Origin of the sequence: Gallibacterium genomosp. 1, assembly GCF_001678575.1 — a bacterium.
Taxonomy (GTDB): domain Bacteria; phylum Pseudomonadota; class Gammaproteobacteria; order Enterobacterales; family Pasteurellaceae; genus Gallibacterium.
The window spans coordinates 1-57671 of record NZ_JTJP01000004.1 but is presented as its reverse complement, the minus strand read 5'-3'; the positions used below and the strand labels follow the sequence as shown (position 1 = coordinate 57671).

Below are 57671 nucleotides of genomic sequence, written 5' to 3'. Positions count from 1 at the left end.
AACGCCTTCAGGAACTTGATTGACTTCACGACAAGCATCCATACAGGCGGTACAACCGATACAGCTGCGTTCATCGTGCAGCATTCCGTAGCGTTTATTTTTTTCTTCGGAGAGTGCAACCGCCAGGGTTTTATTGCTGGTACCGGCAACCAACATCAATGCACTCATACCCGAAACAAAGTTACGGCGTGAACAATTCATCATTTTTCCTTATTCGCTTGATTCTGTTTTTCTTCACGAAGCGCCTGTTGTTTACCGTGGCAATCGACACATAATTTAACGCGTTGTTTCGGTTCGATACCTTTCATTGCGTCGTGTTCCGGGTGTAATGTATGGCAGCTTGCACAAGGCAATTTCATTGCGTGAACATCGTGAACCCAGAATTTTTCCCGTAATTTTTCCGGTTGATGACAAGCGAAACAGACTTGGTTCTGCTCCTGAACGGTGTACATCGGTGTTTTTCCGTCAAAAATATCGCCGTGGAAACGCATCACATCTTTCACGCCACGACGGTGATCTTCGGAAATTTTACCGTGACAGCTGACACAATTAATCGGCTTGCCGTTATTCGGGTTTAACTTGCTCAAGTGGGTGCCGTGAAATTGTTGATCATTAAATTTATGGCATTTCGCACAGTATTGATTCGGATCACGTTGATTTTCCAACTGCGGTTGGTAACTTAACGTATTTGCACCGTTTGTGTTGCTTGTTTCCTGTGCCGAAACATTAACGGCAAGCAGCAGAGAAGCCGTAACAAACAGCACTTTTTTAAAAGACATATAAAAACTCATTTTCTTATCCTCAAGGAAATCCTGATTTAAGCGGTTGCTCATAATGAGCAACCGGACCAAAATTTATTTTGCATCAGCAGGTAATAAACCTTTCTCTTTAGCTTCTTTATCCCATTGAGGTACAACCGTTTTTAAGAACTCTTCTTTTTCACGTTTCTGTTTTTCAATATCAATGCCCATTGCAGCCTGTGCTTTTTCTTTAGTAGAAATATCAGGAATAGCAACCGGTTGTTTTACGTTATGTTTGGTCAGAATAACTGCCAATTTACGACGAGCATCTGCTGCTTTATCCAAACCGGAACTTAATACTTCCAAAGCCACTTCAGGAGCGTGCATATAGAATCCGTGGCTGGCTGAGGTGTAATCCCAGCGCCATTGTGCGTGACGGATATCTTGTAAAGCATCTTTCATTTCTGCTTCAGTTGCACCAGCATCCCAAGCAGCTTTTGCTTCAAAGTGAGCGTGAACAAGTTGATCTTCAAGTTTGATCATTGCAGATTGTACACGTTCTTTGCGTGAATTAACGATACTTTGTAGTTTTTCTTTGCTTTGATCGTGGCAATTAGCACAGGTATTTTGGAAGTTATCGAACGGATTGCCAATGTTGTGGTTAGTAAATACGCGACCATCTGCGGTTTGTTGTTTTGCCATATGGCAATCAACACAAGTCACACCATTTTTACCGTGCATTCCCATCGTCCAAGTTTCGAAATCAGGGTGTTGTGCTTTTAACATTGGTGCTTTGGATAGTGAATGAGTCCAATCTTTAAACTGGAGATCATCATAATATTTTTCCATCTGTTCAACGCTTACGCCGTTCTGCCAAGGGAAAGTAACGATTTTTTTATCTCCGGCGAAGAAATATTCAACGTGGCAGTTAGCACAAATAGCAGCACGTTTATCGGTTTTATCGGAACGTTCAAAATTCCAATTAATCTTATCTAAAGCGCGTAAAACGTGTGGACGAGCAATGCGTAAAGCTGGTTTACCTTCAGCGAACTCTTTTGAATTAGTATCGTGGCAGTCGGCACAACCAATAGGATTAACAATTTCGTTACCCCATTTTGCCCATTTTGCACCGAAATAGCCATCTTCGCCTTTTTCAGTAATTAAACGAGCAACATCCGGGCTTTTACAAGTCCAACAAGCAGCTGGTTGAGGTCCACTGTTTTCATCTTTTGGGGCACCTGTACGCAAGATATTACGTACATCGGTTACCGCATAATAGTGACCGCGGGGATGATTATATTCTGATGAAAACAGATAACCTCCCCAAAGCACTACTAATCGAGGATCTTCAGCTAATGCATCACCAATTTCTTCAGATTGGCTGGTACCTAACCAAGATTGATATTGAAGTGGATATTTTTCTGCAAAAAGGTCATTGCGAACGGCAACTTTATCAATGTCAAATTTCATATCTTTGAATTTGTCATTATTCAGTTGATTCTGATCCGGTACCGGATTAGCCGTTTTATCTTCAGCAGAAGCGGACATAGCACTTATAGTTGCTATTCCAGCTAGCATTACAAACAATGCTTGTTTTAAAGTTCTCACGATAATTACCCCAACATAAAGTTATTCACATAACAAAAAGCTAACAATTGTCTATACTTTATACAGAAAAGAGAAAGACAAAATAAGCCGTAAATAAAAGTTACTTTATCAAATAATGCTATAATTTCTAAGGTTTTATGCTGTTTTTTTGAGATTAATCAAAAAGTTTTACACGATTGTGGCAAAAATAGGAGGTAAGTTATTATTAATACCCATTTATGGGTAATTAAATTATATTAATCAATAAGTTATACAATTTATTTTTGTACTCATTTAGAGGTATTTAGCGTGATTTTTGCAATCTATATTCATTTGGCGTTTGGTTGAACTCTTTTTTGAAAACGAAATAAAAATATTGTACGGAAGGGTAACCACATATTTCAGCAATTTCTTGGATAGCAATATCCGTATCTGTCAGTAGCTGCTTGGCTTTGTTCATTTTTTCATTATGCAATATTTGATGAATTGTTTTGCCAGTTTCAATACGAAAACGGTTTTCTAGGTTAGAACGAGAAGCCTTAACATAATCCAAAACTTGCTCGACTTTAATGCCGGAACAAGCATTAACTCGGATATAATGCAAAGCCTGAATGACTAAAGGATCCTGAATTGAACGATAGTCAGTTGAAGTACGAGATTCAATGCGTAATGGTGGAATTAAATATTGGTATTGTTTAATCGGGCGATTTTCTAATTGGGCGTGTAACAACTTTGCCGCTTGGTAACCCATATTTTTAGTGCCTTGTACGACTGATGAAAGTGAAACACGAGAAAATGCTTGAATTAATTCTTCGTTGTCAATTCCGATAATACAGAGTTGATCAGGTACGGGAATATCCAGCAGCTCACAAGTTTGTAACAGATGTCTGGCACGTGCATCGGTTACGGCAATGATTCCGGTATGTTTTGGTAATGCAGTAATCCATTCACTAAGTTGTTGTTGAGCTTGTTGCCAATTATCAGCGTGCGTTTCTTGTCCAAGATAGATTTCCGGTTGATAATTGTTGTTTTTCATTATGCGTTCAAATGCCATTCGGCGTTCATTTGACCAGTGTTGAAAACCAGGATTGGGTAAGCCGTAAAAAGCAAAATGATTGATGCCTTTTCGTTGCAAATGTTCAAATGCTACTTGTAAAATAGCGTCGTTATCAGTGGCGATATAGGGAACATTTTGCGGATAATGTTGAGGATTTTGATAGGAACTGCCAACCGCTACAACCGGTATAGGACAATGTTGTAATTTTTGTACTAACTCCGGATTATCAAAATCTGCAATAATACCGTCCAAATGGCGTTGATCTAGACTTAATTCTCGATGAATAAAATCATCCTCCAGAAAGACATTCCACGCTGTTTTAGAGGTTTGAATATATTCACCGATACCTGCCATCACTTCACGATCATAAACTTTGTTGGCATTAAACAGCAGGGCAATTTGGTAATAGGCTTTTGTCATAATGCTTCCTATTATGGCAGAAATAATACTTGTCTTTAGATTTTTCTGTCCGGTAATGGTTCAATTCGAGTAATTTGACTGATCAATTTGCCGTCAACAGTTCGAGTGATGATTTCTTGCCCGATTGTTACCTGTTTAATACTGTCGATTAACTCTGTATTCATTGATGTGGTAACAGTATAACCGCGTTGTAATACCTTTAATGGACTGATGTTATCTAAACGACCACCGAGATAGGCTAATTTATGTTTTTTCTGCTGTATAAATGTATTTATTGCTGTATGTAAGCGAACTTCCCATTGGTTAACCGTTTGCTGTTGCGTTTCAATTTTTAATGTTAACGGTAACTGTGAAATCCGTTTAGATAATGATGTTTGTGATTGTTGACGGCGTTGTAAATAGTTAGAAACCGCTTGTTTTAAACGCTGTTGCAAATAGAGATATTGTTGCTGTTGCAGTTGTAATCTAGCTTGTGGATGTTGATTTTTTAATCGTAATTGTAAACGTTCTAATCGTTGGATAGAGTGACTGAGTTTATAAGTAAAACCAATTTCTAAACGTTGTTGTAGATAATCAATTTTTTGCCAAAGTTCTTTTTGATCTCGGCTTAATAACTCGGCTGCAGCAGATGGTGTTGATGCACGTAAATCGGCAACAAAATCTGCTATTGTTACATCGGTTTCGTGACCGACAGCACTGATAATTGGAATTTGTGAGCTAAAAATAGCTCGGGCAACAATTTCTTCGTTAAAGCACCAGAGATCTTCAAGTGAACCGCCACCACGACCTACGATTAATACATCACACTCTTGGCGTATATTGGCGATTTTGATACTAGCGACAATATCTTGAGCAGCTTCTTTTCCTTGAACTAAAGTTGGATAAATAATCACTTCAAGCACGGGATTTCGGCGACGTAGGATCTGTAGAATATCGTGTAATGCTGCACCAGTAGCGGAGGTAATAACGCCTATTTTTCGACAATGTGCTGGAATCTCTTTTTTATATTGCTGAGCAAATAAACCTTCAGCAGCCAACTTCATTTTTAATTGTTCAAACTGTTGTTGTAACAGCCCTTCGCCGGCAGTTTGCATACTTTCCACAATAATCTGATAATCACCACGCGGTTCATACAAACTAATATTGGCACGCACTACAACTTGCATTCCATTTTGTGGTTTAAAATTAACGCGTAAATTACGCATACGAAACATTGCTGCGCGAACCTGAGCGTTTTTATCTTTCAGCGTAAAATACCAATGCCCTGATACCGGTTGAGTAAAGTTGGAAATCTCTCCACTTAACCATAAGCTGCCCAATTCTTGTTCCAAGATCTCTTTTGCAAGGCGATTTAATTGGCTAATGGAATAAATTGTTGGTTGGCTTTCACGGTTAAACATCATCAACACTCTCTAATAGAAGCCAACCGCTGTCGAGCCAATCGCATAGACTGTCTAATAATAAATCGAGAGAAATGTCAGCGGAAAGTTTTTGTAAACGTTGCCAATCAAGTGATTTACCATTGGCAAAATCTGCCAAAAGTGTTTGTTCTATTTCATTTAACTCATCAATCCATTCACCATTAATGAAAATATTGCCGTTATCGGTATAGATAATTTTGCAGTTCGCATCTTGACTGAGTCTGTCGCCAGCTTGCAACATTTCGAGCAGCTCATCTGGATAATATTCTGCGTCCGTTGGTAATAAATCATAACGGCGAGCACTGACGGTTTGTGCCACCGCTTGTTGCAATAAGGCATCAAATTGGGATGAATTAGCTAATAAATCTAACAAATGCTGTTTAAAGTTGGCAACAGACTCACTATTTAATTGACCATTCGGCTGTGGTTTCGGTGATAAACGGAAGGGAATAGCAAAGTCACTGCTATTGATTTGTTCGCTGTGATGTTCAATCGTTTTGCACAAATTTTCCAGCAAATCAGCAGCATTCGGATAACGCAAACCGAAAGAAAAAGTCAAACAATCACTTTCGGCAACACCGTAATGAGAAAGGCGAGACGGCACATAAAGCACATCACCGGGTTGCAGCACTTCATCAAAAATTAACTCCCCCATATCATCAAAAATGCGAATTGGTTGATTGGCTTTAAATTCAGTTGAAGGATCACACCATTTGCCCAGTTGCCAACGGCGTTCACCATAGCCTTGCACCAGAAAAACATCATATTCATCATAATGTTTGCCGACTGAACCGCCTTTTGGCGCGAATGAAACCATAATATCATCCCGTTGCCATTGAGGAATAAAAGCGAAAGCCTGCCATAATTTACCTAATTCCGGAGACCACTGTTCCAAATTTTGCACTAATACCGACCATTTCTCCGGCAGATTGCTAAAATCTTGTGCTGATAGCGGACTGGTTTTTAGTTGCCATAGCTCTTGATTCTGTACAATATCAGTGCGGATAAGACGCGCGGTTGCATCCGGATCTTGTGCCAATTCGATAATATCTTGCGGTTCAAACATTCCGATGATTTGCGGCAAACCTTGACGGATTAAAAGCGGTTTTTTCTGCCAATAATCACGAAGAAAAGTTTCGGCATTAATGGTTGTGGGTAAACAAAAAGCGTGTGTCATAACGGCATTCCTAATTATTTTGTTTGTGCTTTTTTGGCTTGTTGTTGCGCGGCTTGTTCGGCGGCACGTTTGCGGCGAATCTCTTTCGGATCAGCCAATAAAGGACGATAGATCTCAATCCGATCTCCCTCCTGTACGATATCGGTTAACTTGGCTAAACGCCCGAAGATACCGACTTTATTGTTACGAAGATCAATATCGTGATAGATCTGTAAAACACCTGATTGCAAAATCGCAGCTTGCAAATTGCTGCCTGCGGTGACTTGAATTTTTTTTAAAAAATGGTGATCAGGTAAAGCATACGCAATTTCTACATTAATGTTAGACACGATAGATCTCCTTTGCACGTTGTTTGAAGGCTTGCACCATTTGTGAAGTGAGTTGTTGAAAAATTTTACCGAACATTTTTTCCACTAACGCATTAGAAAAAGCAAATTGTAATTGTAGGCTGATTTGTGAGCTGTATTCATCCAACTCAAGGAAACGCCATTCTCCATTTAAATGTTTAAATGGACCTTCCACTAATTTCATTTGTATCGACTGATTCAGTTGCATTGTGTTATGCGTGGTAAAGGCTAAACGAATGCCGGCTTTGCTGACAATCAGTTCCGCATCCAATTCATTGCCTTGTTGATGTAAGGTTTTGCCTGAAATACAGCCGGGTAAAAATTCAGGATAACGTTGATAATTATTCACAAGCTGATACATCTGTTCGGTACTGTGCGGCACTAACATTGTTTGAGATACACGATTCATTCGTTTTCCTTAGTAAAGGTTATCGCAGCATAGCGGTTTATCTAATGGCATAAGCGATAGAGATAAAGACAAATGCGGTGTATTATACGGGTTTTGTCGCCATTTTGCATTGGAAGGAAAAGGAATGATTGCGTTATTGTCCGCATTATCAGATGGTAAAAAACATTTTTATACTGATCTTTGCCAAGAATTATCCATAACAAAACAACAACTTGCGGAAGATTTTCAGCAATTGGATCAACAAGGAATAGAAATTTGTTGTGAAGCGGACGGTTGTTATTGGCTAGCTTCGGCAGAGGTGCTGGACAGTGAGTTTTTAACAAAAAATTTGCCACAACAACAGTTGCTTATCCAGCCTGTGATCGATTCTACCAATCAATATTTATTAAACAATTTGCCTAAATTATCAAATAACAGTGTTTGCTTGGCGGAATATCAATTTGCTGGACGTGGTCGGCGTGGTCGTCAGTGGTTATCGCCGTTTGCCGGACAGGTGATAATGAGTTACTACCGTATTTTCTCAACAAATTGTGATATTTCTGGCTTGAGTTTGGCGGCTGGAATGGCGGTAGCCCAAGCATTGACCGAGCTTAACTTACATTCAGTTCAGTTAAAATGGCCGAATGATATTTGGTTAAACGGCAAAAAGTTGGGCGGAATTTTGATTGAGATGAAGCATAATCCGCATTTAGCACAAAATCAGGTGGTTATCGGTTTAGGCTTAAATGTCAATTTGCCGAAAAAATTTGTAGTAGATCAACCAATTGCAATGATTAGTAAGCAGAGAAATATAAATCGTAACCTATTGATTGTTAAATTAATTCAGCATTTAGCGCAGGCATTAACTTTGTTTGAACAGCAAGGGTTATCGGCTTTTATTTCTCAATGGCGACAATATGATGCGTTTTATCAAAAGAAAGTAAAATTATTACTGGAAAATCAATCAATTATCGGAATTGAGCAAGGCATAAATGCCAAAGGAGAATTATTGTTGAATACGGAAGATAATCAACAACTTAGTTTTTCTATTGGAGAAATTTCACTGCGTCCGATAAATGATCAATCGTGATTGTGATTGTAGAAAAAAGGGTTTTTGCATAAAATAGCAGCCCATTTTAGCGACAGGATAAGAATTGTGGCAAAAATAAAATTAATTGTAGGGTTGGGAAATCCAGGCAGTAAATATCAAGATACACGGCATAATGCAGGTGAATGGATGATTACTCGCTTGGCACGCCGTTTTAATGTCAGCTTAAAAGAGGAGAATAAATTTTTCGGTAAAACTGCAATGACAACTGTTTCAGGCAAGGATATTCGATTGTTGGTACCGAATACTTTTATGAATTTAAGCGGAAAATCAGTTGGCGCATTGGTGAATTTTTATCGTATTTTGCCGGAAGAAATTTTGGTTATTCACGATGAATTGGATTTACCGCCCGGCAGCGTGAAGTTAAAACTGGGTGGCGGACACGGCGGTCATAACGGTTTGAAAGATATTATCTCTCAGTTAGCAAATAACAAAAACTTTTATCGTCTTCGCGTTGGCATTGGTCATCCCGGCGATAAAAGTTTAGTGGCGAATTATGTGTTAAGCAAACCTGCCCCACAAGATCAACGCTTAATTGATAAAGCACTGGATGAAGCAGAAAGTTGTATTGATATTTTAATGAAAGAGGGAGTCGAAAAAGCGATGAATCGCTTGAATGGCTTCCGAGCTGAATAAGGATAAATTATGGGATTTAAGTGTGGAATTGTTGGGTTACCAAATGTAGGTAAATCAACATTATTTAATGCATTGACTAAAGCAGGAATTGAAGCGGCAAACTATCCGTTTTGTACAATTGAACCGAATACCGGTGTGGTACCAATGCCAGATCCTCGTTTGGATGAATTGGCAAAAATTGTGAATCCACAGCGCATATTGCCGACAACTATGGAATTTGTCGATATTGCTGGTTTGGTGAAAGGTGCTTCTAACGGGGAAGGTTTAGGTAATAAATTTTTAGCCAATATTCGAGAAACCGATGCAATTGGACACGTTGTACGTTGTTTTGAAAACAATGATATTGTACACGTTTCAGGAAAAATTGATCCGGCAGATGATATTGAAGTCATTAATACTGAATTGGCATTGGCAGATTTAGAAAGTTGTGAAAAGGCGATTTTGCGTTTGCAAAAACGTGCCAAAGGCGGTGATAAAGAGGCAAAATTTGAGTTATCAGTGATGGAAAAATGTTTACCGGTGCTGGAAAATGCAGGGATGTTGCGTTCTATTGGCTTGGATACGGAAGAGTTGCAAGCAATTAAAAGCTATAATTTTTTAACTTTAAAGCCGACAATGTATATTGCTAATGTCAATGAAGATGGCTTTGAAAATAATCCTTATCTTGATCGTGTGCGTGAAATTGCTGAAAAAGAAGGGGCAGTAGTCGTACCAGTTTGTGCAGCGATTGAAGCAGAAATTGCTGAATTGGAGGATGATGAAAAAATTGAATTCCTACAAGAACTTGGCTTGGAAGAGCCGGGATTAAACCGAGTGATTCGCGCAGGCTATAAGTTATTGAATTTACAAACTTATTTTACTGCCGGCGTTAAAGAAGTGCGTGCTTGGACAGTATCGGTCGGCGCCACCGCACCAAAAGCAGCGGCAGTGATTCACACCGATTTTGAACGCGGCTTTATTCGTGCAGAAGTGATCAGTTATGACGATTTTGTGCAGTATAAAGGTGAAAATGGGGCGAAAGAAGCCGGAAAATGGCGTTTGGAAGGAAAAGATTATATCGTTCAAGACGGCGATGTAATGCACTTCAGATTTAATGTGTAATACATTGAATTTGTTTTAAATAGGATCAGAATGCGTGAGTCAAAGCTCACGCATTTTTTGTGGTTAAAATAGTTCATTTGAAGTAAAGAAATAGGCAATTTCTCTTTCGGCTGATTGGATGGAGTCTGAACCGTGAACGCTGTTTCGGCTGCCGTCTAAAGCAAAATCTCGGCGTAGAGTACCCATATGAGCATCAACAGGGTTTGTTTTGCCCATTAATTCCCTATAATCAGCAATAGCATTCTCTTTTTCCAACACTAGAACAACCACTGGTGTAGAGGTCATAAAGGCAATTAAATTTTCAAAAAATGGCTTACCTTCGTGTTCAGCATAGAAACCGGCAGCTTGCTGTTGATTTAAGTGAACCATTTTCATAGCCACAATGGAAAATTGAGCCTGCTCCAAACGCGAAATAATTGCTCCGATTAAGTGGCGTTCGATAATATCCGGTTTAATAATTGCAAGTGTACGTTCTAGAGCCATAAAGATTTCCTATTTTTCAAAAGAAATTAATAAGTTAGCTAAAGTTTTCATTCCGATTCCCGTTGCACCGACCGACCATAATGGGCTTGCTGCTTTACGGAAAGTGGCGGAACAGTCGATATGTAACCAATTTTGCTGATAATTTTCAACAAAGTGAGATAAAAATGCAGTTGCGGTGCTTGCACCTGCTGGTGTATTTACACTCGCTGTATTAGAAATATCAGCAAAGGATGAGCTAATTTGATCACGATGGAACGGCTCAAATGGCAAACGCCAAAAAGGTTCGTTTTCTTCTTTAGCTGAATTGAAAAGTGCAGAAACTAACTGTTCATCCATTGAGAGTACGGAGTGATAGTCATTGCCGACAGCTACTTTGGCCGCACCAGTCAAGGTTGCGCAATCAATAATAATATCCGGTTTTTGTGCAGAAGCTTCAATCAAACCATCAGCTAACACTAAGCGTCCCTCAGCATCGGTATTTAAGACTTCAACAGTAACTCCATTGCGATATTTGATGATATCACCTAATTTGAAAGCTTTACTGCTTACTAAATTTTCAGCACAGCATAAGTAAAGTTTTACTCGTTTTGTTAATCCTCGAGCAATGGCAAAACCGAGTGCGCCGGTTAATAGTGCCGCACCACCCATATCTGAACGCATAGAGTCCATACTGTTACTTGGTTTAATGCTATAACCGCCGGAATCAAAAGTAATACCCTTACCGACTAAACAAGCGAAAACGGGTTCATTAGGATTGCCGCTAGGATTGAAATCTAATTGCAGCATCGCCGGTTTATTATGAGAACCTTTACCAACTTCCCAAATACCATTGTAACCACGTTCTTTCAGTTCTTCACGACTAATAATGTGATAACTGACGCAACCTTTTATGGCATAATTATCTGCTTGTTCACTAATAAATTTTGCTGCTCTGCTTGCCAATTCAGTTGGAGTGATGATTTCTGCAGGTAAATTGATGATTTCACGAATAAAATCGCTACAACGAATACGTTCATAAAGCTCCGCTTCATCATCTTCAGCTAAACAAGGAAATTCAATAGAGAAGTTTTGTTTTGCAGTATAAAATCCTTGATAGAATGCCCAGCAATGTTCTAATTGCCAGTTATCGCCAATTAATTCTACCTCTTTGAAATTTTGGTTACGTAATTTACGAGCTGCTTTTTGTATATCATTAATGTTCTGTTTTTCAGTAAAGTGAATAATGGTTTGATCGTTTTGAAATGAGATTAATGCATTTTCTCCCCAAACTTCAGCTGCCGGCTGTGAGGATAATTGAATTTTCATAGTCATAATTATTTGCCTTAAATAGAAAACAGCGAATTACCGAGGTAATTCGCTGAAAAAGGGATTAAAGTACGGAAACGTTTAAAGACGCACCGCTACCGACAAGTTGCACTCTGGCACCCGGCACAAAACTAGGATCTGCTTTTTGTACCACAGCAATACGTTGACCGTCTTCTTTTTGGATTACAAGTTCAACACCGTTAGTTTGATCCAATTTTTGTTCAATTTTATTACCAACAACCGCACCGGCGATAGCACCGACAGCGGTAGCGATAGCTTGTCCCTTACCACCACCGATGGTTGAACCAACAATACCGCCTAATGCACCACCACCGACAGTACCGATAACACCTTGAGAATTGCTTTCTCCTTGAATGGTTACTGGACGTACAGAAATGATGCGTCCATAGCTGACAGCTCTAGCTTCTTTTGCTTGCCCGCCACTGTATACATTGCCACTATAGAGATCAGAATTAGAACAACCTGCCAACGTAACTGCTGTTAATAGACTTGCAATTAAAGTGATCTTTTTCATATTTTTCTCCTATTATATCTGTTCCGACATCACAATTTCTTTAATAGAAAAAGGATGCAATTTAATTGTTGTAAAATTATTTTTATCCGTTAATTTTATGGCAAGTGCTGGATTTGGTAAACCTTCGCCATCTGCTTTATGACAGCTTTTTTTCAAAATAATTCTGTGAGATTCGATATTAAGCATATTTTCTGCACGATGAAACCACTGTTCAATTGATTCATTCTTTAAAAAAGGCAAAACTAATTCAATATGTTCCCAACCTTGTTGTGGATATCTTTTTTCGTTTGGAAACGGTAATTCAATGATATTCACTGCTTGATTCAGGATGAATAATGGTTGTGGCAGTTGATAAAGATAAATCGGGCGACCGTTGATCTTGTTATTGCTTAACAGTTCTGAATCAGCAGCAAGTGCTTGTTGCCAATAGGTAGCGGTATTAAGATCATTTACGCGTAATGCAATATGATCGATACAGAGCTTTAATCGATCTAATTGTGTCAGTGTGAGAATTTGCGCAAATAGTTTTTCTGCTTCAACTAATTGGGCTGATAATTCAGGAAATTGTTGTAATAATTTTGCTTCAGTCATAATGCGAGGGTATTTTGTTTTTTATACTTTTCTGATAGTGGAAAGCCTAGTATCATTACAAGTTTAAATTTATCGTTTAAATTCAATAAGGCATATATTTGTGAATATTCAAACCATTCTATCTGAAAAAATTAAACAAGCAATGATTGCCGCCGGCGCGGATCAGCAAAGTGAGGCTTTGGTTCGTCCGTCAAGCAAAGCGCAGTTTGGTGATTATCAAGCAAACGGCGTGATGGCGGCAGCAAAGAAATTGGCAATACCGCCACGTGATTTGGCACAAAAAGTAGTGGAAAATCTTGATCTTGGTGAAATGATTGAAAAAGTGGAAATTGCCGGACCGGGATTTATCAATATTTTTCTTAATCCTGCTTGGTTGGCGACACAAACCAATAAAATGTTGGCGGATCACCATTTTTTAATTTCGCCGGTAAAAGCGCAAACTATTGTGGCGGATTATTCAGCGCCGAACGTGGCAAAAGAGATGCACGTCGGGCATTTACGTTCAACCATTATCGGTGATGCGGTAGTGCGTACGTTGGAATTTGTCGGACATAATGTTATTCGAGCTAATCACGTAGGTGATTGGGGAACACAGTTTGGAATGTTGATTGCTTATTTAGAAAAAATGCAGAATGAAAATGCATCCGATATGGAATTAAGTGATTTGGAAGCATTTTATCGTGAGGCGAAAAAACATTATGATGAAGATGAAGTTTTTGCCGAAAAAGCACGTGGTTACGTGGTGAAATTGCAGAGCGGTGATGAGTATTGTCGTAAGATGTGGCGCAAGTTGGTTGACATTACAATGAAACAGAATCAGCGCAATTATGATCGCTTAAATGTAACACTTACTGATAAGGATGTAATGGGAGAAAGTCTTTATAACCCAATGTTGCCGGGCATTGTTGCCGATTTGGAGAAAAAAGGGTTAGCAGTGAAAGATGATGGTGCGGTAGTTGTGTTTTTAAATGAGTTTAAAAATAAAGAGGGTGAGCCACTAGGTGTTATTATTCAGAAGAAAGATGGTGGTTATCTTTATGCAACAACTGATATTGCTTGTGCGAAATATCGTTATGAAACGCTGCACGCTAACCGTATTCTCTATTTTACCGATAGTCGTCAAAGCCAACATTTACAACAGGTTTGGTTAATTGTGCGTAAAGCAGGATATGTACCGGAAAGCGTAACTTGGGAGCATTTCAATTTCGGAATGATGCTGGGTAAAGATAATAAACCGTTTAAAACACGTACCGGTGGCACAGTTAAATTATCTGATCTGTTGGATGAAGCGGTAGAGCGTGCAGAAAAATTGATTAGCGAGAAATCAACCAATTTAAGCGCTGAAGAACAGCGTCAAGTGGCGGAAGTCGTTGGTATTGGGGCTGTGAAATATGCTGACTTATCAAAAAACCGCACGACCGATTATGTGTTTGATTGGGATAATATGTTGACGTTTGAAGGCAATACCGCACCTTATATTCAGTATGCTTACACGCGTATCCGTTCTATTTTTGCCAATAGTGGCATTGATCCTCAGCAGTTGGCAGGTGAAATTCAAATTAAGGATGATAAAGAGCGTCAGTTAGCGTTAACTTTATTGAAATTTGAAGAAGCGATTAACACTGTAGTGAAAGAGGGTACGCCTCACGTTTTATGCGCTTATCTTTATGATTTAGCAGGGGCATTTTCTTCCTTCTATGAACATTGCCCAATCTTAAATCAAGCGGAAGAGGTCAAACAAAGTCGTTTGAAATTGGCAGCATTAACGGCGAAAGTGTTAAAACAGGGATTGGATCTGTTAGGCATTAAAACTGTCGAAAAAATGTAATTTCCGTTATCGGTGTGGTGACAATGCCGCACCGGATCTTGTGCTTATCCTATTATGACAAATCAGCAACAACTCATCTCTCAATTACAGCAACAATTACAGCTTTTCTGCCGTTATGACGGTGAGCAGATTATTAAGCAGCAGTTTGAGCGCACCGTTTTTGCGGAATCGGGACAGCCGTTACGCTACTACATTGCGCAAATTGAACAAAATATCGCTCGCTTGGCGACCTTAGATAAGGTTGAGGTGGTTGCTTATTTGGCGGAGCAAATCAGCATTCAGTTCCGAGTGTTGCTGGAGGCTTTGCAACGCACTGAAAGATCAGCGAAAAAAGCGGAAACGGTAGCAGGTCAGCCACAAAAAACAGAGAAAAAACAGTATGATGTTTTTGAACTACCGGCAGAGGAGAGAATTCATAAATATTATGAATTTTTAACGCGTTTTAATGATCGCATCGCTGATTTGGAACAGCAGCAACAACTGGCATCGAGAGAGCAGAAACCTCTCTTTCAACAACAGCTTGCACTATTGCAACAACGGCGACAACGTTGTCTTGCCGCCATTGAACAATTGGAAGAATACCTAGAATTTAAGGCTTCTCAAGCCAAAAGCGAATTAAATTAAGTTACTGATAAAGATTACAATAATGACAAGTGGCACGATATATTTAACATAGCTGAACCACCATTGTGCCAATTTAGAATTTTCGCCTAATCTCAATTCTCGTTTAGCTTCATCTTTCATTACAAAACCGACAAAAACAGCACAGAATAGTGCGGTGAGCATAAAGAGAATATTGCCGCTGACAAAATCAAAGGCATCAAAAATATTTTTGCCGAAGAAATGAACGTCGTGCCAAGGACCGTAACTTAGAATTGATGGTACGTTGCCGAGGAGAAAGATGGTTCCAAGAACGAATAAAATAGCTAAACGGCGATTAATTTTGGTTTTTTCCTGCAAGGCGGTAATTAAGACTTCATAAATTGTTAGTGAAGTAGTTAATGCAGCAATCAGTAATAAACTAAAGAAGATCACGGCAAAAAATTTACCAGCCCACATATGAGAAAATACGATTGGTAAACTTTGGAATACCAATGTTGGCCCTGAATTTGGTGCAATACCAAACGTGAAAAGTGATGGGAAGATCATAAAACCTGCCAATACAGCAATAATGGTATTGACGCAGCCGGTTATGACCGCAGTTTGCACCAAATTTTCTCCTTTTTTCAGATAACTGGAGAGCGTAACGATAACGCCGAAACCTAAACTTAAAGCGAAAAAGACTTGCCCCAAGACAAAAACGAAAAGCTGCGGTGTGATCTTAGAGAAATCAGGTTTGAGATAGAACACAATGCCTTGCCACGCACCCGGCAAAGTTACATTACGAATCACCATACAGATTAAAAAGATAAATAACAGCGGCATCAAATATTTTACTGATTTTTCAATGCCGTCAATAACCCCTTTAACTAAAATCACATAGTTAACCAATACGAACAGAAAAGTGTAAAGGCTAATCATTGCAGGATTAGCCATAATGGTATTGTGAAAGAAATTTTTAGTGGTTTCGGCAGTAATCGGTGCGCTGATGTCCAAAACACCACTTAGCAAACTGACGATATAATTAATAACCCAACCGCCAAGCACCATATAATACGCCATAATGCAGAATGCACCGAGTACGCTGAGATAGCCGACAACTTTCCAATAACGAGGAATAGGTTTATGGTGAATGTTTCCGCTGAACGAATCGATAGCATTAACACGAATACGCCGACCAATAACATTTTCAACTAGAATCATTGGAATGCCGATCACAATCATTGCAATACAGAATAGTAATACATAAGCGCCACCACCGTTTTCACCGACCAGATAGGGAAAACGCCAAGTAGCACCAAAACCGACAGTTGCACCGGCTACGGTTAAAACATAAGTCAGTCGGTTTGACCAGGTCTGTCTTTCTGTGTGAGTCGTCATATTATCCTCCTGTAGTTTTTAGTATTCGGTTTTATCTTTAAATTCACACAGATCTTCAATTAAACAGGCACCGCAACGGGGTTTACGAGCGATACAGGTGTAGCGTCCGTGTAAAATGAGCCAGTGATGAACATCGACTTTGAATTCATCAGGAACAACTTTTAATAATTTTTTTTCAACGGCAAGAACATCTTTACCGGGAGCGAAACCGGTGCGATTGGCGACGCGAAAAATATGTGTGTCAACGGCAATCGTTGGCCAACCGAAAGCAGTATTCAATACTACATTTGCGGTTTTGCGCCCAACTCCCGGCAAAGATTCCAATGCTTCACGTGATTCTGGAACTTCGCCATTATACTTTTCAATTAACACTCGACAAGTTTTTATAATATTTTCTGCTTTACTATTATATAAACCGATAGTTTTTATATAATTTTTTAAACTATCTACACCTAAATCAAGTATTGCCTGTGGTGTATTTGCTACCGGAAATAATTTTGCAGTTGCTTTATTTACGCCAACATCTGTCGCTTGTGCCGATAAAATTACAGCAATGAGCAATTCAAAAACTGAATTATATTTTAACTCTGTTGTAGGGTGCGGATTGGCATCACGCAAACGAGTGAGAATTTCTATTCTTTTTTGTTGGTTCATTATTTCTTCCGTTCAATAATGTTCTTTAATGCTAAAAGTATTCCTAAGCCAAGGAAAGCTCCAGGTGGTAAAATCGCAAGTAGAAAATGGCTGTCAGCGTGAAATAGTGTGATTTTCAAGGCTTTTGCTGATTCGCCGAACAGCTGTTCCATACCATTGAACAGTGTGCCATTACCGATAGTTTCGCGTAGTGCCCCTAACACAACCAAACTTAGCGTCATTCCTAATCCCATTGAGAATCCATCGAACATTGCGTGCCATAAACTGTTTTTTGAGGCATAGGCTTCGGCACGACCAATTACTATGCAGTTGGTTACAATTAATGGAATAAAAATCCCTAATGATTGATAAAGAGAATAAGTATATGCATTCATTGCTAGCTGCACGATAGTTACAGTTGAGGCAATAATCATCACATAAATCGGGATACGGATGGCTTTTGGAATAAGATGCCGGCATAGAGAAACCATACTGTTAGTACAAATCAACACTAGCATTGTTGCTAAACCAAGCCCTAACGCATTAGCAACAGAATTGGACACTGCCAATAACGGACACAATCCTAATAATTGTACTAATGCGGCGTTATTCTTCCATACACCTTGAATAAACAAAGTTTTCCAAACGGAATTGGCGCTATCAGTGTGAGTAGTTACTTCTGAAGTACTATGATTCATTCAACACCTCTTTACTTAATTGCAACGATTGTAATCTTCAGGGTTAAATGCAAATGGTTGAGAGAGTAATTGCAGTAACCCTTTTTTCACTGCATTAACAACCGCTCGTGGAGTAATAGTTGCGCCGGCAAATTGATCAAATTCACCACCATCTTTTTTTACTGCCCATTTGTCTAACTCATTAAGATTAAATTGTTTATTGCTGAAGGCTAAGATCCAGTCGGAAAGCCGTGTTTCGATCTTATCACCCAATCCGGGTGTTTCGTGATGTTCCAAGACACGGACTCCTAACACTTCACGTTCAGGTGTTACTGCCACCAAAATACGAATATTACCTGAGTAACCATCCGGTGCGGTGGTTTCAAACAGATAAGCAACGGTTTTATTCTGTTTTTTTGCCAAATAAAGTTTAGAAATATCGGCTAACTGCTTGTTATTATTTGGAATGTAGCACGATTTTAACAGATCATTATCAGCAAAATTTGGTGGTAGCACTTCAGATAAAAGTTGTTTCTGTTGATTTTCCATTACTCGTTGAATTTTATCTTGTGTTAATGAGTACATTGCCAATGTGATTAAAGTGCAAACCAAAGCAACAAAGGCTAAGATTAAAGCATAGTTAATGGTTGTACGTTTTAGCGTTGCCATTTTTTCTCCTTAGCGGCCATAAAGACGGGGACGAGTGTAATGATCGATTAACGGAACACAAATATTGCTCAATAAAACAGCAAATGCTACGCCGTCAGGATAACCACCATAGAAGCGGATAACATAAAGTAAGAGACCGATTAAACTACCAAATAATAATTTCCCTTTCGGTGTGATAGAGGCCGTTACCGGATCGGTGGCAATAAAAAAAGCACCGAACATCGTTGCACCGGAAAAAAGTTGCCATAACGGTGATGGATAAGTTTGTGGTGCGATCAACCAAGTTGCTGTAGCCAAAATGGCTAAGGTGAGCAACATTGCAAAAGGAATTTGCCAGTGAATCACTTTTTTCCATATAAGGAAAAGCCCACCGACTAGAAATGCAAGATTAACTTGCCACCAACCGATCCCCATCGTGATAGTAAGGATATCATGCAAATTGTCGTGTTGAAAAATTGGTGAAGCCGCGATATGACTCAATGTTAGATGATTTTTTATTCCTGTTTTAACGCTATCTAATGGAGTTGCTTGAGTGATGCCGTCAATGGTAGAGGTCAGTTGATGTAAGCTGTAACCGTCACTGGTAACACCTTGAAATATCAGTAAATAAGCATCTTTAAAGCCGGTCGGTTCAAGTAATAAATGATTCGGCAATGCCCAAGCGGTCATCTGTGCCGGAAACGACACCAACAAAATAGCATATCCTACCATTGCCGGATTGAAAGGGTTTTGCCCAAGTCCACCATAAACCTGTTTGCCTAAAATAACAGCACAAAAAACACCGAGCAGAATGATCCAATAAGGTGCATAAGGCGGAATGGCAACTGCCAAAATAATGGCAGTCAAGATCACGCTCATATCCGATAAATCGGCAAAATTTTTCTTAGCGCGCAATCTGGTTACGATCCACTCCAGTAAAACCGCAAAAATCACCGCTAATAACAGCTGAATTAAAGTGCCGAAACCAAAGTAGTAGATTTGCACCATAATTGCCGGAATCATTGCTGCAATTACCCACAACATCACTTTGGCGGTCAAACTATGGGAATGTACGTGAGGGGAACTTGCCATTCTAAACATTATCTTGATTTCCTTCTCTTGCTACTTTTTTTGCCTTTGCTCTGGCTATTGCTGCTGCAATTGCCGCTTTTCTAGGATCTGTATGCTGATGATTATCAATGGAATGATGATCGGCACTAGGACTTTGTTGCTGATCTAATGTTTCGTCTGTTGTTATTAAAATGACTTTTTCTGCTTCCGCAAGCGTTTGCGCTTTTTTCGCTTTAGCTCTAGCAATGGCAGCGGCGATAGCGGCTTTACGCGGATCGGTATCTGCACTGCTTTCAGTTGCTACTGAAGAAGATTCAGCAGCATTATTACTATTTTCCGCTTGCTGAGCTTTTTTCGCTTTAGCTCTGGCAATGGCGGCGGCGATAGCGGCTTTACGCGGATCGGTATCTGCACTGCTTTCAGCTGTTACTGAAGATTCGGCAGCGCTATTGCTGTTTTCCGCTTGCTGCGCTTTTTTTGCTTTAGCTCTGGCAATGGCAGCAGCGATAGCGGCTTTACCCGGATCGGTATCCGCGCTGCTTTCAGCTGCCACTGAAGAAGATTTAACAGCATTATTGCTGTTTTCCGTTTGCTGCGCTTTTTTCGCTTTAGCTCTGGCAATGGCAGCAGCGATAGCGGCTTTACGTGGATCGGTATCCGCGCTGCTTTCAGTTGCCACTGAAGAAGATTCGGTAGCACTATTGCTGTTTTCCGCTTGCTGCGCTTTTTTCGCTTTAGCTCTGGCAATGGCAGCGGCGATAGCGGCTTTACGAGGATCGGTATCTGCGCTGCTTTCAGTTGCCACAGAAGAAGATTTGGTAGCACTATTACTGTTTTCCGCTTGCTGCGCTTTTTTCGCTTTAGCTCTGGCAATGGCGGCGGAAATAGCGGCTTTACGCGGATCGGTATCCTCGCTGCTTTCAGTTGCCACTGAAGAGGATTCGGCAGCACTATTGCTGTTTTCCGATTGCTGCGCTTTTTTCGCTTTAGCTCTGGCAATGGCAGCGGCAATAGCGGCTTGTTTATTCTCTTTATCCGTTGTTGCCAATGATGTCGGTTGACCGGTTTGTGTTTGTGCCTGTTTGGCTAAACGGCGCGCTTTACGAGCTGCCATAATATCGCTGTTATCAGGCAATATTTCACCTTTATCGTTGGTGATAGTTTTGATTTGTGGTGTTGCATTAGTTGCCTGTTTTTGACGAACACGTTCCAATGCAGCTTGTACAGGATCAACGCCTTGTTGTTTTGCCATCTCTGCTCGACGAGCTTCCGCCGCTAATTGAGTTCGGCGATCTCGCTCCTGTTTTTCCCGTTCCATTCGAGCCTGTTTAGCTTCAAAACGGACTTTCGCCTCTTCCGCCAGTTTTGCTTTTAATTTTAATTCTGCGATTTTGGCTTTTTCTTGGCGAAAATATTGGATCAGCGGAATATTGCTCGGGCAGACATAGGCACAAACGCCACATTCAATGCAATCTTTTAGGTTGTACTGTTCTGATTTTTCGTGATCTTCACTGCGCGCAAACCAATAGAGTTGCTGTGGCATCAATTTAATTGGACAGTGATCGGAACAGGCAGAACAGCGAATACAATTACGCTCTTGCGGCGGCGGCTGATATTCAAAATGATCCGGCGCAATTAAGCAGTTAGTCACTTTGGTTACCGGCGAGTTGAGATTCGGTAAAATAAATCCCATCATCGGTCCGCCCATAAAGACAGGAAAACGATCATCATATTGATAACCGGCTTGTTGTAACAGGTGATAAATTGGTGTCCCTATTCTTGCCCAAACATTACGAGGTTGCGGAATTTTATCACCGGTCAGTGTTACCACGCGTTCAATGAGCGGTTCGTCATCAATAATCGCTTTTTTTACCGCAAAGGCAGTGGCAACATTGTTCATTAACACGCCAATTTGCGAAGAGCGACCATTATTCGGCACTTCCAGACCGGTTAAAACTTGAATTAATTGTTTCGCCGCACCGGAAGGATATTTGGTTGGAATCACGCGAATTTCAATATCGTTAGCACCGGATAGGGCTTGTTGCATAGCCTCAATAGCTTCTGCTTTATTATCTTCGATTGCCAACACCACTTTTTGCGGCCGTAAAATATAACGCAGAATCCGAATGCCTTCGAGAATATCAAGACTGCGATCACGCATTAAGCGATCATCACAGGTAATATAAGGTTCGCACTCTGCGCCGTTAATAATTAATAATTTAACTTTGTTTTCCGCACTGGCGATTTTAGATGCAGTCGGGAATACTGCTCCGCCTAAGCCGGCAATGCCGGCTTGATAGATTTTTTGTAGCAATTGTTCAGGTGGTACAGTAAGAAAATCTTCGATAGGTTGGCGTTCACGCCACTGATCTTTACCGTCAGCTTGTAAGGTGATGGTGGTTTCAGGTAATCCAGACGGATGCGAAGAGGCATAACCGCCGATAGCGGTTATGGTGCCGGAAGTGGGGGCGTGTACGGGTAACGTGCGATAATCATCGCCTTGAGTTAAGGCTTGCCCTTTTAGTACATAATCACCAACTTGAACTAAGAGCTGACCAGCTTTACCGGCGTGCTGTTTCAATGCAATGTAGTAAGTGTTAGGTAGTTTTAATCGGGAAAGTCTAGTGCCATTCGATTGCTGTTTCATTTCCGGTGGATGAATCCCACCGGGAAAATCCCATAATCGATTTTTATTTATTCTGGTTAATACATCATCTAACATCTTAACTTTCCTATGATTTTACTTATTCCGACTCATTTTTATTTTGTACTTGTACGACAGGAATAATTAATTTTTGATCATATTTCCAGTTCCAAGAATCGAGGGAAGGTTTGACTTTTTCCATCGTAATACAATCAGTCGGACAAGGAGCAACGCATAATTCACAACCGGTACATAGCTCAGGAATAACAGTGTGTAATGCTTTATTAGCACCGATAATGGCATCAACTGGGCAAGCTTGAATACATTTTGTGCATCCAATACACATTTCTTCGTGGATAAAAGCAACTTTAGGCACAGGTTCTTCTTCAAATACGCCTTGCGGTGCATCCACACCGAGTAAATCTGCCAATTTTTCGACTAAAGGTTGTCCGCCGGGAACGCATTTAGTGATGATATCGCCATTGGCAATCGCTTCTGCATAAGGTCGACAACCCGGATAACCACATTGTCCACACTGGCTTTGTGGTAATAAAGCATCAATTTTGTCCACAATTGGGTCAGCTTCTACTTTCAGTTTAATCGAGGAAAAACCTAAAATGGCTCCGAAAATTAAAGCAAGTAATGCAATACTGATTAAAATCCACATATAAGGGGATAGAGATAATAACCAAGACATCAGACTCTCACTAATCCACTAAAACCCATAAAGGCGACAGACATTAATCCGGCGGTGATTAAAGCAATCGATGCACCACGAAACGGAAAAGGTACATCGGCAGCTTCAATCCGTTCACGAATAGCAGCAAACAGCACCAGTACTAAAGAAAAACCAAGTGCAGCACCAAAACCGTAAATAACAGATTGGATAAAATTATGTGCTAAATTAACGTTTAATAAAGCAACACCAAGCACAGCACAGTTGGTGGTGATTAACGGTAAAAAGATACCGAGTAAGCGATAAAGTGTAGGGCTAGTTTTATTAATAACCATTTCTGTAAATTGCACGACAACGGCAATCACTAAAATAAAGACTAATGTGCGTAAATAGATAGCGTTTAATGGCAACAAAATATAGTGATCAACCAAATAGGCAACTAATGAAGCAACAGTTAAAACAAAAGTTGTTGCTAGCCCCATTCCAACAGCAGTATCCACTTTTTTGGAAACTCCCATAAATGGGCATAAACCTAAGAATTTGACTAACACAAAATTGTTGATTAATGCAGTACTGATAATTAAAAGAATATAACTCATCATTGATCTATCGCTAAAAATAAGAGGGCTATTATCGTGTTTTCTTGAGGCAAGAACAATAGCCAAAAGCGAGTATTTGTTCGATTTTTATCGTAAGAATTACTTTTCAGGGGGCGGCAAAATTGGTGGCGGTAGCGGTTCTGGTTTGCCTAAAAAATAGGGCTGTTTACCGAGCATAATATCTAAAACTGCTTGCACACGGGCAAAAAATTCACGAAAACGCACCCAAGTATAGCCTTCTGGATTATCCGCCTCATAGCAAATAGCATCAATATCATAATGTTTGGCAATAAATAAGGCTCGTTCACAATGGAAGCGCTGGGTGATAATGGTTAAAGATTGTGCTTTGAAAACTTTATCAGCACGAACAACCGAATCAAGCGTGCGAAAGCCGGCATAGTCAAAAAACATAGTTTGTGACGGTACCCCCATTTTTAATAAATCTTTAAACATTCTTTGTGGTTCATTGTATTGGAGCGTTCTATTATCACCGCTGAGTAACAGATAATTGACTTTATGGTGTTTAATTAATGATTCAGCAGCAGATAGGCGATTATAATAAAATAGATTTAACGTATTGTTTTTAAAATATTTTGAAGTTCCCAGCACCAATCCATAAGGTCGATAAGGCAGAAGATCAATATTGCGATAGATACGATCTTTTACCCACCAGCTGATGCCAACATCAACGGTAACCAACAATACGATAGTAAGTGAAAGCAGTGAGAGTATAAACATAAGGCATTTTTTGTAGTGTGTAGCGGCGACACGTTTGCAGTAAGCAAACACATTATGTATCAATGTCTGTAATGCGTGTGATTTGCTCATTTGCTTAAACTCTTTTTGCTTCAATTATCAGTGATAGATTTTATACTATCATAAAAGCAGAATGAGATCCGTGATAATACGTGATTTTGTATATGGAGCCGAATCGGAAACTTGAGAAAAAAACAATAGTATGAAACAATCAACGTTATCTTTTTTATCTGAATGTAAGTTTAAGGTTGTCGATAGTGATCGATTTCGACGGTTATCGTCCTAACGTCGGTATTGTTATTTGTAACCAAAAGGGACAGGTCTTTTGGGCGAAGCGATATAATCAAAATTCGTGGCAATTCCCTCAAGGCGGCATTAATCCAAAAGAAACGCCGGAACAAGCGATGTATCGTGAGCTTTATGAAGAGGTGGGTTTAACCGCCAATGATGTCAAAATTATTTATAGTTCAAAACACTGGTTGCGTTATAAATTACCTAAACGTCTTATTCGCCACGATTCTCGTCCGGTTTGTATCGGACAAAAACAGCGTTGGTTTCTGTTGCAACTTGTTAGTTCGGAAAAAAATATTAATATGAATGTTGGCTCATCGCCGGAATTTGATGGTTGGCGCTGGGTTAGTTTTTGGTATCCGGTAAGACAGGTTGTGTCATTTAAACGAGATGTTTATCGCAAAATTATGAAAGAGTTCTCAGCGGTTTTATTCAGCCAAAAAGAAAATGAAACTGTTGCATCTACTGTAAATTATCAGAACGTTCAAAATAAGCGTAATTACGCCAATAATAAACGCTCTTTTTCCGCAAAATATTCAAAACGTTTGTTTAATAAAACAAGGAGTTAGTAATGCTCACATTTTTTCTTATCTGTTTAGTGGTTGGTGCGCTTGTTGGTTTTCTCGCTGGATTGTTCGGTATTGGTGGTGGAGTAATTATTGTGCCGGTGTTAGTCTATTTATTACCGATGGCAGGAATTCCGGATAATTTATTGATGTCATCAGCGTTGGGTACTTCGTTCGCTACCATTGTCGTTACTGGTTTTTCTTCGGCACAACGTCACCATAAGTTGGGCAATATTGTTTGGGATGCAGTGAAGATTTTAGCACCGGTCATTATGGTAACCACGTTTATTTCAGGGCTATTTATCGGTAAATTGGACAAGTCAATCACGAGCAAAGTTTTTGCTTGTTTAGTCGTTTATCTGGCTCTTAAAATGGTGTTGTCAATCAAACCTAAACAAGCGGTGAAAACATTGACTAAAACTGCTTCGGTAATTGGTGGAATTTTGATTGGTATGGCTTCCAGTGCCGCCGGAATCGGCGGTGGTGGTTTTATTGTGCCATTTTTAAATTCTCGCGGTATTGATATGAAAAAAGCAATTGGTTCATCTGGTTTCTGCGGAATGTTGCTCGGTTTGTCTGGTATGTTAAGTTTTATTATTGGAGGTTGGAATGCTGATATGCCGAGTTATTCTTTGGGGTACGTCTATTTGCCGGCGGTGGTTGGAATTACAGTAACCTCATTCTTTACTTCAAAATTAGGTGCTACAACAACAACCAAATTGCCGATTCCTATACTAAAACGTTATTTTGCGTTGATGTTGATTGCCATTGCGATTGATATGTTTATTAAATAGAGTTGTTATGAATAGCGAATTTTTTACTTATCCTCAATTTGATCCTGTTATTTTTGCTATCGGACCAGTTGCTTTGCGTTGGTATGGCTTTATGTATTTACTTGGCTTTTTATTTGCGCGTTGGTTAGGAATGCGTCGGGTAAAACGCCCTAACAGCGGCTGGAGTGCCGAGCAGTTTGATAATTTGCTTTTCAATGGATTTTTAGGTGTATTTTTGGGTGGGCGTATTGGGTACGTGCTATTTTATCAATTTGATCTTTTTTTACAGGATCCGCTTTATCTGATTCGTGTATGGGAAGGTGGAATGTCATTTCACGGCGGTTTAATTGGTGTGATCGTTGCGATGTGGTTGACAGCTAGAGCACAAAAACGGCAATTCTTTGCGGTAGCTGATTTTATTGCTCCACTCATTCCATTTGGTTTAGGAATGGGAAGAATTGGTAATTTTATTAACGATGAATTATGGGGTAGAGTAACGGATGTTTCTTGGGCGGTGTTGTTTCCGAGCGGTGGCTATTTACCACGACATCCGTCACAACTATATGAAGCCTTTTTGGAAGGCGTGGTGTTGTTTATTATTTTAAATCTGTTTATCCGTAGAACAAGACCGACAGGAGCGGTTTCAGGTTTGTTCTTGTTCTGCTATGGTGTATTCCGTTTTATTGTTGAATTTTTTAGAGAGCCGGATCCTCAGTTAGGGCTTTATTTTGGACACGAAATTTCAATGGGGCAGATTCTTTCGACACCAATGATTATTATTGGGCTTTTAATTATTTGGTTTGCATATCAGCGTAAGGGGAAAAACAATGAAACAGTATCTTGATCTTTGCCAACGTATAATTAATGAAGGCGTTTGGGTAGAAAATCAAAGAACCGGAAAACGTTGTTTGACCGTGATTGATGCCTCATTAACTTACAATGTTGCTGATAATGAATTCCCACTGATTACCACTCGAAAGAGTTTTTGGAAAGCGGCTATTGCTGAATTATTGGGCTATATTCGTGGTTATGACAATGCAGCTGATTTCCGTAAATTGGGTACCAAAACGTGGGATGCGAATGCCAATGAAAATGCGGCGTGGCTTGCCAATCCGTATCGCAAAGGTGAGGATGATATGGGGCGCGTCTACGGCGTGCAGGGGCGTTCGTGGCGTAAACCAAATGGCGAAACGGTCGATCAGTTGCGCAAAATTGTCAATGATTTAAGCAAGGGCATTGATGATCGTGGCGAAATTTTAACGTTTTATAATCCGGGCGAGATTGAACAAGGCTGCTTGCGCCCTTGTATGCATACACACACATTTTCGCTATTGGGTGATACGCTCTACTTAACCAGTTATCAACGTTCTTGTGATGTGCCGCTTGGATTGACGTTTAATCAAATTCAGGTGTTTACCTTTTTGGCATTAATGGCACAAATTACCGGACATAAACCAGGCAAAGCGTTTCATAAGATTATCAATGCACATATTTATGAGGATCAACTGTCATTAATGCGTGATGAACAATTAAAGCGAGAACCTTACCCTTTGCCACAGTTAGAGATTAATCCTGATATTAAGACATTGGAGGATTTGGAAACTTGGGTCACGTTAGATGATTTCAAAGTGCATAATTATCAGTGTCATCCAGCAATTAAATATCCGTTTTCTGTTTAGTTGAATAAAAGATAGCACTGTATATCCCAGGTTTTAAGCAGTGCTATCTTGGTTATTTAAGTAGCTTTATAAAAAGATCCAGCATTGGTGCTATTTTGCGGTAGATCAAAAAAAAGTGTGTTACTAATATATCAAAAAGAACTTATATATCAATTAATTAAAATTCATTTAATCTTATTTTATACCGAAAATTACTACCAAAGAGGTATAATTCGTATTCAGATAAAAATACCACCTATTGCTTGCTTGTGTTAGAATTTCCGCCCGTTAAATTAATCTCAAAGTGCATTTATAAATATATGAACTCGATCAATCAGTTACAGCTTAATCATCTCAGTTGCCAACGAGGTGAACGCGTTTTGTTTAACGATGTTAATCTCTGTTTCCAGAGTGGTGATTTTGTACAGATTGAAGGGCATAACGGAGTGGGTAAAACAACGCTGTTACGTGCATTAAGTGGGCTTTCTCGACCAAGAGAAGGGCAGGTTTTGTGGAATAATGAGCCGATTTTTCAACAGCAGGAAGAATTTAATCAAAATTTACTGTTTTTAGGGCATCATTCTGGCACTAAACCAGAATTATCAGCTTGGGAAAATTTGCGTTTTTTCCAAAAAACAACTAATAGTCGTCAACAGGTGGAGATATTGTGGGAAACCTTACAAGTTGTGGGATTGCTAGGGTATGAAGATATTCCAGCAAATCAACTGTCAGCAGGGCAGCAAAAACGTGTAGCATTGGCGAGATTATGGTTATCAACCGCTCCATTATGGATTTTGGATGAACCGTTTAATACTATTGATAAACGTGGTGTGCAGGTTTTAACGAATTTATTTGAGTTTCATATCAATCAGGGTGGAATCGTGATTATTACGAGCCATCAGGATGTGCCGAGTCGATTAGTACAAAAAGTGCAGCTGGAAAAATATAAATTTATTGAAAGCGAATAAAGATGATTTTTTACGAAGTAATTAAACGTGAATTACAAATTGCGATGCGAAAACCCGGTGAGATTTTAAATCCACTGTGGTTTTTTTTGATTGTAATTACTCTCTTTCCTTTGGTTATTGGGCCTGAACCACAATTGTTATCCCGTATTGCTCCAGGTATTGTTTGGGTGGCAGCATTATTGTCGGCATTGCTCTCTTTTGAACGCTTATTTAAAGATGATTATTTGGATGGTTCTTTGGAACAGCTGATTTTATTGCCGATGCCTTTAGCAATGACCGCACTTGCCAAAATTTTCTCACATTGGCTATTAACTGGATTTCCTTTGATACTGTTATCGCCGATTGTTGCGCTTTTATTATCACTTGAAGTGGATGTATGGTGGGCATTGGTACAAACCTTATTTATCGGCACACCCATTTTAAGCTGTCTAGGAGCTGTAGGAGTAGCGTTAACTGTGGGGTTAAGAAAAGGTGGTGTGTTATTAAGTTTATTAGTTGTGCCGTTATTTATTCCGGTGCTTATTTTTACAGCAGCCGTATTAGATGCCGCTTCATTACATTTGGCGTACGGCGGACAATTGGCGATTTTGGGCGCAATGTTGGTGTTAGCTTTGGTTAGTTGTCCTTTTGCAGTGGCGGCGGCATTACGCATAAGTTTGCAATAACAATAAGGAGAAGGGTAGAAAAATTATGTGGAAATGGTTACATCCATATGCAAAACCGGAAACGCAATATCGTATTTGTCAGCGTTTGATTCCATTTTTAGGTGTTGCTTCACTGCTTGTACTTATTATAGCAATAGTGTGGGGATTAGCCTTTGCGCCGGCAGATTATCAACAAGGCAATAGTTTTCGTATTATGTATATTCACGTACCGGCAGCAATTTGGTCGATGGGAATTTATGCTTCAATGGCAATTGCCGCTTTAGTAGCATTGGTTTGGCAAATTAAACAGGCAAATCTTGCGATGGTGGCAATGGCACCGATTGGTGCAGTGTTTACTTTTTTGGCATTGGTAACAGGAGCGGTATGGGGAAAACCGACTTGGGGAACTTGGTGGGTTTGGGATGCCCGCTTAACTTCAGAATTAATTTTATTATTTCTCTATTTTGGTGTTATTGCCTTATATAGTGCATTTCAAGACAAAAGTATCGGTGCTAAAGCAGCAGGTATTTTATCAATTGTTGGTGTGGTGAATTTACCGATTATTCACTTTTCGGTGCAATGGTGGAATACCTTACATCAAGGGGCAAGTATCACAAAATTTGAAAAACCATCTATTGCTACAGAGATGTTGATCCCGTTATTGTTAGCGATTTTAGGTTTTATGTTATTGAGTGTTTATTTAACAGTGGTGCGTTATCGTAATGAATTGCTCAGTGCGGATAGGAAACGTGCGTGGGTGCAAACATTGGTCGCAAAAAAGTAGAAGGAAGAAAGAATGACACCATTTTTTGACAGTTGGAGTGCTTTTTGGCAGATGGGAAACCACGGTTTATATGTGTGGCTTTCTTATGGTATTTCAGTGATTTCGGTATTGGCATTAGTGGTCATTAGCCATAGAAATAAAGAAAAAATTTTGCAGGAAGTTGCAAAAGAGCAACAACGTCAACAACGAATGAAACAACAAGTATCATCGGAGAAAAGATTATGAACCCACGTCGTAAATCAAGACTGTATTTAGTGTTATTTGTACTTGCCGGTATTGCTATTGCGGCTGGGCTAATGCTGTATGCGTTACGTCAAAACATTGATCTTTTTTATACACCGAGCGAAGTAATATATGGCAAAAATAATGATGCTGCTTTGAAGCCTGAGCCTGGACAACGTATTCGGGTTGGTGGAATGGTAGTAACCGGAACGGTTGAACGAGATCCGCAGAGTTTAAAAGTGAAATTTCAATTAAACGATATTGGACCGGCAATTAATGTGGAATATGAAGGGATTTTGCCAGATCTTTTCCGTGAAGGACAAGGTATAGTTGCACAAGGTACGTTAAAAGATGCAACGACATTAGTGGCAAGTGAAGTATTGGCAAAACACGATGAGAATTATGTTCCACCTGAATTGGGTGAACAAATGAAAAAAGTTCATAATCCAATGGGCGTATCTGAGAAAGATCTTAGCTCAGAATCGGAACGGGATAAAATGATGTTAGAACAAAAATCGCAAGCTGAGGAGAAACAATGATTGCTGAACTCGGGAATTATGCGTTAGCGTTGTCATTGGCGATAGCTGTTTTACTGACAATCGTGCCGTTATGGGGTGTTAAACAAAATAATCCATTATTAATTTCCTTAGCAAGACCGATGACGGTGGGGTTATTTTTAACCCTCTCCTTTGCCTTTTTTGCATTAATGTATCTGTTTGCGATTAACGATTTTAGTGTGCAGTATGTGGTAAATAACTCAAACAGTCAGTTACCGATCTATTATCGTTTATCCGCCGTTTGGGGATCGCACGAAGGATCTTTGTTATTGTGGATTTGGTTGTTAAGCTGTTGGAGTTTGGCAGTTGCTGTTTTTAGCCGTCGCTTACCTCAAGATTCTATTGCCAGAGTATTAGCAGTAATGGGAATGATCAGTATCGGCTTTCTGATTTTTGTCATTTTTGCGTCTAATCCATTTACACGAACATTTCCGGAGCTACCGGTTGATGGTAAAGAGTTGAATCCGATGTTGCAGGATATCGGGCTGATTTTCCATCCACCGTTGTTGTATATGGGATATGTTGGTTTTTCAGTGGTTTTTGCATTTTCTATTGCTTCTCTAATGAGCGGTAATTTGGATACTGCTTGGGCAAGATGGTCAAGACCTTGGACATTAGCGGCTTGGTGTTTCCTAACTTTGGGAATTGTGTTGGGATCTTGGTGGGCTTATTATGAACTCGGTTGGGGTGGCTGGTGGTTTTGGGATCCGGTAGAAAACGCTTCTTTTATGCCGTGGCTTGCCGGTACAGCGTTATTGCACTCTCTTGCGGTAACAGAAAAACGTGGCAGTTTTAAAGCTTGGACGGTTTTATTGGCAATTCTAGTCTTTTCTCTCTGTTTATTAGGCACATTTTTAGTGCGTTCCGGTATTTTAGTTTCCGTGCACACGTTTGCTTCTGATCCAACTCGAGGATTGTATATTCTGGCTTATCTAGTGGTTGTGATTGGCGGCTCGCTGGCGTTATATGCTTATAAAGGTAGCCAAATTCGCTCTCGGGATAATTATCAACGCTATTCACGAGAATCAATGCTGTTACTCAATAATGTGTTATTGATGACGGCGTTGGCGGTAGTGTTGTTAGGTACATTATTGCCATTGGTGCATAAACAGTTGGGCTTAGGTTCAATCTCAATTGGTGCACCGTTTTTTGATCAGATGTTTTTAATCATTATGGTGCCTTTTTCTTTATTGTTAGGCATTGGGCCTTTAGTGAAATGGCGGCGTGATCAATTTTCCGTTATTAGAAAACCGGTTGTGATCAGTGTAATTGTAATGGCGTTATTAGGTTTTATTTTGCCGTTAATATTAGCAGATAAAATAACAGTTAGTGTTGTCTTAGGTACAATGATGACGGTAATTATCGTATTGTTAGGTGCTTATGAATTACAGCAACGTGCTACACATCGCAGTTCATTTTTGCAAGGTATCAGTAAACTTTCTCGTTCACATTGGGGAATGTTTTTTGCCCATATTGGTGTCGCAGTAACCGTGTTCGGCATTGCTTTTAGTCAGAATTTCAGCATTGAAAAAGATGTGCGAATGAGTGTCGGAGATAGTGTCGAGGTCGCAGGTTATCAATTTACTTTCAGTCAGGTTAAAGAGAGTAATGGGCCTAATTATTTAGGTGCTACTGCAGAAATTGATGTGAGTAGAGAGGGCAAAAAAATTACCCGATTGGAGGCAGAAAAACGTTTTTATCAAGTAAGTCGAATGAGTATGAGCGAAGCGGCAATTGATGCTGGCATTACACGCGATCTTTATGCAGCGTTGGGCGAACGTTTGGATAATGGTGCTTGGGCGGTAAGACTCTATTATAAACCATTTATCCGTTGGATTTGGTTTGGTGGTTTATTGATGGCATTCGGCAGTGTTTTATGTATGTGTGACCGCCGTTATCGTTTCAGTAAATTGGTTAAGGGTGCAGTTTATGAATAAAAAACTCTATTTGCCGTTAATTATTTTTTTAATCTTTGTGATTGTTGCAACAGTAGCGTTGATTCGTAATGCACAGGGAGAAGATCCGAAAGCCTTGGAATCTGCATTGGTTGGTAAAAAAGTACCGGTTACAGCACACTTAATGAATCTATTTGATCAGAGCAAATCTTATAACGATCAACTATTTTTACAGCAAAAACCGCTATTGTTAAATGTATGGGCAACTTGGTGTCCAACCTGCTTTGCTGAACATCAGTATTTAAATCAATTAGCGAAACAAGGAATTACCATTATTGGCATCAACTATAAAGATGATGTTGAAAAAGCAAAAAAATGGCTGAATGATTTAGGTAATCCTTATCAAGAAGTGATTAACGATCAAAAGGGAAGCTTTGGTTTGGATCTTGGTGTTTATGGTGCACCGGAAACGTTTATTGTTGATTGCCAAGGCATTATTCGTTACCGCCACGCTGGAGACATAAATCAGCAAGTGTGGCAGCAGAAATTACAGCCGCTTTATGAGAAATATGCGGAGGAGGCGGTATGTTCAGCCAAATAAAAAAAATGTTGTTTGTTCTGTTGTTATCTTTCGGATATGTTGTTGCTGCCAATGCTGCGATTGAGGCGTTACATTTCAGTTCTACTGAGCAGGAGCAAACTTATCATCAATTAACTCAGGAGTTGCGCTGTCCGCAATGTCAGAATAACAATATCGCTGACTCTAATGCTTTAGTGGCGACAGATATGCGTGGCAAAGTGTTTGAACTGCTACAACAAGGGAAAAGCAAACAAGAAATTATTGATTATATGGTAGCTCGTTACGGTAATTTTGTTACTTATGATCCGCCACTTACTGCTGCGACACTGGTTTTATGGTTGGTGCCATTATTTCTTTTAGTTGTTGGTGTGATAATTTTTTGGCGTAAACGTCATTCATTAGCAGATAATGCAATTGAAGAAGATTTAGATGATGCTCAACAACAGCGGTTACAGCAGTTATTAAAAAAGGATAAAGCATAGATGAATTTTTGGTTAAGTGTTTTAGCATTAACATTGGTAATTGCCGTTATCTGTTTTTTACCGTTGTTACGAAAAACTAAAGAAGCAACGGAAATAAAACGTGAAGTATTTAATAAAGCCTTTTATTTCGATCGTGTGAGAGAAATTGAGGAGGCTGCAAAGCAGGGATTATTGGATAACGAGCAACAATTAAAAACAGAATTACAGCAGTCGTTATTATCCGATATTCCGGAACAGTCTAACGCGACACCGCTTTCAGTAAGGAACTTCGGCAAAATATGGTTTGTTTCCGCTTTTTTGTTGTTGCTAACAATGGCATCAGCAAGTTATTTTGCAGTTGGATCTTGGCGAGCCGAACAGATGTTGGAGCAATCTTATCAAAACTTACCGCACTTTTTTGAGCGTTTGAAAGATGAACAAAAACAGCCGTTATCCAATGCGGAACTGGAACAGTTTATTGTTGCGTTGCGCCAGGAATTGCAGCGTAATCCTGAAAATGCTGAATATTGGTGGTTAATGGGACAGATGGCGATGGCAACAGATAAAGCACAATTAGCGATGGATAGTTATGCCAAAGCCTATCAATTACAGCCAAGTGATCTTACCTATAAATTGGCTTACGCCAGAATTTTAATGTTTTCTCAAGATCAAAATGACAATAGCAAAGGACGGGCGTTATTATCGGAAGTAATTCGTCAAGATCATAGTAATGCCGATGCATTAGGCTTGTTGGCATTTGATAGTTTTCAGCGTGGTGATTATAAAATGGCGATTGTCAGTTGGAATATGATGTTGCAACTGTTGCCAAAAGATGATCCGAAACGTGAATTATTGGAGCGTAGCATTGAAAATGCGCGTCAAGAAATGCAACGGCAACAGCCAAATTCATCACAAAAATAAAAAAGAGGAAGTAGTGATAATGATCCCGATGCTGGGTATTACAGGATATAGTGGTACCGGAAAAACAACGTTACTGGAAAAATTACTGCCATTGTTGACAACACACGGGATTCGTACGGCAGTGATCAAGCATACTCACCACAATGTGCAGTTGGATAAACCGGGAAAAGATAGTTGGAGAATGCAACAGGCAGGGGCAAAACAGGTTATTATGACTTGTGATCAACGCTGGGCATTGATGACGGAAACGCTCGCACCGGTTTCACTGAATTATCTTGCCACTCAATTTGATCCTCAGTTGGTCGATCTCATTTTGGTAGAGGGGTTTAAACAGGAACCTATTGCAAAAATTTTGTTGCATCGTCAACAATTGGAAAAGCCATTGCCTGAAATAGATGATTACACCATTGCATTGGCGTTAGATTATCGCTTATCCTTAAGCACAACAGATGTACCTCAGTTAGATATTAATCAACCACAGCAAATCGCTGATTTTATTGTTAAATATTTCAATCATAATCAAGGGAAGTAGTCTATGGCTTCTCAGCTAAGTAAAGAGTATCGAGGCTTGGCGTGGATCTCATCGATTGCGTTTTTTATGCAAACGCTCGATGTTACTATCTTAAATACTTCATTACCGACCATTGCACGCGATTTAAATGAATCACCGCTAAATATGCAGTTAACCATCATTAGTTATGCATTAACTGTAGCATTATTTATGCCACTTAGTGGCTGGATTGCAGATCGCTATGGTACGTTGAAAGTTTTTCGCTATTCAGTGGCGATGTTTGTTATTGGTTCGATATTCTGTGCTTTCTCCTCTTCATTAAATGTTTTAATTTTATCTCGTATTGTGCAAGGTGTTGGTGGCGCAATGATGATGCCAGTTGCCAGATTAACTTTGATCAAAACAGTGCCGAAAAGTCAGTTGTTATCGGCGTGGAATTTAATGGCAATGGCAGGATTAACCGGACCGATTATGGGACCGTTACTTGGTGGTTTTTTGGTAACTTATATGTCTTGGCATTGGATTTTTTTAATTAATATTCCGGTTGGTGTCATCGGTATTTGGTGTGCACGTTTTTATATGCCTAATTTGATAGGAACAGCAAGTAGATTTGATATTATTGGTTTTGTCCTATTCTCCGGTGGAATTGTTCTGGCTACATTAGGTTTGGATTTTATTGGTGAAGCTATGCGTGATAAGGATTTGGCTTCTTCATTCGTTGTTATTGGATTTTTACTGGTTGGGAGTTATGTGTTGTATGCTAAAGGTAAAAAACGGGTGCTATTTCCGCTTTCAGTCTTTAGAAATTCTACGTTTTCGTTAAGTATGATCAGCAATATTTTGATTAGGCTCTCTTCCGCCGGCGTACCTTTTTTATTACCGTTAATGTTGCAGTTGGGTTTGGGCTATCCGCCGGATAAAGCCGGAATGATGATGGTGCCGTTGGCAATCAGTTCAATTATTATGAAGCCGATTAATACTAAAATTATTGCGAAATTCGGCTATAAAAAGACTTTAATTTGCGTCAGTGTGTTATTAGTTTTGGCTATTCTTTGTTTAGGCTTGATCGGTATCTATCAGCAATTATGGTGGACCATTATCAGTATAATATTTTATGGTGCTTGTATTTCAATGATTTTCTCCAGTGTCAATACTTTGATGGTCAGCGAATTAAAAGATGATCAAGTTAGTGCTGGTACAACGCTATTAAGTGTGGTACAACAGATTGGTATCAGTTTAGGAATTGCCGCTGCTTCTGTGGTATTAAACTTATACTATCAGCATACAGCGCAAGGTACGGAGTTGATTGCGAGTTTTAGTTATACCTTCTTTACCTTATCTATTTTTGGCATATTATCGTTGGTAACATTCTTGTTTTATCGAACAGATGTTGGGGCTGTAATGCAAAATAAACGTGGTGAATCATAGTTATTCAATTTGGTTATAAAACGAAACTTTTTGTTATTTCAGTTTAAGTTCTGATTGACTATGCTATATCGCTATAGTGCGTAAGTTTGATCTTGGACGCATAATAAAACATTACTTAGGAGTAATCAGATGAAGTTAAAATCAGTTTTTGCTTTAAGTGCAGTGGCAGCGACTTTATTAGGAGCAGCTAATTTTGTTTATGCAGATAAAACCTTTATTAACTGTACCAGCCGTTATCCGCAGGGAATTAGCCCGGCATTGGTAATGGATGGCATTTCTTATAATGCCAGTTCACAGCAAGTTTATGATCGTTTAATTAACTTTAAACGAGGATCGACTGAGATTGAACCGGGATTAGCAGAAAGTTGGGATATTTCTACCGATAATTTGACTTATACTCTACATCTTAGAAAAGGTGTAAAATTCCACAGTAGTAAAAATTTCAAGCCAACACGTGATTTCAACGCTGATGATGTGATTTTTTCTTTTATGCGTCAGCTTGATCCTAATCATCCTTATCACAACGTGTCGAAAGGCACCTATCCTTACTTTAATGCGATGAAATTTCCGCAATTATTAAAATCGGTTAAAAAAGTGGATGATAATACCGTAGAAATTACCCTAACTCGTCCAGATGCTACCTTTTTACCGACATTAGGAATGGATTTCCTCTCTATCTACTCATCGGAATATGCAGATCAAATGATGAAAAAAGGTACGCCGGAAAAAGTAGATACCGATCCGATTGGAACAGGTCCATTTGTTTTTGCAGGTGCAAAATTGGATCAGGCACTGCGTTATAAAGCTAACCCAAATTATTGGCGTGGTAAAACCCCGATTGATACTTTAATTTTTAGTATTACGCCGGATGCCACAGCACGTTATGCAAAATTGCAGAAAGGGCAGTGCGATATGATTGATTTCCCGAATGCTGCAGATCTTGAACGGATGAAGAAAGATCCTAAAGTTCAATTAGTTTCTCAACCGGGATTAAATGTTGCTTATATTGCGTTTAATACTGAGAAAAAGCCGTTTGATAATGAAAAAGTACGTCAGGCATTAAATTATGCTGCGGATAAATCAGCGATTATTGAATCCGTGTATCAAGGTGCTGGTATTCCTGCAAAAAGCCCTTTGCCACCTACAATTTGGAGCTATAACAACAGTATTCAAGATTACCCATTTGATTTAGAAAAAGCGAAACAGCTTTTAGCGGAAGCAGGTTTCCCTAATGGTTTTGAAACCGAACTATGGGTGCAGCCGGTGGTGCGTGCTTCTAACCCTAATCCTCGCCGTACCGCAGAAATTTTACAGAATGACTGGGCAAAGATTGGTGTAAAAGCAAAATTGGTCAGTTATGAATGGGGTGATTATATTAAGCGCACTCGTGCTGGAGAGTTTACTGCCGGAATTTATGGTTGGTCAGGTGATAACGGTGATCCGGATAACTTTTTATCGCCATTGTTAAGTTGTGAAAATGCCAATAACGGTAGTAACTATTCTCGTTGGTGTAATAAAGAGTTTGATGCTTTGCTGGCAAAAGCAATAGTTACTTCAGACAAAAATGTGCGTACTCCGTTATACGAACAGGCACAGGAAATTTTCCATAAGGCAGTGCCGTGGATTCCAGTGGCTCATTCGGTCAGCTATACACCGTTAAGCCCACGTGTTCGTAATTATGCGCAGAGTCCGTTCGGGTATAATGCATTTTATGGTGTTGATATTGTTGAGTAAAGTTTAAAGAAGCAAAAGAAAAAGCAAAAGCGGGTAATTTGATTTACCCGCTTTTTGTTTGCTTTGTTACCTGCTTATTTTAAGCTGTTGCATCTCAGGGTAACGGCATTTTTATGCGCTTGTAACTGTTCAGCTTCTGCCATTAATTCAACGGTTTGCGCAAGATCTAAGAAGCCTTGCGGCGTTAATTCCTGAACGGTCATTCGTTTACTAAAGTCCGCTAAACCAAGACTGGAGCTGGTTTTACTATAACCATAGGTTGGTAAAACGTGGTTGGTACCGGAGGCATAATCACCCATACTTTCCGGTGAATACGCACCTAAGAAAATTGAACCGGCGTTATCCAACTGCGGTAATAAGGCTCTTGCCTCTTTCACCTGCACAATTAAGTGTTCTGGCGCATAATCATTACTGATTCCAACACATTGCGCTAAATCCTGCGCCAAAATAATACGACTGTGTGATAACGCTTTTTCAGCCGTTTCCGCACGCGGCAGCTGTGCGAGCTGGCGTTGGATTGCCAATTCTGTCTGCTGTGCCAATGTTTCACTGGTGGTAACCAAAATAACTTGAGAGTCAGCACCGTGTTCTGCCTGTGATAACAGATCTGCCGCCACAAATTCCGGATTAGCAAATTCATCAGCGATAACCAATACTTCTGAAGGCCCAGCCTGCATATCAATAGCAGCACCGTTAGGATCTTGGCTAACTTGACGTTTTGCTTCAGTAACAAAAGCATTTCCCGGTCCGAAAATTTTATCTACTTTCGGGATAGATTCTGTACCGAATGCCATCGCCATTATCGCTTGAGCGCCGCCTACCTGATAAATGGTTTCTACTCCACATAAAGAAGCTGCATATAGAATTTCATCTGCAATAGGAGGTGGGGAACAAAGAATAATCTGTTGACAACCAGCGATTTTAGCCGGTGTTGCTAGCATTAATACTGTTGAAAACAGCGGCGCAGAACCACCCGGAATATAAAGTCCAACTTTGTTGATTGGGCGAGTTAACACTTGGCAACGAACGCCTGATTGAGTTTCTAAATCAACAGGTTGTGGTTTTTGTGCTTGATGAAAAGTTGCAATATTACGTTGTGCAGTCTGAATAGCTTGTTTTAATTGTGGATCAATACGAGCTTCAGCTTCAGTAATCTGTTGTTTGGTTACTTTTAGCTGGGGCAATTTAACCTTATCGAAACGCTCATTGAGTTGAAACAGCGCCGCATCGCCTTGAGAAAGAACTAATTCACGGATTTCATCCACTGCCGCTTGAATCGTTTTTGAACTACCGATAGCTGGACGTTGCATTGCTTGGCGGCGTTGTTGTTGATCTAAATTATTCCAAATAAGAGTCTTCATAACGATTCCTTAATTCATCATTTTTTCTATTGGTAATACTAGAATAGAACTTGCACCGATTGCTTTTAATTGTTCCATTGTTTCCCAAAATAGGTTTTCTTGGCTTACCATATGGAGTGCTACACGATCATCTTCGTTTGCCAGTGGCAAAATAGTTGGATCTTCAACCCCCGGTAATAAAGCGACAACTTCTTTTAATTTGCTCTTAGGTGCGTGCAACATAATGTATTTAGATTCTCTAGCCTGCATTACGCCTTGAATACGTGTTAATAATTTATCAATTAATTGTTGTTTTGTCGGTTCTAAAGTTCCGGTTTGTTGAATTAAGCAGGATTTTGAACGATAAATAACATCGACTTCACGTAATCCATTTGCTTCAAGAGTCGCACCGGTAGAAACTAAATCGCAAATGGCATCGGCTAATCCGGCACGAGGCGCTACCTCAACCGAGCCGTTTAATAAACAGCTTTTGAATTTTAAGCCACGTTCATTCATAAAGCGTTTTAATAATTGCGGATAAGACGTTGCGATACGCATATTATTGAGTGATTCTGGTCCATCATATTCGGCATCTTGAGGCACGGCTAATGATAAACGGCAGCCACCGAAATCAAGACGAGTCAACATTTTATAATTGGCTTCTTCACCGCTGGATAGCCGTCGAAGTTCTTCTTCCTCCAGCACATTCTCACCGATAATACCAAGATCTACCACTCCATCGAAAACTAATCCGGGAATATCGTCGTCACGAACACGCAAAATATCTATTGGTAAATTCTCTGCGTAAGCAATTAAACGCTGTTCATTTAAATTAATTTTTACCCCGCATTGTTTGAGTAATTCTTGTGATTCTTTACTTAAACGACCTGATTTCTGCATTGCAATGCGTAAACGAGATTTATCTGACATTGTGTAACTTCCTTTTTTTACTTGTTAAATATTAAAAAACCCTTCGAAATGACTTCCGAAGGGTGTAGCTGAAATTTGTACTCTCGGAAGTTGAATCTTCCAAGCAATACCAAACGCCTGAAAGATTATTCAGTAACGTGATGGTGATGATGAGAGTAACGAATAAATAACATTTGCTTAATCCTAATTGAAAAATTTTATTTAAACTATGCGATTTTTTTTGATTATGCAAGTTTTTTCTCTAAAAAAAAGGATAAATTTTAAACTCTTTGTAACCTTTATTGTTTTATTGCTTTCACAAATAAGAGTACTGGACGATGTTGTAGATCTTTAAACTCCTGATGCCATTGCTTTTGATCGGTAAGCATAGGTTCTTGCAATTGTTCTATTTGAAAACCGTTATTGATCAGATCATTAACAATAGTTGATATAGTACGATGATAGGTTTTAAATGGTTGTTTAAACCAATTTCGTTGTCGTTCTCCTTCATCACGATAAAAGTTGAGGCGATAGGCAATTTGCTGCTTATTTTCATCTTTTAACCAACGATCTCCGCCTTGATAGCAAGTGACAATCGGGTGTTCTTGAGAGAAGACAAGGTATCCGTTCGGTCGCAATCTTGCGTAAATTTGTCGCAATAGCGCAGGAAAATCTTCGATATAGTGAAAAGCGAAAGAACTGGTAACAATATCAAATTGTTGATCGGTGTATTGTGATAAATCCTGCATTGCGCCGGCGAACAACTTAAATTGATCGGTGTTAAATCCGGCACTTTTAAGATTTTTAGCCGCTTGTTCCAGCATTTTGGTCGATAAATCGATGCCGATGACCTGTTTAGCACCTTGCTGTAAATAGTGCAATAAATGCGAACCAGTTCCGCAACCGAGATCAAGGATAGTTTTATTGCTCACATCCCCAACCATTGCAAACATAGTCGGTTTTTCGACAATTTCATTCAAGCTAATCGGATTTTTCCGCAGTTTTTGATATAACTCGAAAAAATCCGCTTGATCATAAATACTGGTCCGCATCATTAACCTTTAAATACAGGCAAATAACCGAAACGAGCGGCTAGTTGTGCGATGATATTTAACACACCGAACAGAATGATGAAGTAAATCATAAAATTGCCACCGAATACGGTATAGTTTTGATCCGGGAATTTTTTGCGGCAGGCACGCGCCAATAATGCCGGTACAATGGCTGCCCAAATGGTTGCCGCTAAACCGGCATAGCCGATTGCAATCACGAAACCGAACGGAAATTGCAAACTGAGTAATAACGGCGGTAAGAAAGTAATTAAGGTTGTTTTTGTTCTGCCGCTAATGCTGTCATCAAATTTAAACAGATCGGCGATGTAATCAAACAGCCCTAAAGTCACACCGAGGAATGAACTGGCAATCGCCATATAGGCAAAGAAGTTTAGAATAACCGCCATATATTCTGTTTGAATATATTTATTTAAAGCGCCGAGCAATGCGGCAATATCACCATCTTTTTCGATAACTGGTGCAAATTCCTGACGAGGCAAATTGCCTTGAATTGCCAACTGCCATAAAACATAAATCAACAATGCGATTAATGTGCCTAAAATGATCGCTTTCTGTACGCGTTGACCATCGCGATCATAATATTTGACTAAACTCGGTACGTTGCCGTGAAAGCCGAAAGAGACCAAGCAGACCGGCAGCGCTGCAAGTAGATAAGGGAGATAACTTTGCTTACCTTGGGCAATGGTATTGAATAAAACTTCAGTTTTTACTGAAGTTAATAAGCCGGTGGTGGAAAGGAAAAAAGCAACGACCATACCAAAAATTAACACAGTGGTAAAACGGTCTACCGCTTTAGTGGATAACCAAACAAATGCGGCAAGAATTAAGCAGAAAATCAGTGAGCCGTAACTTCTTCCCAATTCGACTGCATTGCTGTCGGTGGTAAGCAGTTGATTAAGCAGATTTTCTGTAATGCCGCCACCTGAAGTGATATAGGCGTAAGTTAAAATATATAGCACGAACACAAGCGATAAACTATTGATAATATTCATACTATTGCCAAGTAAATCTTTTACGATAGTACTAAAACTCGCACCTGTCGGATAATGCAAGTTGGCTTCTAAAATCATTAATCCGGAGGTGGTCATACAGAACCAAGTATAGATTAACGCAAGAATTGAGCCGACAAACCATAAGCCGGCGGTCGCGGTCGGGTTAGCAAACATTCCGGCACCGATTGCCGTTCCGGCGATAATCATTGCACCACCAAGTAAGGAAGGAATTTTTTGGTTCATAATCTGTTCTCCGATAAAAATTTTGCACTATTATAGTAGTACATTGTAAAAAGTAAATAGTGAAACGAATGTATTTTTCAGTAGATAAAGCGAACAAGAAAAATTTTTTTGTTATAAAAAATGAGGCTAAATGATAAAAATGTGCTTTAAGTAATCGATTCTGTTCTCATTTTTACAATTTTTTCAGCAAATTTTTCAGAAAAAAGGTATAGTTATCAGCGTTTATCCTAAGGTAGAGAATATTTGATGCTATGGGATAACTTGAGGGTTTCTTCTATCAATTAATAGCCATTTTCCAATTAGGGGTAGTTATGGACTCACTTATGAGTATTATCGGCATTGTTGTGTTATTGGCAATTGCCTTTCTATTATCAAATAATCGCAGAGCGATCAGTCTTAGAACGGTCGGTGGCGCATTCTTAATTCAAATCGGTATCGGCGCATTGGTGCTTTATTCGGAGTTAGGGCGTCAAGCATTGCTCGGTGCGGCAGAAGCTGTGAACAAAGTTATTGCATACGGTAATGAAGGAATTAGTTTCCTTTTCGGTGGTTTGGTCAGCGATAAAATGTTTGAGTTGTTTGGCGGTGGCGGCTTTATTTTTGCTTTCCGGGTCTTGCCGGCAATCGTTTTCTTCGCCTCTTTAATTTCTGTGCTTTACTATTTAGGCATTATGCAATGGGTTATCCGTTTAATCGGTGGTTTCCTCCAAAAAATTCTTGGTACGTCTAAAACTGAGTCTATGTCTGCCGCAGCCAATATTTTCGTAGGACAAACCGAAGCGCCATTAATCGTGCGTCCGTATATTGCCACAATGACACAATCTGAATTGTTTGCAATTATGTGTGGTGGATTGGCTTCTGTTGCCGGTTCAGTAATGATCGGTTATGCACAAATGGGCGTGCCGCTCCCGTATTTGATCGCAGCATCATTTATGGCGGCACCGGGCGGATTATTATTCGCAAAAATCCTATTCCCACAAACTGAAAAAACCAATGATGAATTGAAAGCAAACGATGTGGATGAAAAACCATCCAATGTGCTTGATGCGGCGGCAATGGGTGCTTCTTCAGGTATGCAGTTGGCGATGAACGTTGGTGCGATGTTACTTGCTTTCATTGCGTTAATCGCATTATTGAACGGTATTATCGGCGGCGTTGGCGGTTGGTTCGGTTATGGTGAGCTTAATCTACAAACTATTCTTGGTTGGGTGTTCCGTCCGTTAGCTTGGGTGATCGGCGTACCTTGGAATGAAGCTGAAATTGCCGGTGCAATGATTGGTGAAAAATTGGTATTGAATGAATTCGTTGCTTACGTTGATTTCGTTAAATATCTTTCTCCTGACTCTTCGATAGTCTTGGCGGAAAAAACGAAAGCGATTATTACTTTTGCACTTTGCGGTTTCGCTAACTTCAGCTCAATTGCGATTTTAATCGGTGGTTTGGGTACAATGGCACCGAATCGCCGTAAGGATATTGCTCGACTTGGAATTAAAGCGGTTATTGCCGGTTCCCTCTCCAACTTAATGAGTGCGGCAATTGCAGGGTTATTTATCGGTTTGGTTGGACCTGTATTAATGGGATAGTAATTGTGCTAGAATAATGCACAGTAAAACACCACGGCAATTTGTCGTGGTGTTCTGTTATTAGGGGATAGAAAACGTTTGCTTTTCTAAAAAAGGAAGAATTATGACAATGCTTACTCGTACTCAAGCGGCTGAATTAGCCCTATCCTTAATGGATTTAACAACATTAAACACGGATGATACAGATGAAATTGTGATCTCACTTTGTGATAAAGAACAAAATAGCATCGGGCAGACTGCTGCGGTTTGTATTTATCCACCATTTATTCAAACTGCAAAAACAAGATTACAACAACTAGGTTATCCGCAAGTGAAAGTGGCAACGGTAACGAACTTTCCACAAGGCGCAGCAGATATTGAATTGGCGAAAGCCGAGACGGAAATGGCAATTAAAGCCGGAGCTGATGAAGTGGATGTAGTATTTCCATATCGTGCTTTAATGGCAGGCGATGAGAAAATTGGAGCAGAATTGGTAAGAGCCTGTAAACAGGTATGTGGGAATAAAGTACTCAAAGTGATTATCGAAAGCGGAGAATTAAAAACGGCGGAGTTGATTCGTAAAGCTTCTGAAATTGCCATTCGTGCTGGTGCTGATTTTATCAAGACTTCAACTGGAAAAGTGACGGTTAATGCAACTTTGGATGCGGCAAAAGTTATGTTGGAAACTATTCGTGATTTAGGTGTTCAAGATCGTGTCGGTTTTAAAGCAGCAGGAGGTGTTCGCACTGCTGAAGAGGCTCAGCAATATTTACAACTTGCAGCGGATTTGTTCGGTGAACAGTGGCTTATACCTCGTCATTTCCGTTTTGGTGCTTCAGGTTTATTAAATGATTTATTATCAACTTTAGGTGAGAAGGAAATAGCGGCGAGTGCCGGTTATTAATCATCATAATCAAATGAAAGAGGGATATTATGAAACGTGTATTTATTATGATGTTGGATTCTTTCGGTATTGGGGCGGCGGAAGATGCTGATAAATTTGGTGATGCTGGTTCTAATACTTTGGGTCATATTGCACAACGTTGTGCTGATGGATTGGCTAATGAAGGGCGTGAAGGCGTATTGAAAGTGCCTAATTTGACTAAATTAGGGCTAGGATTGGCAGCGAAAGAGTCGTGTGGCGTATTTCCAGCCGGTTTGGATGAAAATGCGGAGATTATTGGCGGTTATGCTTATGCGAAAGAAATTTCATCAGGTAAAGATACGCCATCTGGTCACTGGGAAATTGCCGGTGTGCCAGTTTTATTTGATTGGGGTTATTTCCCAAAACACGAAAATTCATTTCCACAGGAGTTATTGGATCGTATTGTGGAAAAATCAGGCATTCCAGGCTATTTAGGTAATTGCCATTCATCCGGTACTGTTATTTTGGATCAATTGGGTGAAGAACATATGCGTACTGGTAAACCAATTTTTTATACGTCTGCTGACTCTGTATTCCAAATTGCTTGCCACGAAGAGACTTTCGGTTTGGAAAAATTATATGAACTTTGCCATTTAGTGCGTGAAGAGTTGGAGGGGTACAATATCGGTCGTGTTATTGCGCGTCCGTTTATTGGCGATAAAGCAGGTAATTTCCAACGTACCGGAAATCGTCACGATTACTCTATTGAACCGCCTTCAGCAACGGTATTACAAAAATTAGTTGATGAAAAACAGGGCGAAGTGGTGTCAATTGGTAAAATTGCTGATATTTATGCTCATACAGGTATTACTCGTAAAATTAAGGCAACCGGCTTGGAAGAGTTATTTGACCGCACATTAGAAGAGGTGCGGGCAGCCGGAGATAAAACAATTGTATTTACTAACTTTGTGAATTTTGACTCTGATTTTGGGCATCGCCGTAATGTGGCAGGATATGCATCAGCATTGGAATATTTCGATAAACGTTTGCCTGAATTGCTCAAATTGGTTACTGGGGATGATCTATTAATCATTACTGCTGATCACGGTTGTGATCCAACTTGGAGTGGAACCGATCATACACGTGAACATATCCCGGTTCTTTTGTATGGTGCAAATGTACCGAAACAATCTTTTGGTAAACGTGAAACTTTTGCTGATATTGGACAGACCATTGCCAATTATTTTGGTTTAAGTGCAATGGATTATGGTACAGCAATGATTAATTTTGAAAATAAATAACAAGAGGAAATTAGATATGGCAACTCCACATATTAATGCAGTTGATGGTGCGTTTGCAGATGTTGTATTAATGCCGGGTGATCCGCTTCGTGCGAAATATATTGCGGAAACCTTTTTAGAAAATGCGGTTGAAGTGACCAATGTACGTAATATGCTTGGTTACACTGGTTTTTACAAAGGACGTAAAGTTTCTGTGATGGGACATGGAATGGGAATTCCTTCCTGCTCTATTTACGCAAAAGAATTGATTACTGAATATGGTGTGAAAAAAATTATTCGTGTTGGTTCGTGCGGTGCAGTGCGCCAAGATGTGAAAGTGCGTGATGTGATTATCGGCTTGGGGGCTTGTACTGATTCTAAAGTCAACCGTATCCGCTTTAAAGATAATGATTTTGCTGCAATTGCTGATTTTGATATGGCACAAGCAGCTGTTCAGGCGGCAAAACAGAAAGAAGCAAAAGTGCGTGTAGGCAACCTTTTTTCAGCTGATTTATTCTATACACCGGATGTTGAAATGTTCGATGTTATGGAAAAGTACGGTATTTTAGGTGTCGAAATGGAGGCTGCTGGAATTTATGCAGTGGCAGCGGAATATGGTGCAAAAGCATTAGCAATTTGTACTGTTTCTGATCATATCCGTACCGGAGAGCAAACCAGTGCTGAAGAGCGTCAGTTAACGTTTAATGATATGATCGAAATAGCATTGGAATCTGTTTTAATCGGTGATCAACAATAAATTTTAATGATTTAATTAGGGTGCTTGTTAGCACCCTAATTTTTGTAGAAAGCAAAGAAAAAATTGGATTATTTGTATAAAAAACACTTCCTTTTTTAATAAAAATCGGTACCATACCGCCCTCATTGTGAATGAATTATTAATCTATGGTGATTTATTTGCAATTCATCTACTCTCCATCAATCATCCTTGAATTGATCCGGAGAAAGATAAAAAAGCTGAAACGCTTTTTTTAATAAGTAGCGAGTCAAAATGCCCCATGGCATCTGTTTTTTCAGGAACAGAAAGCTTAGGCTTCCCGCAAGGCACCCGACTTATTTTTTTCACCTCTATTAGAAGGTTTAGTTTTATTATGACAATTATCACTCCTGTAAAATCAATCGATAACGCCACTAATGCCTATTATTTGGATCGCCAAAATAAAATGGAATCCAATGTGCGTAGTTACCCAAGAAAATTACCTTTAGCGATTGCGAAAGCATCTGGTTGTTGGGTAACTGATGTGGAAGGGAATGAATATTTAGATTTCTTAGCTGGTGCTGGTACATTGGCACTTGGTCATAATCATCCAGCAATTAAACAAGCCATTTTAGATACCATTGAAAGTGGTTTGCCATTACATACTTTAGATTTAACTACGCCGTTGAAAGATGCTTTTACCGAAGAATTACTCTCTTTCTTTCCGAAAGATAAATACTGTTTACAGTTCTGTGGTCCATCAGGTGCGGATGCAAACGAAGCGGCGATTAAATTAGCCAAAACCTATACCGGACGCGGTAATGTGATCGCATTTTCAGGTGGCTTCCACGGAATGACTCACGGCGCATTATCTTTAACCGGTAATTTAGGTGCCAAAAATGCGGTACAAAATCTTATGGCTGGTGTGCAATTTATGCCTTATCCGCATTCATATCGTTGCCCATTTGGTATTGGTGGAGAGGCAGGAGCAAAAGCTGTTACCCATTATTTTGAAAACTTTATTGAAGATGTTGAAAGTGGGGTTGTTAAACCAGCGGCTGTTATTTTAGAAGCGATCCAAGGAGAAGGTGGTGTAGTGCCAGCACCAATTGAATTTCTACAAAAAGTACGTGAAGTGACACAAAAACACGGTATTTTGATGATTGTTGATGAGGTGCAAGCTGGATTTTGTCGTTCAGGAAAAATGTTTGCTTTTGAACACGCTAATATTGAACCTGATATTGTGGTGATGTCGAAAGCGGTTGGTGGCAGTTTGCCGTTAGCAGTGTTGGCTATTCGTAAGGAATTTGATGCGTGGAAACCGGCAGGTCATACCGGCACTTTCCGTGGCAATCAATTAGCGATGGCGACCGGTTATGCTTCTTTAAAAATTATGCGTGAACAAAATTTAGCAAAAAATGCGCAAGAACGCGGTGACTATCTAAAAGCTGAATTACAAGCATTGGCAAAACAGTATCCTTGTATCGGCGATGTGCGTGGACGCGGTTTAATGATGGGCATTGAAATTGTTGATGAACGCCAGAAAGCCGATCATACCGGCGCATTCCCGGGCGATGCCGATTTAGCGGTGGCTATCCAAAAAGCCTGTTTTGACAATCGTTTGTTGTTGGAACGTGGCGGACGTAACGGTAATGTGGTGCGTGTGCTTTGCCCGATTATCATCAGCCAGCAAGAGTGCGAAGAGATGATCAAACGCTTTACCGAATCATTAGCGGAAGCGTTAGCAGCGGTTCGTGGTTAATTGAGGATAAAAAACAATGTCAATGTTATCTCAACATAAACAGGCACTGTTTTGCCGCGATGAGCAATCTATTCAAGATTATCAGCGTGCAATGAATAAAGCGGTCGAGGCTGTTTGTCAATGGTTGCAGAATGACAAAATGTATACCGGTGGCAGTATCCGCCGGTTACGTTCAACGATTGAATTTGCGCCGACAAAAGAGGGCGCCGGTTTAGAAAATACCTTACAACGATTGGTAACCATTTTCCTCAATCCAAGTTTAAAAGTGCATCATCCGCACTCTTTGGCACATTTACACTGTCCGACAATGGTGTCCAGCCAAATTGCTGAAGTGTTGATTAATGCGACCAATCAATCAATGGACTCTTGGGATCAAAGCCCTGCCGGTTCAATTATGGAAGAGCAGCTAATTAATTGGCTGCGGCAAAAAGTCGGTTATGGCGAAGGCACTGCAGGGGTATTTACTTCCGGCGGAACGCAATCCAATTTGATGGGCGTATTGTTGGCACGAGATGCCTGCATTGCTAAACATTGGCAAAATGAAGATGGCTCGGAGTGGTTAGTGCAGCAAAACGGTCTGCCGCCGGATGCTCTGCAAAAAGTGAAAGTGGTTTGTTCGGAAAATGCGCATTTCTCGGTGCAAAAAAATATGGCAATGATGGGAATGGGATTTCAGTCAGTGGTGACTGTGCCGACCAATGAAAATGCACAAATGGATAGTGCGGCATTGGAAAAAACGCTAGCCGAACTTCAAGCGCAAGGCAAACTGGTTGCTTGTGTGGTGGCAACTGCCGGTACAACCGATGCCGGTGCGATTGATGATATTGAAGCGATTCGTGCTATCAGCGATCAATATGGTGCGTGGTTGCATATTGATGCGGCGTGGGGCGGTGCATTATTGTTATCAAAAGATTTCCGCCATTGGTTAAATGGTTTGGAGAAAGCCGATTCGGTGACGTTGGATTTCCATAAACATTTCTTCCAAACAATCTCTTGCGGTGCGTTTTTATTGAAAGATGAACGAAACTTCCGTTTCATTGATTACAAAGCAGATTACCTCAATTCTGAATATGATGAGGAGTATGGCGTACCGAATTTAGTGGCGAAATCGTTGCAGACAACACGCCGTTTTGATGCCTTAAAATTGTGGTTCACAATGGAAGCATTAGGGGAAGATCTTTATGCATCGATGATCGATCACGGCGTGTATTTGGCGCGAGAAATTCGTGATTATATTAATGCTACCGATGATCTGGAAATGTTAGTTGAGCCGCAATTTGCCTCTATTCTATTCCGTGTGAATCCGCAAGGTTATCCGGCAGAATATGTTGATCTGTTAAATCAGAATGTGGCGGATGAGCTGTTTGCACGCGGTGAAGCCAATATTGGTGTAACAAAAGTGGGTGAACAACAAGCCTTAAAAATGACGACATTAAGTCCGATTGCTACTTTGGATGATGTGAAATCTTTATTAGATCAGGTTTTATCTGAAGCGGCTAGAATTAAGGATGCTATTGTTGCCGGCAATTATGTGCCGCCGATAGCGTAAAACACTAAGCACCATTAGTTGTAAGCAGACAAGAGTAAACCTTTTGTCTGCTTTTCTTTTGTTTAATTAATTTTTCAATGATTGAACCGGTGCCGGAATACGTCCGCCGCGATTAACGAAAATTTCGCAAGATCCCTCTTTAACCGGCATAATTGGTGCATAACCAAGTAAACCACCGAACTCAACCATCTCACCGACATCTTTGCCCGGAACAGGAATAATACGCACAGCGGTGGTTTTACTGTTAATCATCCCGATTGCTGCTTCATCAGCAATAATGCCGGAAATGGTACTGGCGGAAGTGGAGCCGGGAACGGCGATCATATCCAAACCGACAGAGCAAACAGCCGTCATTGCTTCTAATTTATCCAATGTTAAAGCGCCTTGTTTAGCAGCAGCAATCATTCCTTCATCTTCGGAAACAGGGATAAAAGCACCGCTTAAACCACCGACAGAACTGCTCGCCATCATTCCACCTTTTTTCACTGCATCATTAAGTAACGCTAACGCAGCAGTTGTACCGTGTGTTCCGCAAACACTTAGCCCCATTTGCTCTAAGATACGAGCAACGCTATCTCCGATAGCAGGAGTTGGAGCCAGTGATAGATCTAAAATGCCAAACGGAATGCTTAAACGTTTACTTGCTTCTTGCCCAATCAGTTCCCCTACTCGAGTAATTTTGAAAGCTGTTTTTTTCACCACTTCTGCTACTTCAGTTAAGGTTACTGCTTGGCTATTTTCTAGAGCAGCTTTTACCACACCGGGACCTGATACTCCTACATTAATCACCGCATCACCCTCACCGGCACCGTGGAAAGCACCTGCCATAAAAGGATTATCTTCCACCGCATTACAGAAAATCACTACTTTGGCACAACCGAAACCTTCTGGCGTGATTTCAGAGGTCTGTTTAACCATTTCGCCAACCAATTTAACTGCATCCATATTAATGCCAGCTTTGGTTGAACCGATGTTGACTGAACTACAAACAATATCAGTGGTTTTCATTGCTTGCGGAATAGAGCGGATTAATACTTCATCAGAAGGACTCATCCCTTTATGCACCAATGCGGAAAAGCCACCGATAAAAGATACGCCGATAGCTTTAGCGGCACGATCTAAGGTTTGAGCAATCGAAACATAAGAATTTGCTTTAGTAGCTGCAGCAATCTGTGCAATAGGTGTGACGGAAATGCGTTGGTTTACGATAGGAATACCATATTTTGCTGAAAGTTCGCGTGCAGTTTGCACCAAATCGCCGCCAATACGCACAATTTTGTCATAAATATTTTGATTTAATACATCAATGTTATCACTGATACAGTCGTGTAAATCGATACCAATAGTAATAGTGCGGACATCAAAATTTTGATCCGATACCATTCGCAATGTTTCTAGAATTTCATAAGATTGAATACTGTTGCTCATATAGCCACCTTTAAATGCGGTACATTGCGTTAAAAATTTCAGTGTTTTGTAGGCGTAAATCTAATCCTAATTTTTGCCCCTCTTCACTGCAATAAGCGGCTAAGGTTTGATAATCTTTTTTACATTCAGTGGTATCAACCAATAAAATCATTGTGAAATAACCATCCATTAATTGTTGGCTGATATTCACAATGTTGATTTGTTGTTCGGCAAGTAATTTTGCGACATTATAGACGATACCGATTCGGTCTTTGCCGATCACAGTTAATACAGATTGATTCATTTCAAATTCCCTCTTTGGTGATAAAAAGCTAATTGTTCGAGTGAGTTTATGTTTGCAAAACAGGATTTTTGTGCTGAAAAATCAGCAGTTTCATAATGATGTTGTTGAAAAAATTGTAATACACGCCGATTTCCCTGTTGCAAATAACTCTTTAGATCGGCACTTAAAGTTCGTTTTAACAGACAACAGGTAGGGTGTTCACGTTCACCATCAGAAACATAAACAACCTCCGTGTGCTCACGGCGTTTATTCAACAAACGAGTTACTAAATTTACAGGTAAAAAAGGCGTATCACAAGGCACAAATAGCACCCAATCGTGTTTAGCTGTCTGTAATCCGCTAAACATTCCGCTTAACGGCCCAAGAAAGCCTTCAATATGATCTGAAATCACAGGCAATCCGCTTTCGGCATATTGTGATAATGAACGATTGGCACTGATGATCACTTCATCGACTTGCGTTGCAATTGCTTGATAAACCCATTGATATAATGGTTTTCCTTGTAATCGCTGTAAGCCTTTATCAACACCGTTCATTCGCCGAGCTTGCCCACCACACAAAATAACTGCACTAATCTGTTCCTGCATTGTAATCTCTTTTTGGCAATTAAAAAATTAAGTGGTATTATCGCACACCAACTAAAAACTGTGAGGAAAATCCGATGAAATGTCATCGTTTAAATGAAGTTTTAGAACTATTGCAACCTTATTGGTCAAAAGATCCGGATTTGAATTTAATGCAAATTTTGCAAAAAATTGCTAAAGAAGCCGGTTTTGATGGCGAATTAAGTGAGTTAAGTGATGAGGTGATTATTTATCATCTGAAAATGGTGGATAAAGATAAAAATGAACCGATTCCGGGAATAAAAAAAGATTATGAAGAAGATTTTAAAACTGCGTTACTAAAAGCGCGAGGAATTATTAAATAGGAGTTTAACAACGATGAAAAAATTGTTATTGGCAATCGTAACCTTGTTTTTTGCGGTGAATGTGTCACTGGCAGTGGCGGCGGAAAATTTTACTGAAGGAAAGGATTACACTTCGCTTGGCTTTAAACCGCATCCTGATGGTGGTGTGATTGAGTTTTTCTCCTTTTATTGTCCTCATTGTTATGATTATGAAATGAAATTCCATATTCCGGAAAAAATTAAACAATCTTTGCCGAAAAATGTTGAATTTAAACAATATCACGTTAATTTCTTAGGTGCTCAATCAGAAAATCTAACTCGAGCTTGGGCGTTAGCAATGGCGATTGGTGCTGAAGATAAAGTGCGTGCGCCTTTATTTGAAGCAGCTCAGAAAAACAGCCTATCTTCAATGGACGATATTCGTCAAATCTTTATTGATAACGGTATTGATGCTAAAGAGTTCGATGGTGCAATTAATAGTTTTGCTGTTAATGCATTAGTATCCGCACAAGAAATGGCAGCAGAGAAATTTAAAGTTCGTGGCGTGCCGGATTTCTATATCAACGGGAATTACCATATCGAAACCGGCAATGACAGCGGTTTCTCAAAAGTGCAGACGATTGAAGAGTTTATTCAGCGTTATGTCGATTTAACCCAATATCTTTTGAAAAAATAATTGACTTACGGCGAAAAGTTGCTTAAATGCGATTTTTCGCTTTTTGATTAAAATGAAGGAATTTTAACTATGTCTGAAAGTTTTAGCGTTACTCGTCGTTTCTTTGATGATAAAAATTATCCGCGTGGTTTTGCTCGACACGGAGATTATACTATTCGTGAATCTCAAGCGTTAGAAAATCACGGTTTAGCTTTTCTTGAGCTAGAAAATGGTAATCGTGAACCGGTTACTGAAGAAGAAAAACAATTTGTGGCTTTTTGCCGTGGCGAACGTCCGGCAGAAACTTTTTTTGAAAAAACTTGGGAAAAATATCGTGCGCGCATTTCTCGCACAAAACGTGTTTATACCTTATCGGGCGTATTGGCAAACGATGCGGTTGATGATTACAATGCCGACTAAGTTTTAGAAAGAAAATGAATAGAGCAAAAAAACGGCAACAATAAAAGTTGCCGTTTTTTATGCTTGAATTTGATTAGTGCTGAAAGCCGGTAGAAACATCCGCATCCGGATTGCGTTTGTTATACGGCTCATCCTTTAGTTTGCCGCTAAAGATCGCCGGATTTTCATCACCTGTTACCATTAATGTTCCCTTCGCACCTTTCTCAGTACGAAAAATGGAATGATCTACGAAAGTGTATTGTCCCGGCACCGGAATAGTCGTTTCCGCTATCATCGCCCCACCGGCTGGAATTAACGTAGTCTGCACATTATGATTTTTTAATGAACCGGCCTCGACATAGACCGTATCAAACGTTTTCCCAATCAAATGAAAAGAAGATACTTTGTTTGGACCGGCATTACCAACGTAAAAACGCAATTTTTCACCCACTTTGGCTTGCAAGGCCTTATTTCCCATCATTGAGGCGAAATGACCATTAAAAACGACATAATCCGGTAATTCATAACTGGCTTTTTGTGAACTGAAAACCTGTAATCCCGGTTCACTAAATTCACCACTGGTATAAAATTCGTTTTGTACAATGTAAAACTCTTTATCAACCGGCGACAATCCCGCTTTCGGCTCAACCAGCATTAGCCCGAACATTCCTTTACCAATATGTGTCGGTGCGCCAGGCATTGCGGCACAATGGTAAAGATAAAGTCCGGGAGAGAGTGCTTTGAAGCGATAAATGCTGGTGTGCCCCGGCAATGTATTACTCGCCATTGCCGTTCCGTCAGGTGCCGCTGAAGAGTGGAAATCAATGCTGTGCGGTAGTTTTGAGTTAATTGGATTGGATAAATGCACTTCCACTGTATCACCTTCACGCACGCGAATAAACGGCGCCGGCGTAGAACCGTTATAAGTCCAATATTTAAATTGCACTTGCGGCATAATTTCCATAATTTTTTCTAATGCTTCCAATTTCACTATGACACGAGCCGGATAATCACGTTTAATTGGTGCAGGCACATTCGGTGCAATTGTTAATTCTGCATCAATGACAGGAAGTGATGAAATTTCTTCTTCATCATTTTGTTGAACATTGATTGATTGTGCCTTAGCAAATAAGCTCAAATTGACGATTAAAAATACAGAAAGTAGTAAGTTTAGAGTTGTTTTTTTCATAGTTTCAAATGGTATAAGGAGAATATCAATCGAACTATTCTAGTGAATGACTGCGATTTTTCCAATAATCATAAAGACTTATTAAAACCACCTGTTCTTAATATAACATTTGGCACTTAATCATATCTAATCCATATAAAATGATTAAATAAAATCTTTTTGATTTAATTTAATCATTTTGTGATCTTGTTCACAGTTTTTACAGCTTATTTTGCATATAATTCCAACGAAATTTAGGAGTATGAGGAAGTTTATGTGATTTTCTTATATTTATATGATTAAATTTAATCAATAAGGAGTATTAAATGAAACCAGTTTTAGGAATAACAATGGGGGATGCTGCAGGGATTGGGGCTGAAATTATTGTTAAATCTCTGTCGGATAAACATCTTTATGAAATTGCTCAACCTATTGTAATTGGCGATAAGAAAATGATGCAACGAGCACTGGATTTATTGCAATCACCGTTAAAGATAAATGTTGTAGCAAATTTAGATAATTTAAATACGAAATATGGAACTATCGATTTGATCGATTTGGATAATGTGCCTGCTGATTTGATTTATTCTCAAGTAGATCCTCGAGCGGGTAAGGCAGCATATGAATATGTGGAAAAGGCGGTTCAATATGCTATGGAAAATAAAATTCAAGCGGTGGTAACAGCACCTTTGAATAAGGAAGCGTTACACGCCGGTGGGAAAATGTTTCCGGGTCATACTGAAATTTTGGCGCAATTAAGCGGCACAAAAGATTATTCAATGATGTTAGTGAGTGAAAAACTTCGTGTTATTCACGTGACAACGCACGTTCAGCTTCGTAAAGCCTGTGATTTAGTGAAAAAAGAACGGGTATTGACAGTCATTAAATTAGCAGATGAAAACGCGAAAATGCTCGGCTTTAAACAACCAAGAGTTGCTGTGGCAGGATTAAATCCGCATTCAGGCGAAAACGGAATGTTCGGTGATGAAGATAGTAAAGAAATCGTACCGGCTGTTGAGGCGGCAAAACAGTCAGGAATTAATGTCAGTGGCCCGATCCCACCGGACACTGTGTTTCATCGTGCTGCCAATTTAGATGAATTCGATATTGTGGTGGTGATGTATCACGATCAAGGTCATATTCCAATTAAATTGTTGGGATTTGATACCGGTGTAAACGTGACTGTCGGTCTACCGTTTATTCGTACTTCTGTCGATCACGGTACGGCATTCCCGATTGCAGGTAAAGGGATTGCGGACAGTAAGAGTATGACTGAATCACTTTATCTTGCCGCTCGAATGGCACAGATAAAATTTGGAAATTAAGTTTAATTAGGAGCGAATTATGTCTACATATGCAACTCAACTACCACGCATTAAAATTGCTCGGCTGGGATAACGCCCCGATTTACCAATGTGGCTGTGGCAATTCCGCCTGTTTAGACACCTATCTTTCAGGGCGAGGCTTTGAAATGCTCTATCGTGATCTCAAAGGCGAAGCCCTCTCAGCGAAAGACATCATTCAACGCTTTTACGCTCAAGAGCAAAGTGCGGTGGATTTTGTGGCAATGTTTGTGGAACTCGCCGCTATTTCTATCGGCAACATCATCACCGCCCTTGATCCCCATCTCATCGTGTTAGGCGGTGGTTTGTCGAACTTTGATTATCTCTACCAAGCCTTACCCAAAGCCCTCCCCAACCACTTAATGCGAAGTGCCAAAGTGCCAGCAATTAAAAAAGCCAAATACGGCGACTCCGGCGGCGTGCGTGGGGCAGCAGCGTTGTTTCTTTCTCGTTAAAGATAACCCCTCATTTTTTCAGCAAATTTAACTGAACGGGGCAAAACCTCGCTCGGTTTTTTTCGTTTTCTTATCAGCTTATAAAACAGGCATTTTCTCTTAAAAGTGCGGTGGTTTTTTAAACCATTTTTCATCATCTCCCCCCCCCCCCCTCTTAAAATTAGGCTAAATATTCAACAATTTCAAGGGAGTATACTCCCTGTTGTTCTCTCTTTACAGAGAGAACAAAACCCTTTGCCGAAAGGAAAAAATCTTGTTACTTCGATTGAAATATGTACAACAGAGAGAAGGGAATATTCTCACTGCTTTTTTCTTTGTGAAAACCTTTCTCTTTGCCTTATC

At 39.8% G+C, this 57671-nt stretch carries 60 protein-coding genes, 1 pseudogene and 1 other annotated feature (1 of these 62 running past the window's edge); of the genes and pseudogenes, 32 read left to right on the top strand and 29 right to left on the bottom strand.

Annotation, left to right across the window (positions count from 1 at the left end):
• The 8 genes from nrfC to QV04_RS00940 all read right to left on the bottom strand — a co-directional run.
• Nucleotides 1-204, bottom strand: partial view of a cytochrome c nitrite reductase Fe-S protein gene (gene nrfC, locus QV04_RS00975; protein WP_026210921.1) — the 5' portion only. The gene continues 474 nt to the left of window position 1, outside the view; the window shows 204 of its 678 coding nt (coding positions 1-204); the start codon lies at nt 202-204; its stop codon lies beyond the left edge, outside the window.
• Nucleotides 201-791, bottom strand: coding sequence for a cytochrome c nitrite reductase pentaheme subunit (nrfB, locus tag QV04_RS00970; protein WP_013746493.1), 591 nt, complete (start codon nt 789-791; stop codon nt 201-203). The genes nrfC and nrfB overlap by 4 nt, the downstream gene beginning before the upstream one ends.
• Before the next feature lie 63 nt (nt 792-854).
• The gene (gene nrfA, locus QV04_RS00965) at nt 855-2348 is read right to left on the bottom strand and encodes an ammonia-forming nitrite reductase cytochrome c552 subunit (RefSeq protein ID WP_065230638.1); all 1494 of its coding nucleotides are present in this window, start codon (nt 2346-2348) and stop codon (nt 855-857) included.
• Nucleotides 2349-2631: 283 nt separating this feature from the next.
• Nucleotides 2632-3804: a XylR family transcriptional regulator gene (locus QV04_RS00960; protein WP_065230639.1), complete on the bottom strand. Its 1173-nt coding sequence runs from the start codon at nt 3802-3804 to the stop codon at nt 2632-2634.
• A 35-nt stretch (nt 3805-3839) separates the two neighbouring features.
• On the bottom strand, nt 3840-5207 hold the full coding sequence (gene xseA, locus QV04_RS00955; protein WP_082985550.1) for an exodeoxyribonuclease VII large subunit: 1368 nt from the start codon (nt 5205-5207) through the stop codon (nt 3840-3842).
• Complete coding sequence (locus QV04_RS00950; protein ID WP_021460994.1) at nt 5197-6402, bottom strand: cupin domain-containing protein; 1206 nt, start codon at nt 6400-6402, stop codon at nt 5197-5199. The genes xseA and QV04_RS00950 overlap by 11 nt, the downstream gene beginning before the upstream one ends.
• 14 nt (nt 6403-6416) lie before the next feature.
• Nucleotides 6417-6731 carry an RnfH family protein gene (locus QV04_RS00945; RefSeq protein WP_018345578.1) on the bottom strand — a complete coding sequence of 105 codons (315 nt, stop codon included), beginning with the start codon at nt 6729-6731 and terminating at the stop codon, nt 6417-6419.
• A complete protein-coding gene (locus QV04_RS00940; protein WP_021460995.1) occupies nt 6724-7158 on the bottom strand; it encodes a type II toxin-antitoxin system RatA family toxin in 435 nt (144 codons plus the stop codon). Before QV04_RS00940 ends, QV04_RS00945 begins: the two co-directional genes overlap by 8 nt.
• Before the next feature lie 124 nt (nt 7159-7282).
• Here QV04_RS00940 and birA point away from each other — a divergent pair, with 124 nt between their 5' ends.
• From birA to ychF, 3 genes are all read left to right on the top strand, one after another.
• On the top strand, nt 7283-8227 hold the full coding sequence (birA, locus tag QV04_RS00935; RefSeq protein ID WP_065230640.1) for a bifunctional biotin--[acetyl-CoA-carboxylase] ligase/biotin operon repressor BirA: 945 nt from the start codon (nt 7283-7285) through the stop codon (nt 8225-8227).
• Between the two features lie 66 nt (nt 8228-8293).
• Nucleotides 8294-8881, top strand: a complete 588-nt coding sequence (gene pth / locus QV04_RS00930) for an aminoacyl-tRNA hydrolase (RefSeq protein ID WP_065230641.1) — start codon at nt 8294-8296, stop codon at nt 8879-8881.
• A 9-nt stretch (nt 8882-8890) separates the two neighbouring features.
• Nucleotides 8891-9982 carry a redox-regulated ATPase YchF gene (gene ychF, locus QV04_RS00925; protein ID WP_065230642.1) on the top strand — a complete coding sequence of 364 codons (1092 nt, stop codon included), beginning with the start codon at nt 8891-8893 and terminating at the stop codon, nt 9980-9982.
• A gap of 63 nt (nt 9983-10045) precedes the next feature.
• Here ychF and ndk read toward each other — a convergent pair whose 3' ends face one another.
• Genes ndk through QV04_RS00905 form a run of 4 tightly spaced genes read right to left on the bottom strand, consistent with a single transcriptional unit; the run spans nt 10046 to nt 12896 of the window.
• Nucleotides 10046-10465, bottom strand: coding sequence for a nucleoside-diphosphate kinase (ndk, locus tag QV04_RS00920; RefSeq protein ID WP_039168198.1), 420 nt, complete (start codon nt 10463-10465; stop codon nt 10046-10048).
• Between the two features lie 9 nt (nt 10466-10474).
• The gene (gene pepB / locus QV04_RS00915) at nt 10475-11776 is read right to left on the bottom strand and encodes an aminopeptidase PepB (protein ID WP_065230643.1); all 1302 of its coding nucleotides are present in this window, start codon (nt 11774-11776) and stop codon (nt 10475-10477) included.
• 58 nt (nt 11777-11834) lie between these two features.
• Entirely contained in the window at nt 11835-12305 is a 471-nt protein-coding gene (locus tag QV04_RS00910; RefSeq protein ID WP_039173048.1) for a glycine zipper 2TM domain-containing protein, read from the bottom strand.
• Between the two features lie 12 nt (nt 12306-12317).
• The gene (locus QV04_RS00905; protein WP_065230644.1) at nt 12318-12896 is read right to left on the bottom strand and encodes a VOC family protein; all 579 of its coding nucleotides are present in this window, start codon (nt 12894-12896) and stop codon (nt 12318-12320) included.
• A gap of 100 nt (nt 12897-12996) precedes the next feature.
• On the opposite strand from QV04_RS00905, the gene argS reads away from it, so the two are divergent.
• Both argS and priC read left to right on the top strand, forming a co-directional pair.
• A complete protein-coding gene (argS, locus tag QV04_RS00900; protein WP_065230645.1) occupies nt 12997-14724 on the top strand; it encodes an arginine--tRNA ligase in 1728 nt (575 codons plus the stop codon).
• A 54-nt stretch (nt 14725-14778) separates the two neighbouring features.
• The gene (priC, locus tag QV04_RS00895; protein ID WP_065230646.1) at nt 14779-15348 is read left to right on the top strand and encodes a primosomal replication protein PriC; all 570 of its coding nucleotides are present in this window, start codon (nt 14779-14781) and stop codon (nt 15346-15348) included.
• Here priC and QV04_RS00890 read toward each other — a convergent pair.
• The 9 genes from QV04_RS00890 to QV04_RS00850 all read right to left on the bottom strand — a co-directional run bounded on the left by QV04_RS00890 (nt 15340) and on the right by QV04_RS00850 (nt 24480).
• A complete protein-coding gene (locus tag QV04_RS00890; RefSeq protein ID WP_065230647.1) occupies nt 15340-16704 on the bottom strand; it encodes a sodium-dependent transporter in 1365 nt (454 codons plus the stop codon). The genes priC and QV04_RS00890 overlap by 9 nt on opposite strands.
• A gap of 18 nt (nt 16705-16722) precedes the next feature.
• Nucleotides 16723-17358: an endonuclease III gene (gene nth / locus QV04_RS00885; protein WP_065230648.1), complete on the bottom strand. Its 636-nt coding sequence runs from the start codon at nt 17356-17358 to the stop codon at nt 16723-16725.
• Nucleotides 17358-18035 carry an electron transport complex subunit E gene (locus QV04_RS00880; protein WP_065230649.1) on the bottom strand — a complete coding sequence of 226 codons (678 nt, stop codon included), beginning with the start codon at nt 18033-18035 and terminating at the stop codon, nt 17358-17360. The genes nth and QV04_RS00880 overlap by 1 nt, the downstream gene beginning before the upstream one ends.
• Nucleotides 18036-18050: 15 nt before the next feature.
• Nucleotides 18051-18683, bottom strand: coding sequence for an electron transport complex subunit RsxG (gene rsxG, locus QV04_RS00875; protein WP_039134168.1), 633 nt, complete (start codon nt 18681-18683; stop codon nt 18051-18053).
• A 9-nt stretch (nt 18684-18692) separates the two neighbouring features.
• Nucleotides 18693-19763, bottom strand: coding sequence for an electron transport complex subunit RsxD (gene rsxD / locus QV04_RS00870; protein WP_065230650.1), 1071 nt, complete (start codon nt 19761-19763; stop codon nt 18693-18695).
• On the bottom strand, nt 19756-22455 hold the full coding sequence (gene rsxC, locus QV04_RS00865) for an electron transport complex subunit RsxC (RefSeq protein WP_065230651.1): 2700 nt from the start codon (nt 22453-22455) through the stop codon (nt 19756-19758). Before rsxC ends, rsxD begins: the two co-directional genes overlap by 8 nt.
• Before the next feature lie 22 nt (nt 22456-22477).
• The gene (gene rsxB, locus QV04_RS00860) at nt 22478-23074 is read right to left on the bottom strand and encodes an electron transport complex subunit RsxB (RefSeq protein WP_039173026.1); all 597 of its coding nucleotides are present in this window, start codon (nt 23072-23074) and stop codon (nt 22478-22480) included.
• Nucleotides 23074-23655: an electron transport complex subunit RsxA gene (gene rsxA, locus QV04_RS00855; RefSeq protein ID WP_039134177.1), complete on the bottom strand. Its 582-nt coding sequence runs from the start codon at nt 23653-23655 to the stop codon at nt 23074-23076. The genes rsxB and rsxA overlap by 1 nt, the downstream gene beginning before the upstream one ends.
• Nucleotides 23656-23751: 96 nt before the next feature.
• Entirely contained in the window at nt 23752-24480 is a 729-nt protein-coding gene (locus QV04_RS00850; protein ID WP_039134179.1) for a SanA/YdcF family protein, read from the bottom strand.
• A gap of 185 nt (nt 24481-24665) precedes the next feature.
• On the opposite strand from QV04_RS00850, the gene rppH reads away from it, so the two are divergent.
• From rppH to QV04_RS00770, 16 genes are all read left to right on the top strand, one after another.
• Nucleotides 24666-25268, top strand: a complete 603-nt coding sequence (gene rppH, locus QV04_RS00845) for an RNA pyrophosphohydrolase (RefSeq protein ID WP_065230652.1) — start codon at nt 24666-24668, stop codon at nt 25266-25268.
• Between the two features lie 2 nt (nt 25269-25270).
• Complete coding sequence (locus tag QV04_RS00840) at nt 25271-26059, top strand: sulfite exporter TauE/SafE family protein (protein WP_065230653.1); 789 nt, start codon at nt 25271-25273, stop codon at nt 26057-26059.
• 7 nt (nt 26060-26066) lie between these two features.
• Entirely contained in the window at nt 26067-26882 is an 816-nt protein-coding gene (gene lgt / locus QV04_RS00835) for a prolipoprotein diacylglyceryl transferase (RefSeq protein WP_065230654.1), read from the top strand.
• Nucleotides 26866-27717 carry a thymidylate synthase gene (locus QV04_RS00830; RefSeq protein ID WP_065230655.1) on the top strand — a complete coding sequence of 284 codons (852 nt, stop codon included), beginning with the start codon at nt 26866-26868 and terminating at the stop codon, nt 27715-27717. Before lgt ends, QV04_RS00830 begins: the two co-directional genes overlap by 17 nt.
• 299 nt (nt 27718-28016) lie before the next feature.
• The gene (gene ccmA, locus QV04_RS00825; protein WP_065230656.1) at nt 28017-28664 is read left to right on the top strand and encodes a cytochrome c biogenesis heme-transporting ATPase CcmA; all 648 of its coding nucleotides are present in this window, start codon (nt 28017-28019) and stop codon (nt 28662-28664) included.
• A gap of 2 nt (nt 28665-28666) precedes the next feature.
• Nucleotides 28667-29329, top strand: coding sequence for a heme exporter protein CcmB (gene ccmB, locus QV04_RS00820; protein WP_065230657.1), 663 nt, complete (start codon nt 28667-28669; stop codon nt 29327-29329).
• Nucleotides 29330-29354: 25 nt separating this feature from the next.
• On the top strand, nt 29355-30092 hold the full coding sequence (locus QV04_RS00815; RefSeq protein ID WP_039173010.1) for a heme ABC transporter permease: 738 nt from the start codon (nt 29355-29357) through the stop codon (nt 30090-30092).
• A gap of 12 nt (nt 30093-30104) precedes the next feature.
• Nucleotides 30105-30317: a heme exporter protein CcmD gene (gene ccmD, locus QV04_RS00810; protein ID WP_065230658.1), complete on the top strand. Its 213-nt coding sequence runs from the start codon at nt 30105-30107 to the stop codon at nt 30315-30317.
• Nucleotides 30314-30853: a cytochrome c maturation protein CcmE gene (gene ccmE, locus QV04_RS00805; RefSeq protein WP_065230659.1), complete on the top strand. Its 540-nt coding sequence runs from the start codon at nt 30314-30316 to the stop codon at nt 30851-30853. The genes ccmD and ccmE overlap by 4 nt, the downstream gene beginning before the upstream one ends.
• Nucleotides 30850-32808 carry a heme lyase CcmF/NrfE family subunit gene (locus tag QV04_RS00800; protein ID WP_065230660.1) on the top strand — a complete coding sequence of 653 codons (1959 nt, stop codon included), beginning with the start codon at nt 30850-30852 and terminating at the stop codon, nt 32806-32808. Before ccmE ends, QV04_RS00800 begins: the two co-directional genes overlap by 4 nt.
• Entirely contained in the window at nt 32801-33367 is a 567-nt protein-coding gene (locus QV04_RS00795; protein WP_039134201.1) for a DsbE family thiol:disulfide interchange protein, read from the top strand. The genes QV04_RS00800 and QV04_RS00795 overlap by 8 nt, the downstream gene beginning before the upstream one ends.
• The gene (locus QV04_RS00790; protein ID WP_065230661.1) at nt 33352-33828 is read left to right on the top strand and encodes a cytochrome c-type biogenesis protein; all 477 of its coding nucleotides are present in this window, start codon (nt 33352-33354) and stop codon (nt 33826-33828) included. Before QV04_RS00795 ends, QV04_RS00790 begins: the two co-directional genes overlap by 16 nt.
• A complete protein-coding gene (gene ccmI, locus QV04_RS00785) occupies nt 33829-34728 on the top strand; it encodes a c-type cytochrome biogenesis protein CcmI (protein ID WP_065230662.1) in 900 nt (299 codons plus the stop codon). It abuts the gene before it with no gap.
• A gap of 19 nt (nt 34729-34747) precedes the next feature.
• Nucleotides 34748-35260 carry a molybdopterin-guanine dinucleotide biosynthesis protein MobB gene (gene mobB / locus QV04_RS00780; RefSeq protein WP_065230663.1) on the top strand — a complete coding sequence of 171 codons (513 nt, stop codon included), beginning with the start codon at nt 34748-34750 and terminating at the stop codon, nt 35258-35260.
• A 3-nt stretch (nt 35261-35263) separates the two neighbouring features.
• Complete coding sequence (locus QV04_RS00775; protein WP_065230664.1) at nt 35264-36667, top strand: DHA2 family efflux MFS transporter permease subunit; 1404 nt, start codon at nt 35264-35266, stop codon at nt 36665-36667.
• Between the two features lie 129 nt (nt 36668-36796).
• Complete coding sequence (locus QV04_RS00770; RefSeq protein ID WP_065230665.1) at nt 36797-38401, top strand: ABC transporter substrate-binding protein; 1605 nt, start codon at nt 36797-36799, stop codon at nt 38399-38401.
• A 74-nt stretch (nt 38402-38475) separates the two neighbouring features.
• Here the strand turns inward: QV04_RS00770 and hisD are convergent, their stop codons facing one another.
• From hisD to mtr, 4 genes are all read right to left on the bottom strand, one after another.
• A complete protein-coding gene (gene hisD, locus QV04_RS00765; protein WP_065230666.1) occupies nt 38476-39762 on the bottom strand; it encodes a histidinol dehydrogenase in 1287 nt (428 codons plus the stop codon).
• A 9-nt stretch (nt 39763-39771) separates the two neighbouring features.
• Nucleotides 39772-40671 carry an ATP phosphoribosyltransferase gene (gene hisG / locus QV04_RS00760; protein WP_039172982.1) on the bottom strand — a complete coding sequence of 300 codons (900 nt, stop codon included), beginning with the start codon at nt 40669-40671 and terminating at the stop codon, nt 39772-39774.
• A 30-nt stretch (nt 40672-40701) separates the two neighbouring features.
• Nucleotides 40702-40821 (bottom strand) — a sequence feature (His leader region).
• Nucleotides 40822-40949: 128 nt separating this feature from the next.
• Nucleotides 40950-41705 carry a class I SAM-dependent methyltransferase gene (locus QV04_RS00755; RefSeq protein ID WP_065230667.1) on the bottom strand — a complete coding sequence of 252 codons (756 nt, stop codon included), beginning with the start codon at nt 41703-41705 and terminating at the stop codon, nt 40950-40952.
• Nucleotides 41705-42958, bottom strand: coding sequence for a tryptophan permease (gene mtr / locus QV04_RS00750; protein WP_065230668.1), 1254 nt, complete (start codon nt 42956-42958; stop codon nt 41705-41707). Before mtr ends, QV04_RS00755 begins: the two co-directional genes overlap by 1 nt.
• A gap of 311 nt (nt 42959-43269) precedes the next feature.
• Between mtr and QV04_RS00745 the strand changes: the two genes are divergently transcribed.
• From QV04_RS00745 to QV04_RS00720, 6 genes are all read left to right on the top strand, one after another.
• Nucleotides 43270-44541: a NupC/NupG family nucleoside CNT transporter gene (locus QV04_RS00745; protein WP_018345547.1), complete on the top strand. Its 1272-nt coding sequence runs from the start codon at nt 43270-43272 to the stop codon at nt 44539-44541.
• Nucleotides 44542-44644: 103 nt separating this feature from the next.
• Complete coding sequence (gene deoC, locus QV04_RS00740) at nt 44645-45424, top strand: deoxyribose-phosphate aldolase (protein ID WP_082985549.1); 780 nt, start codon at nt 44645-44647, stop codon at nt 45422-45424.
• A gap of 29 nt (nt 45425-45453) precedes the next feature.
• Nucleotides 45454-46686, top strand: coding sequence for a phosphopentomutase (locus QV04_RS00735; RefSeq protein WP_065233100.1), 1233 nt, complete (start codon nt 45454-45456; stop codon nt 46684-46686).
• Between the two features lie 16 nt (nt 46687-46702).
• Nucleotides 46703-47422 (top strand): purine-nucleoside phosphorylase, encoded by a 720-nt coding sequence (gene deoD / locus QV04_RS00730; RefSeq protein WP_065230671.1) that lies wholly within the window; start codon nt 46703-46705, stop codon nt 47420-47422.
• Between the two features lie 352 nt (nt 47423-47774).
• Complete coding sequence (locus QV04_RS00725; protein WP_065230672.1) at nt 47775-49142, top strand: diaminobutyrate--2-oxoglutarate transaminase; 1368 nt, start codon at nt 47775-47777, stop codon at nt 49140-49142.
• Nucleotides 49143-49158: 16 nt separating this feature from the next.
• A complete protein-coding gene (locus QV04_RS00720) occupies nt 49159-50691 on the top strand; it encodes a pyridoxal phosphate-dependent decarboxylase family protein (RefSeq protein WP_065230673.1) in 1533 nt (510 codons plus the stop codon).
• Between the two features lie 66 nt (nt 50692-50757).
• Here QV04_RS00720 and QV04_RS00715 read toward each other — a convergent pair whose 3' ends face one another.
• The 3 genes from QV04_RS00715 to mobA are packed head-to-tail and all read right to left on the bottom strand — an operon-like array spanning nt 50758 to nt 52989.
• Nucleotides 50758-52119 carry a PFL family protein gene (locus tag QV04_RS00715; protein ID WP_065233099.1) on the bottom strand — a complete coding sequence of 454 codons (1362 nt, stop codon included), beginning with the start codon at nt 52117-52119 and terminating at the stop codon, nt 50758-50760.
• A gap of 10 nt (nt 52120-52129) precedes the next feature.
• Entirely contained in the window at nt 52130-52402 is a 273-nt protein-coding gene (locus tag QV04_RS00710) for an ACT domain-containing protein (protein WP_065233098.1), read from the bottom strand.
• Nucleotides 52399-52989, bottom strand: coding sequence for a molybdenum cofactor guanylyltransferase MobA (gene mobA / locus QV04_RS00705; protein WP_065233097.1), 591 nt, complete (start codon nt 52987-52989; stop codon nt 52399-52401). Before mobA ends, QV04_RS00710 begins: the two co-directional genes overlap by 4 nt.
• Before the next feature lie 74 nt (nt 52990-53063).
• On the opposite strand from mobA, the gene QV04_RS00700 reads away from it, so the two are divergent.
• From QV04_RS00700 to QV04_RS00690, 3 genes are all read left to right on the top strand, one after another.
• Nucleotides 53064-53330: a YihD family protein gene (locus QV04_RS00700; RefSeq protein ID WP_039134255.1), complete on the top strand. Its 267-nt coding sequence runs from the start codon at nt 53064-53066 to the stop codon at nt 53328-53330.
• 13 nt (nt 53331-53343) lie between these two features.
• A complete protein-coding gene (dsbA, locus tag QV04_RS00695; protein WP_039172964.1) occupies nt 53344-53985 on the top strand; it encodes a thiol:disulfide interchange protein DsbA in 642 nt (213 codons plus the stop codon).
• 69 nt (nt 53986-54054) lie between these two features.
• Nucleotides 54055-54384: a DUF413 domain-containing protein gene (locus QV04_RS00690; RefSeq protein ID WP_039172960.1), complete on the top strand. Its 330-nt coding sequence runs from the start codon at nt 54055-54057 to the stop codon at nt 54382-54384.
• 73 nt (nt 54385-54457) lie between these two features.
• Here the strand turns inward: QV04_RS00690 and nirK are convergent, their stop codons facing one another.
• Nucleotides 54458-55552, bottom strand: a complete 1095-nt coding sequence (nirK, locus tag QV04_RS00685; RefSeq protein ID WP_065230677.1) for a copper-containing nitrite reductase — start codon at nt 55550-55552, stop codon at nt 54458-54460.
• Between the two features lie 305 nt (nt 55553-55857).
• Here nirK and pdxA point away from each other — a divergent pair, with 305 nt between their 5' ends.
• Nucleotides 55858-56856, top strand: coding sequence for a 4-hydroxythreonine-4-phosphate dehydrogenase PdxA (gene pdxA, locus QV04_RS00680; protein WP_065230678.1), 999 nt, complete (start codon nt 55858-55860; stop codon nt 56854-56856).
• A gap of 26 nt (nt 56857-56882) precedes the next feature.
• A pseudogene (locus QV04_RS00675) lies at nt 56883-57329 on the top strand (ROK family protein); the annotation flags it as partial.
• Nucleotides 57330-57671 lie beyond the last annotated feature (342 nt).

Coding starts and splice junctions, on each gene's coding strand:
- nrfB (WP_013746493.1), bottom strand. CDS start 791: ATGAGTTTTTATATGTCTTTTAAAAAAGTGCTGTTTGTTACGGCTTCT.
- QV04_RS00960 (WP_065230639.1), bottom strand. CDS start 3,804: ATGACAAAAGCCTATTACCAAATTGCCCTGCTGTTTAATGCCAACAAA.
- xseA (WP_082985550.1), bottom strand. CDS start 5,207: ATGATGTTTAACCGTGAAAGCCAACCAACAATTTATTCCATTAGCCAA.
- QV04_RS00950 (WP_021460994.1), bottom strand. CDS start 6,402: ATGACACACGCTTTTTGTTTACCCACAACCATTAATGCCGAAACTTTT.
- QV04_RS00940 (WP_021460995.1), bottom strand. CDS start 7,158: ATGAATCGTGTATCTCAAACAATGTTAGTGCCGCACAGTACCGAACAG.
- birA (WP_065230640.1), top strand. CDS start 7,283: ATGATTGCGTTATTGTCCGCATTATCAGATGGTAAAAAACATTTTTAT.
- ychF (WP_065230642.1), top strand. CDS start 8,891: ATGGGATTTAAGTGTGGAATTGTTGGGTTACCAAATGTAGGTAAATCA.
- ndk (WP_039168198.1), bottom strand. CDS start 10,465: ATGGCTCTAGAACGTACACTTGCAATTATTAAACCGGATATTATCGAA.
- pepB (WP_065230643.1), bottom strand. CDS start 11,776: ATGACTATGAAAATTCAATTATCCTCACAGCCGGCAGCTGAAGTTTGG.
- QV04_RS00910 (WP_039173048.1), bottom strand. CDS start 12,305: ATGAAAAAGATCACTTTAATTGCAAGTCTATTAACAGCAGTTACGTTG.
- QV04_RS00905 (WP_065230644.1), bottom strand. CDS start 12,896: ATGACTGAAGCAAAATTATTACAACAATTTCCTGAATTATCAGCCCAA.
- priC (WP_065230646.1), top strand. CDS start 14,779: ATGACAAATCAGCAACAACTCATCTCTCAATTACAGCAACAATTACAG.
- QV04_RS00890 (WP_065230647.1), bottom strand. CDS start 16,704: ATGACGACTCACACAGAAAGACAGACCTGGTCAAACCGACTGACTTAT.
- nth (WP_065230648.1), bottom strand. CDS start 17,358: ATGAACCAACAAAAAAGAATAGAAATTCTCACTCGTTTGCGTGATGCC.
- QV04_RS00880 (WP_065230649.1), bottom strand. CDS start 18,035: ATGAATCATAGTACTTCAGAAGTAACTACTCACACTGATAGCGCCAAT.
- rsxG (WP_039134168.1), bottom strand. CDS start 18,683: ATGGCAACGCTAAAACGTACAACCATTAACTATGCTTTAATCTTAGCC.
- rsxD (WP_065230650.1), bottom strand. CDS start 19,763: ATGTTTAGAATGGCAAGTTCCCCTCACGTACATTCCCATAGTTTGACC.
- rsxC (WP_065230651.1), bottom strand. CDS start 22,455: ATGTTAGATGATGTATTAACCAGAATAAATAAAAATCGATTATGGGAT.
- rsxB (WP_039173026.1), bottom strand. CDS start 23,074: ATGTCTTGGTTATTATCTCTATCCCCTTATATGTGGATTTTAATCAGT.
- rsxA (WP_039134177.1), bottom strand. CDS start 23,655: ATGATGAGTTATATTCTTTTAATTATCAGTACTGCATTAATCAACAAT.
- QV04_RS00850 (WP_039134179.1), bottom strand. CDS start 24,480: ATGAGCAAATCACACGCATTACAGACATTGATACATAATGTGTTTGCT.
- QV04_RS00840 (WP_065230653.1), top strand. CDS start 25,271: ATGCTCACATTTTTTCTTATCTGTTTAGTGGTTGGTGCGCTTGTTGGT.
- lgt (WP_065230654.1), top strand. CDS start 26,067: ATGAATAGCGAATTTTTTACTTATCCTCAATTTGATCCTGTTATTTTT.
- QV04_RS00830 (WP_065230655.1), top strand. CDS start 26,866: ATGAAACAGTATCTTGATCTTTGCCAACGTATAATTAATGAAGGCGTT.
- ccmA (WP_065230656.1), top strand. CDS start 28,017: ATGAACTCGATCAATCAGTTACAGCTTAATCATCTCAGTTGCCAACGA.
- ccmB (WP_065230657.1), top strand. CDS start 28,667: ATGATTTTTTACGAAGTAATTAAACGTGAATTACAAATTGCGATGCGA.
- QV04_RS00815 (WP_039173010.1), top strand. CDS start 29,355: ATGTGGAAATGGTTACATCCATATGCAAAACCGGAAACGCAATATCGT.
- ccmD (WP_065230658.1), top strand. CDS start 30,105: ATGACACCATTTTTTGACAGTTGGAGTGCTTTTTGGCAGATGGGAAAC.
- ccmE (WP_065230659.1), top strand. CDS start 30,314: ATGAACCCACGTCGTAAATCAAGACTGTATTTAGTGTTATTTGTACTT.
- QV04_RS00800 (WP_065230660.1), top strand. CDS start 30,850: ATGATTGCTGAACTCGGGAATTATGCGTTAGCGTTGTCATTGGCGATA.
- QV04_RS00795 (WP_039134201.1), top strand. CDS start 32,801: ATGAATAAAAAACTCTATTTGCCGTTAATTATTTTTTTAATCTTTGTG.
- QV04_RS00790 (WP_065230661.1), top strand. CDS start 33,352: ATGTTCAGCCAAATAAAAAAAATGTTGTTTGTTCTGTTGTTATCTTTC.
- ccmI (WP_065230662.1), top strand. CDS start 33,829: ATGAATTTTTGGTTAAGTGTTTTAGCATTAACATTGGTAATTGCCGTT.
- mobB (WP_065230663.1), top strand. CDS start 34,748: ATGATCCCGATGCTGGGTATTACAGGATATAGTGGTACCGGAAAAACA.
- QV04_RS00775 (WP_065230664.1), top strand. CDS start 35,264: ATGGCTTCTCAGCTAAGTAAAGAGTATCGAGGCTTGGCGTGGATCTCA.
- QV04_RS00770 (WP_065230665.1), top strand. CDS start 36,797: ATGAAGTTAAAATCAGTTTTTGCTTTAAGTGCAGTGGCAGCGACTTTA.
- hisD (WP_065230666.1), bottom strand. CDS start 39,762: ATGAAGACTCTTATTTGGAATAATTTAGATCAACAACAACGCCGCCAA.
- hisG (WP_039172982.1), bottom strand. CDS start 40,671: ATGTCAGATAAATCTCGTTTACGCATTGCAATGCAGAAATCAGGTCGT.
- QV04_RS00755 (WP_065230667.1), bottom strand. CDS start 41,705: ATGATGCGGACCAGTATTTATGATCAAGCGGATTTTTTCGAGTTATAT.
- mtr (WP_065230668.1), bottom strand. CDS start 42,958: ATGAACCAAAAAATTCCTTCCTTACTTGGTGGTGCAATGATTATCGCC.
- QV04_RS00745 (WP_018345547.1), top strand. CDS start 43,270: ATGGACTCACTTATGAGTATTATCGGCATTGTTGTGTTATTGGCAATT.
- deoC (WP_082985549.1), top strand. CDS start 44,645: ATGACAATGCTTACTCGTACTCAAGCGGCTGAATTAGCCCTATCCTTA.
- QV04_RS00735 (WP_065233100.1), top strand. CDS start 45,454: ATGAAACGTGTATTTATTATGATGTTGGATTCTTTCGGTATTGGGGCG.
- deoD (WP_065230671.1), top strand. CDS start 46,703: ATGGCAACTCCACATATTAATGCAGTTGATGGTGCGTTTGCAGATGTT.
- QV04_RS00725 (WP_065230672.1), top strand. CDS start 47,775: ATGACAATTATCACTCCTGTAAAATCAATCGATAACGCCACTAATGCC.
- QV04_RS00720 (WP_065230673.1), top strand. CDS start 49,159: ATGTCAATGTTATCTCAACATAAACAGGCACTGTTTTGCCGCGATGAG.
- QV04_RS00715 (WP_065233099.1), bottom strand. CDS start 52,119: ATGAGCAACAGTATTCAATCTTATGAAATTCTAGAAACATTGCGAATG.
- QV04_RS00710 (WP_065233098.1), bottom strand. CDS start 52,402: ATGAATCAATCTGTATTAACTGTGATCGGCAAAGACCGAATCGGTATC.
- mobA (WP_065233097.1), bottom strand. CDS start 52,989: ATGCAGGAACAGATTAGTGCAGTTATTTTGTGTGGTGGGCAAGCTCGG.
- QV04_RS00700 (WP_039134255.1), top strand. CDS start 53,064: ATGAAATGTCATCGTTTAAATGAAGTTTTAGAACTATTGCAACCTTAT.
- dsbA (WP_039172964.1), top strand. CDS start 53,344: ATGAAAAAATTGTTATTGGCAATCGTAACCTTGTTTTTTGCGGTGAAT.
- QV04_RS00690 (WP_039172960.1), top strand. CDS start 54,055: ATGTCTGAAAGTTTTAGCGTTACTCGTCGTTTCTTTGATGATAAAAAT.
- nirK (WP_065230677.1), bottom strand. CDS start 55,552: ATGAAAAAAACAACTCTAAACTTACTACTTTCTGTATTTTTAATCGTC.
- pdxA (WP_065230678.1), top strand. CDS start 55,858: ATGAAACCAGTTTTAGGAATAACAATGGGGGATGCTGCAGGGATTGGG.